Origin of the sequence: Marinomonas sargassi (assembly GCF_025716875.1) — a bacterium.
GTDB lineage: Bacteria > Pseudomonadota > Gammaproteobacteria > Pseudomonadales > Marinomonadaceae > Marinomonas > Marinomonas sargassi.
In genome coordinates, this window is the sequence record NZ_JAOVZB010000004.1 from 229,459 (window position 1) to 287,129 (window position 57,671).

55 protein-coding genes (2 of these 55 only partly in view) are annotated in these 57,671 nt (G+C 41.3%); 22 read left to right on the plus strand and 33 right to left on the minus strand.

Going from position 1 to position 57,671, the window contains the following annotated elements:
- Together OFY17_RS10050 and OFY17_RS10055 are read right to left on the minus strand one after the other, a co-directional pair.
- On the minus strand, positions 1-586 hold the 5' portion of the coding sequence (locus OFY17_RS10050) for a pirin family protein (protein ID WP_263530600.1). 269 nt of this gene lie to the left of the window's left edge; the window shows 586 of its 855 coding nt (coding positions 1-586); it begins with the start codon at positions 584-586; its stop codon lies beyond the left edge, outside the window.
- Between the two features lie 9 nt (positions 587-595).
- Positions 596-1,171, minus strand: a complete 576-nt coding sequence (locus OFY17_RS10055) for an FMN-dependent NADH-azoreductase (protein WP_263530601.1) — start codon at positions 1,169-1,171, stop codon at positions 596-598.
- Positions 1,172-1,275: 104 nt separating this feature from the next.
- Between OFY17_RS10055 and OFY17_RS10060 the strand changes: the two genes are divergently transcribed.
- From OFY17_RS10060 to OFY17_RS10105, 10 genes are all read left to right on the plus strand, one after another.
- Complete coding sequence (locus OFY17_RS10060) at positions 1,276-2,154, plus strand: LysR family transcriptional regulator (RefSeq protein ID WP_263530602.1); 879 nt, start codon at positions 1,276-1,278, stop codon at positions 2,152-2,154.
- 202 nt (positions 2,155-2,356) lie between these two features.
- A complete protein-coding gene (metG, locus tag OFY17_RS10065) occupies positions 2,357-4,414 on the plus strand; it encodes a methionine--tRNA ligase (RefSeq protein WP_263530742.1) in 2,058 nt (685 codons plus the stop codon).
- A 271-nt stretch (positions 4,415-4,685) separates the two neighbouring features.
- Entirely contained in the window at positions 4,686-5,267 is a 582-nt protein-coding gene (gene rsxA / locus OFY17_RS10070; protein WP_263530603.1) for an electron transport complex subunit RsxA, read from the plus strand.
- 12 nt (positions 5,268-5,279) lie between these two features.
- Complete coding sequence (rsxB, locus tag OFY17_RS10075; RefSeq protein WP_263530604.1) at positions 5,280-5,888, plus strand: electron transport complex subunit RsxB; 609 nt, start codon at positions 5,280-5,282, stop codon at positions 5,886-5,888.
- Positions 5,888-9,214, plus strand: a complete 3,327-nt coding sequence (rsxC, locus tag OFY17_RS10080; RefSeq protein ID WP_263530605.1) for an electron transport complex subunit RsxC — start codon at positions 5,888-5,890, stop codon at positions 9,212-9,214. Before rsxB ends, rsxC begins: the two co-directional genes overlap by 1 nt.
- On the plus strand, positions 9,215-10,273 hold the full coding sequence (rsxD, locus tag OFY17_RS10085; RefSeq protein WP_263530606.1) for an electron transport complex subunit RsxD: 1,059 nt from the start codon (positions 9,215-9,217) through the stop codon (positions 10,271-10,273).
- Entirely contained in the window at positions 10,273-10,890 is a 618-nt protein-coding gene (gene rsxG / locus OFY17_RS10090) for an electron transport complex subunit RsxG (protein ID WP_263530607.1), read from the plus strand. The genes rsxD and rsxG overlap by 1 nt, the downstream gene beginning before the upstream one ends.
- A gap of 9 nt (positions 10,891-10,899) precedes the next feature.
- Positions 10,900-11,691 carry an electron transport complex subunit E gene (locus OFY17_RS10095; protein ID WP_263530608.1) on the plus strand — a complete coding sequence of 264 codons (792 nt, stop codon included), beginning with the start codon at positions 10,900-10,902 and terminating at the stop codon, positions 11,689-11,691.
- A 23-nt stretch (positions 11,692-11,714) separates the two neighbouring features.
- On the plus strand, positions 11,715-12,350 hold the full coding sequence (nth, locus tag OFY17_RS10100; protein ID WP_263530609.1) for an endonuclease III: 636 nt from the start codon (positions 11,715-11,717) through the stop codon (positions 12,348-12,350).
- 235 nt (positions 12,351-12,585) lie between these two features.
- Positions 12,586-14,799 (plus strand): methyl-accepting chemotaxis protein, encoded by a 2,214-nt coding sequence (locus OFY17_RS10105; RefSeq protein ID WP_263530610.1) that lies wholly within the window; start codon positions 12,586-12,588, stop codon positions 14,797-14,799.
- 101 nt (positions 14,800-14,900) lie between these two features.
- On the opposite strand, the gene OFY17_RS10110 is transcribed toward OFY17_RS10105, so the two are convergent.
- The 5 genes from OFY17_RS10110 to OFY17_RS10130 all read right to left on the minus strand — a co-directional run bounded on the left by OFY17_RS10110 (position 14,901) and on the right by OFY17_RS10130 (position 19,572).
- Positions 14,901-15,143, minus strand: a complete 243-nt coding sequence (locus tag OFY17_RS10110; RefSeq protein WP_263530611.1) for an RNA recognition motif domain-containing protein — start codon at positions 15,141-15,143, stop codon at positions 14,901-14,903.
- A 112-nt stretch (positions 15,144-15,255) separates the two neighbouring features.
- Positions 15,256-16,200, minus strand: coding sequence for a nucleoside hydrolase (locus OFY17_RS10115; protein ID WP_263530612.1), 945 nt, complete (start codon positions 16,198-16,200; stop codon positions 15,256-15,258).
- Positions 16,201-16,202: 2 nt separating this feature from the next.
- Entirely contained in the window at positions 16,203-17,117 is a 915-nt protein-coding gene (locus OFY17_RS10120; RefSeq protein WP_263530613.1) for a ribokinase, read from the minus strand.
- Between the two features lie 150 nt (positions 17,118-17,267).
- Positions 17,268-18,500: an argininosuccinate synthase gene (locus tag OFY17_RS10125; protein WP_263530614.1), complete on the minus strand. Its 1,233-nt coding sequence runs from the start codon at positions 18,498-18,500 to the stop codon at positions 17,268-17,270.
- Positions 18,501-18,684: 184 nt separating this feature from the next.
- A complete protein-coding gene (locus OFY17_RS10130) occupies positions 18,685-19,572 on the minus strand; it encodes a flagellar protein MotY (protein ID WP_263530615.1) in 888 nt (295 codons plus the stop codon).
- Positions 19,573-19,666: 94 nt separating this feature from the next.
- Here OFY17_RS10130 and rnt point away from each other — a divergent pair, with 94 nt between their 5' ends.
- From rnt to OFY17_RS10155, 5 genes are all read left to right on the plus strand, one after another.
- Positions 19,667-20,335 carry a ribonuclease T gene (rnt, locus tag OFY17_RS10135; protein WP_263530616.1) on the plus strand — a complete coding sequence of 223 codons (669 nt, stop codon included), beginning with the start codon at positions 19,667-19,669 and terminating at the stop codon, positions 20,333-20,335.
- A 54-nt stretch (positions 20,336-20,389) separates the two neighbouring features.
- Positions 20,390-20,788, plus strand: a complete 399-nt coding sequence (locus OFY17_RS10140; RefSeq protein WP_263530617.1) for a YbaN family protein — start codon at positions 20,390-20,392, stop codon at positions 20,786-20,788.
- A gap of 69 nt (positions 20,789-20,857) precedes the next feature.
- Positions 20,858-23,662 carry a DUF748 domain-containing protein gene (locus tag OFY17_RS10145; RefSeq protein ID WP_263530618.1) on the plus strand — a complete coding sequence of 935 codons (2,805 nt, stop codon included), beginning with the start codon at positions 20,858-20,860 and terminating at the stop codon, positions 23,660-23,662.
- A gap of 123 nt (positions 23,663-23,785) precedes the next feature.
- The gene (locus OFY17_RS10150) at positions 23,786-24,058 is read left to right on the plus strand and encodes a YdcH family protein (protein WP_263530619.1); all 273 of its coding nucleotides are present in this window, start codon (positions 23,786-23,788) and stop codon (positions 24,056-24,058) included.
- 218 nt (positions 24,059-24,276) lie between these two features.
- The gene (locus OFY17_RS10155; protein ID WP_263530620.1) at positions 24,277-26,427 is read left to right on the plus strand and encodes a TonB-dependent siderophore receptor; all 2,151 of its coding nucleotides are present in this window, start codon (positions 24,277-24,279) and stop codon (positions 26,425-26,427) included.
- A 97-nt stretch (positions 26,428-26,524) separates the two neighbouring features.
- On the opposite strand, the gene OFY17_RS10160 is transcribed toward OFY17_RS10155, so the two are convergent.
- The 10 genes from OFY17_RS10160 to OFY17_RS10205 form a co-directional block, all read right to left on the minus strand.
- Complete coding sequence (locus OFY17_RS10160; RefSeq protein WP_263530621.1) at positions 26,525-27,184, minus strand: NADPH-dependent FMN reductase; 660 nt, start codon at positions 27,182-27,184, stop codon at positions 26,525-26,527.
- Between the two features lie 127 nt (positions 27,185-27,311).
- Entirely contained in the window at positions 27,312-28,193 is an 882-nt protein-coding gene (locus OFY17_RS10165) for an NAD(P)-dependent oxidoreductase (protein WP_263530622.1), read from the minus strand.
- A 220-nt stretch (positions 28,194-28,413) separates the two neighbouring features.
- Positions 28,414-28,920: a DUF2867 domain-containing protein gene (locus OFY17_RS10170; RefSeq protein WP_263530623.1), complete on the minus strand. Its 507-nt coding sequence runs from the start codon at positions 28,918-28,920 to the stop codon at positions 28,414-28,416.
- 44 nt (positions 28,921-28,964) lie between these two features.
- A complete protein-coding gene (locus tag OFY17_RS10175; RefSeq protein WP_263530624.1) occupies positions 28,965-30,455 on the minus strand; it encodes an FAD-dependent oxidoreductase in 1,491 nt (496 codons plus the stop codon).
- Positions 30,456-30,564: 109 nt separating this feature from the next.
- The gene (locus tag OFY17_RS10180; protein WP_263530625.1) at positions 30,565-32,304 is read right to left on the minus strand and encodes a YHYH protein; all 1,740 of its coding nucleotides are present in this window, start codon (positions 32,302-32,304) and stop codon (positions 30,565-30,567) included.
- A gap of 255 nt (positions 32,305-32,559) precedes the next feature.
- Positions 32,560-33,498, minus strand: coding sequence for a hypothetical protein (locus OFY17_RS10185; RefSeq protein ID WP_263530626.1), 939 nt, complete (start codon positions 33,496-33,498; stop codon positions 32,560-32,562).
- 176 nt (positions 33,499-33,674) lie between these two features.
- Positions 33,675-34,949: a hypothetical protein gene (locus OFY17_RS10190; RefSeq protein ID WP_263530627.1), complete on the minus strand. Its 1,275-nt coding sequence runs from the start codon at positions 34,947-34,949 to the stop codon at positions 33,675-33,677.
- Positions 34,950-35,113: 164 nt separating this feature from the next.
- Positions 35,114-36,988: a methyl-accepting chemotaxis protein gene (locus OFY17_RS10195; RefSeq protein ID WP_263530628.1), complete on the minus strand. Its 1,875-nt coding sequence runs from the start codon at positions 36,986-36,988 to the stop codon at positions 35,114-35,116.
- 276 nt (positions 36,989-37,264) lie between these two features.
- A complete protein-coding gene (locus OFY17_RS10200; protein WP_263530629.1) occupies positions 37,265-38,014 on the minus strand; it encodes a hypothetical protein in 750 nt (249 codons plus the stop codon).
- A gap of 177 nt (positions 38,015-38,191) precedes the next feature.
- Entirely contained in the window at positions 38,192-38,776 is a 585-nt protein-coding gene (locus OFY17_RS10205; RefSeq protein ID WP_263530630.1) for a class I SAM-dependent methyltransferase, read from the minus strand.
- 198 nt (positions 38,777-38,974) lie between these two features.
- Between OFY17_RS10205 and OFY17_RS10210 the strand changes: the two genes are divergently transcribed.
- The gene (locus OFY17_RS10210) at positions 38,975-39,775 is read left to right on the plus strand and encodes a pyrroline-5-carboxylate reductase family protein (protein WP_263530631.1); all 801 of its coding nucleotides are present in this window, start codon (positions 38,975-38,977) and stop codon (positions 39,773-39,775) included.
- A gap of 44 nt (positions 39,776-39,819) precedes the next feature.
- Here OFY17_RS10210 and OFY17_RS10215 read toward each other — a convergent pair whose 3' ends face one another.
- From OFY17_RS10215 to OFY17_RS10225, 3 genes are all read right to left on the minus strand, one after another.
- Entirely contained in the window at positions 39,820-41,040 is a 1,221-nt protein-coding gene (locus tag OFY17_RS10215; RefSeq protein ID WP_263530632.1) for a winged helix-turn-helix domain-containing protein, read from the minus strand.
- Between the two features lie 21 nt (positions 41,041-41,061).
- The gene (locus OFY17_RS10220; RefSeq protein ID WP_263530633.1) at positions 41,062-41,370 is read right to left on the minus strand and encodes a DUF1330 domain-containing protein; all 309 of its coding nucleotides are present in this window, start codon (positions 41,368-41,370) and stop codon (positions 41,062-41,064) included.
- A 98-nt stretch (positions 41,371-41,468) separates the two neighbouring features.
- The gene (locus tag OFY17_RS10225) at positions 41,469-41,627 is read right to left on the minus strand and encodes an SEC-C metal-binding domain-containing protein (protein ID WP_263530634.1); all 159 of its coding nucleotides are present in this window, start codon (positions 41,625-41,627) and stop codon (positions 41,469-41,471) included.
- A gap of 211 nt (positions 41,628-41,838) precedes the next feature.
- Here OFY17_RS10225 and OFY17_RS10230 point away from each other — a divergent pair, with 211 nt between their 5' ends.
- The 4 genes from OFY17_RS10230 to OFY17_RS10245 all read left to right on the plus strand — a co-directional run bounded on the left by OFY17_RS10230 (position 41,839) and on the right by OFY17_RS10245 (position 44,561).
- Positions 41,839-42,531 carry a CsgG/HfaB family protein gene (locus OFY17_RS10230; RefSeq protein WP_263530635.1) on the plus strand — a complete coding sequence of 231 codons (693 nt, stop codon included), beginning with the start codon at positions 41,839-41,841 and terminating at the stop codon, positions 42,529-42,531.
- 1 nt (position 42,532) lies between these two features.
- On the plus strand, positions 42,533-42,898 hold the full coding sequence (locus OFY17_RS10235; protein ID WP_263530636.1) for a DUF4810 domain-containing protein: 366 nt from the start codon (positions 42,533-42,535) through the stop codon (positions 42,896-42,898).
- On the plus strand, positions 42,898-43,545 hold the full coding sequence (locus tag OFY17_RS10240; protein WP_263530637.1) for a DUF799 domain-containing protein: 648 nt from the start codon (positions 42,898-42,900) through the stop codon (positions 43,543-43,545). The genes OFY17_RS10235 and OFY17_RS10240 overlap by 1 nt, the downstream gene beginning before the upstream one ends.
- A gap of 248 nt (positions 43,546-43,793) precedes the next feature.
- Positions 43,794-44,561 (plus strand): SDR family NAD(P)-dependent oxidoreductase, encoded by a 768-nt coding sequence (locus OFY17_RS10245; protein WP_263530638.1) that lies wholly within the window; start codon positions 43,794-43,796, stop codon positions 44,559-44,561.
- 108 nt (positions 44,562-44,669) lie between these two features.
- Here OFY17_RS10245 and OFY17_RS10250 read toward each other — a convergent pair whose 3' ends face one another.
- From OFY17_RS10250 to OFY17_RS10260, 3 genes are all read right to left on the minus strand, one after another.
- Positions 44,670-45,146 (minus strand): hypothetical protein, encoded by a 477-nt coding sequence (locus OFY17_RS10250; protein ID WP_263530639.1) that lies wholly within the window; start codon positions 45,144-45,146, stop codon positions 44,670-44,672.
- 219 nt (positions 45,147-45,365) lie between these two features.
- A complete protein-coding gene (tdh, locus tag OFY17_RS10255; protein ID WP_263530743.1) occupies positions 45,366-46,391 on the minus strand; it encodes an L-threonine 3-dehydrogenase in 1,026 nt (341 codons plus the stop codon).
- Positions 46,392-46,407: 16 nt separating this feature from the next.
- Positions 46,408-47,601, minus strand: a complete 1,194-nt coding sequence (locus OFY17_RS10260; protein WP_263530640.1) for a glycine C-acetyltransferase — start codon at positions 47,599-47,601, stop codon at positions 46,408-46,410.
- A gap of 158 nt (positions 47,602-47,759) precedes the next feature.
- Here OFY17_RS10260 and OFY17_RS10265 point away from each other — a divergent pair, with 158 nt between their 5' ends.
- Positions 47,760-48,689: a LysR family transcriptional regulator gene (locus tag OFY17_RS10265; protein ID WP_263530641.1), complete on the plus strand. Its 930-nt coding sequence runs from the start codon at positions 47,760-47,762 to the stop codon at positions 48,687-48,689.
- Positions 48,690-48,820: 131 nt separating this feature from the next.
- On the opposite strand, the gene OFY17_RS10270 is transcribed toward OFY17_RS10265, so the two are convergent.
- The 9 genes from OFY17_RS10270 to OFY17_RS10310 all read right to left on the minus strand — a co-directional run bounded on the left by OFY17_RS10270 (position 48,821) and on the right by OFY17_RS10310 (position 56,832).
- Positions 48,821-49,291, minus strand: coding sequence for a GNAT family N-acetyltransferase (locus OFY17_RS10270; protein ID WP_263530642.1), 471 nt, complete (start codon positions 49,289-49,291; stop codon positions 48,821-48,823).
- Between the two features lie 21 nt (positions 49,292-49,312).
- Complete coding sequence (locus OFY17_RS10275) at positions 49,313-49,822, minus strand: 2'-5' RNA ligase family protein (RefSeq protein WP_263530643.1); 510 nt, start codon at positions 49,820-49,822, stop codon at positions 49,313-49,315.
- Positions 49,819-50,400 (minus strand): hypothetical protein, encoded by a 582-nt coding sequence (locus tag OFY17_RS10280; protein ID WP_263530644.1) that lies wholly within the window; start codon positions 50,398-50,400, stop codon positions 49,819-49,821. The genes OFY17_RS10275 and OFY17_RS10280 overlap by 4 nt, the downstream gene beginning before the upstream one ends.
- A gap of 299 nt (positions 50,401-50,699) precedes the next feature.
- A complete protein-coding gene (locus OFY17_RS10285; RefSeq protein WP_263530744.1) occupies positions 50,700-51,671 on the minus strand; it encodes a transposase in 972 nt (323 codons plus the stop codon).
- 87 nt (positions 51,672-51,758) lie between these two features.
- The gene (locus OFY17_RS10290; RefSeq protein WP_263530645.1) at positions 51,759-51,965 is read right to left on the minus strand and encodes a Type I secretion system protein TolC; all 207 of its coding nucleotides are present in this window, start codon (positions 51,963-51,965) and stop codon (positions 51,759-51,761) included.
- 261 nt (positions 51,966-52,226) lie between these two features.
- Positions 52,227-53,000, minus strand: coding sequence for a hypothetical protein (locus OFY17_RS10295; protein ID WP_263530646.1), 774 nt, complete (start codon positions 52,998-53,000; stop codon positions 52,227-52,229).
- A 2-nt stretch (positions 53,001-53,002) separates the two neighbouring features.
- Positions 53,003-54,049, minus strand: a complete 1,047-nt coding sequence (locus tag OFY17_RS10300) for a nucleotide-binding protein (RefSeq protein WP_263530647.1) — start codon at positions 54,047-54,049, stop codon at positions 53,003-53,005.
- 1 nt (position 54,050) lies between these two features.
- Positions 54,051-54,290: a hypothetical protein gene (locus tag OFY17_RS10305; protein ID WP_263530648.1), complete on the minus strand. Its 240-nt coding sequence runs from the start codon at positions 54,288-54,290 to the stop codon at positions 54,051-54,053.
- Positions 54,291-55,179: 889 nt separating this feature from the next.
- Positions 55,180-56,832 carry an NAD+ synthase gene (locus OFY17_RS10310; protein ID WP_263530649.1) on the minus strand — a complete coding sequence of 551 codons (1,653 nt, stop codon included), beginning with the start codon at positions 56,830-56,832 and terminating at the stop codon, positions 55,180-55,182.
- A gap of 73 nt (positions 56,833-56,905) precedes the next feature.
- Between OFY17_RS10310 and OFY17_RS10315 the strand changes: the two genes are divergently transcribed.
- Complete coding sequence (locus OFY17_RS10315) at positions 56,906-57,151, plus strand: PP0621 family protein (protein WP_263530650.1); 246 nt, start codon at positions 56,906-56,908, stop codon at positions 57,149-57,151.
- A gap of 36 nt (positions 57,152-57,187) precedes the next feature.
- Here the strand turns inward: OFY17_RS10315 and OFY17_RS10320 are convergent, their stop codons facing one another.
- On the minus strand, positions 57,188-57,671 hold the 3' portion of the coding sequence (locus tag OFY17_RS10320; protein ID WP_263530651.1) for a hypothetical protein. Its footprint extends 56 nt past the window's final position; 484 of the gene's 540 nt are visible here — the last part of the coding sequence; its start codon lies beyond the right edge, outside the window — the gene reads right to left on this strand; its stop codon occupies positions 57,188-57,190.

Consider the following 57,671-nt stretch of genomic DNA (forward strand, 5'->3'; position numbering starts at 1 on the left):
GTGCCACTGGGAACCTAATCTCCCCACCAGCCAACAAGCGAACATCCAAGAGTAAAATGTGCGTATCTTCCACAGATAAATACCCTTGAACAGCTTTACCATTAACTTCAGTGGAGCCAGCTACGGCTTTTATAGAGGCCGTTTCAAACTCATATTGCGCCATAGTGTCATGGGGAATATCTTGGTAATGGGCAGGCTGCATTTTCTTACTCGCTGGCAAGTTTAACCATAACTGGAAGCCCTGCATCTTGCCCGAGGTTTGCTTTGGCATCTCGGAGTGAATGACTCCTCGTCCAGCAACCATGTATTGCACATCGCCATCGTTTAATAGACCGACGTTACCCATGTGGTCGCGGTGTTCCATTTTCCCTTGCAGCATGTAGGTAATGGTTGAAAAGCCACGATGGGGGTGAGGAGGAAAGCCTCCTATGTAATCGTCCGCTCGATTCGACCCAAATTCATCCATCAATAGAAATGGATCAAATCGCTCTGGGGCGGCACCACCAAACACTCGTAATAGCTTTACCCCATCGCCATCAGAAGCAGACCTTGCATATACATGCTCTAATTGCTCTCTAGTTTTCATAACCGCCCCCTACACTGTTAACGCCATGATTTGCTGCTTGGCATTGGCAATGCTTTGTTGCTTAGATTCATCGCCCATGGCTAAGCCTTCAGCATAGATAAATTCGACATCCTTCAAGCCAATAAAACCTAGCATAGTTTTCAAGAACGAAGATTGAGTATCTGTCACTTGGTCTTTATGTTTACCACCAAAAGACAGTACCACGTACACCTTCTTATCACTTAACAAGCCCACAGGCCCTTCATCTGTGTATTGGAATGTGACGCCTGCACGGGCAATATGATCAAACCAAGACTTCAACTGGCTAGGAACCGAGAAGTTATACATGGGTGCCGCCAGCAGTAAATAATCCGCCGCTTTCACTTCTTCAATCAAGGTATCAGCCAGTTCCGCTTTCCCCTCACCAATAGAGGCCATTGTGTTACCATCAAAATGCGGCAAGCTGCCATCCATCACATTTCGGGTAACCAATTCAGGTTCAGGCAAAAGTGAGCTCAAGTGATCCTGAAGCACTTTTAATAGTTCCGTTGATACACCCTGCTGGCCAAACAAACTCGCTTCAATCGTTAAAATATTCTGTGACATTAATCTTCTCCTAATGATTATTTAATTGCATAAACAGAGTTTAAAAGATAAATTTCGATTGAATGTCGCATTTTTCACTCACTATAGATCGAAATTTTAGATATATGATTCCCAAAATAACATTAGAACAATGGGCAACTTTTAAAGCTGTGGTGGATGAAGGGTCTTTTGCTAAAGCCGCAGAGCAACTTAACAAGAGTCAGTCCACCGTCAGTTATAGTCTTTCAAAAATGGAGCAGAGACTTCCCTCTCCAATTTTCAACCACTCTGGAAGAAAAGCTGAACTGACGGAATTTGGTGAATCCATGTACCGTCACGCCTCCACATTACTCGCGCAGGCCTTGCAACTGGACCAAGCTGCACAATACCTTGCTAGCGGCTGGCAAGATGAAGTTACTATCGCGGTAGATGCATTGGCTTCTATGGAAGATGTGTTTAAAGCACTGCAATTATTCTCCACGAAACACCCTGACACTCGAATCCGTATTCTAGAAACAACCCTATCAGGAACAATCGAAGCTCTGATTCAAAGGGACGCCGATATTGTTATTACCCCCCACGTACCACCCGGCTTTTTCTCAGAAAACTACCGAACTATCACCCGTACATTAGTGGTCGCCCCTAGCCACCCACTTGCAAAGGCCTCCTATTTAAATGAAGACTTGCTTAAAACTCACCGACAGATTGTTGTGCGGGACAGTGGTGCTAAGCGCAATCAAGACGCGGGCTGGTTAGATGCCAAACAGCGCTGGACAGTGTCCCACCTTTCTAGCAGCGTTTTAGCGGTTAAATCAGGGTTAGGCTTTGGTTTTATCCCAAAAGACAAAATCAGAACAGAACTTGAAAATGGTGAGCTAGTAGAGCTCGATTTAGAGTATGGCAGCAAAAAGGATGTACCTATTTATCTGGTTGCAAGCGCCCAAAGTCATGCGGGTATCGCGACCAAAACCGTCCTAGAATACTTACAAGGTAAGCGAACATAAGACGGATTAATGAAACGATCAAAAGACGTATTAATGAATCGCACAAAGAAAAGCCAGCCTAGCCCTTGCACACAGCTAGCTGAGACTTATAATTACGCCTTCATTAATTAGCACTCCCTATTTCAATTGCTCAATACACAAGGGCAATACAGGAATGCGGATAATTATTCGACCTTATTTAAACCCAACAGGCTTATCAAAAATGGCACAAACGCAACGCAAAATATTAGTCACCAGCGCCCTTCCTTATGCTAATGGTTCTATCCATTTAGGGCACATGCTGGAACACATTCAAACTGACATTTGGGTGCGTTTTCAGAAAATGCGTGGCCACTTGTGTACTGCGGTTTGTGCGGATGATGCCCATGGCACAGCCATCATGATCAAGGCTGAGCAAAATGGCATTACGTCGGAAGAGCTTATCGAAGGTGTTCGCCAAGAGCACATGTCAGACTTTAATGACTTCTTAATTGGTTATGACAATTACCATTCTACGCATTCTGAAGAGAACCGTGAGATTTCCTCTAGCATTTACAAAGCATTGCGTGACAACGGTAAGATATCCGTTCGCTCTATTGTCCAAGCCTACGACCCTGAAAAGGAAATGTTCCTTGCTGACCGTTTTGTAAAAGGCACTTGTCCTAAGTGTAAAGCGGAAGATCAGTATGGCGATAACTGTGAAGTCTGTTCTGCGACTTACACGCCAATGGAAATGATCGACCCTCGTTCTGTTTACTCTGGCGCGACACCGATTGAAAAAGAGTCTGAGCATTACTTTTTTAAACTGCCTGATTTCCAAGAGTTTCTAGCCGAGTGGACACGCAGCGGTACATTACAAGACCAAGTCGCCAACAAGCTTGCTGAGTGGCTAGATTCTGGTTTACAAGAATGGGATATCAGCCGTGATGCACCTTACTTTGGTTTTGAAATCCCAGATGCTCCGGGTAAATATTTCTACGTTTGGCTAGATGCCCCTATTGGCTACATGGCCAGCTTCCAAAACTTATGTGAACGCACGGAAGGCTTAAACTTTGATGATTACTGGGCGAAGGATTCTGATGCTGAGCTTTACCACTTCATAGGTAAAGACATCATTAATTTCCATGCTCTATTCTGGCCAGCCATGCTTGATTGCGCAGGCTACCGCACACCAACCAAAGTTAATGCCCATGGTTATGTGACGGTAGACGGCAAGAAAATGTCTAAGTCTCGCGGTACGTTCATTAAAGCCCGCACTTACTTGAACCATTTAGACCCACAGTATTTACGCTACTACTTTGCAGCGAAGCTAAATGCCAGTGTGGATGACATTGACCTTAACTTAGAAGACTTTATCCAGCGCGTGAACTCAGATGTGGTTGGTAAGGTAGTCAATATTGCCAGCCGTACTGCCAGCTTCATTACGAAGAAGTTTGATGGCCAACTTGCGGCACAAGCCAGTGAAGCAGAGATGATTCAGTCTTTCATTGATGCTGGTGACCTTATTGCCGAGCATTTTGAGAACCGTGAATACGGCAAAGCGGTACGTGAAATTATGCGTTTGGCGGATGTGGCGAACACCTACATTGCGGATCAAGCACCTTGGGTATTAGCAAAAGACGAAGCAACTTTACCGAAAGTACAAGAAGTTTGCTCTGTCGCTCTAAACCTATTCAGCATTCTAGCCACTTACTTAAAACCTGTTATGCCAAACATGGTGGCGGATGCAGAAGCTTTCCTAAATAAAGAACTAACTTGGGAAAACCGTAGTGAACTTTTATTTGGCACGGCCATCAATAAGTTTAAACCGCTAATGGGCCGTATCGATCAGAAGCAAATTGATGCCATGATCGAAGAAGGTAAGCAAGAAGCGGAATTAGAAGCACAAGCAAGCGCTGGCAATACGGTAAAAGAAGAAGCGGTAGAAACAGAGTTAAGCAAAGAGCCCATTGCAGATGAAATCAGCTTTGATGACTTTGCTAAAGTTGACCTTCGTGTGGCATTAATCGCAAAAGCCGAGCATGTTGAAAAAGCCAACAAGCTTCTTAAACTGACACTCGACCTTGGTGGTGAAACTCGAACTGTGTTCTCTGGTATCAAGTCTGCTTATAAGCCAGAAGACTTGGAAGGTAAGCTGACGGTTCTTGTGGCCAACTTAGCACCTCGAAAAATGAAGTTCGGTTTATCGGAAGGCATGGTATTAGCAGCAGGCCCCGGTGGTGAAGAGATTTACCTACTAGAACCCCATGACGGTGCTAAACCCGGTCAACGCATTATGTAACTTACGCACTTTTTGTAAGCTAGTCTGTATATTAAATAAGGGCTTTTGGTTTTCTCCATAAGCCCTTATTGATATAGACAATAGTAACTAAACCAATTAAAAATCATTCTCATATAACTTTTACCTATTATCTATATACTTAATTGGACTAGTTTTACATCAGTTTTAGCTTTGTTAGTTATAAGCAGATTGGTATAGTGTCGCCATTAGAGGTGCACCTCCACTCTGCATCGTATTTTTCCGTAATAAACACTTATTTTTGGGACGTGAGATGACTGAATATCTCTTGATACTGGTCAGTACCATACTGGTTAACAATTTTGTTCTGGTTCAATTTTTGGGCCTTTGCCCTTTCATGGGGGTTTCTGGCAAGCTAGAAACCTCTATTGGTATGGCCATGGCAACGACCTTTGTACTGACTCTATCAAGCCTATGCAGTTACCTTACGTTTACCTATATTCTCCAGCCTTTTGGCCTTGAATACTTACAGACAATCTCCTTTATTCTGGTGATTGCTGTGGTAGTGCAGTTCACCGAAATGGTAGTGCGAAAAACCAGCCCTCTACTTTATAGAGTACTAGGTGTGTTCTTACCGCTTATCACGTCCAATTGTGCTGTATTGGGTGTGGCGTTACAAAATATCAGCAAGCAAAATGCCTTTGTTGAATCTATCTTATATGGCTTCGGCGCGGCCGTTGGTTTCTCTTTCGTACTGGTGCTTTTTGCTGCTATGCGCGAACGCATTAACGTTGCCGATGTTCCCGTTGTCTTCAAAGGCTCGGCCATTGGTATGATCACTGCTGGCCTTATGGCGCTTGCCTTCATGGGCTTCAGCGCCCTTGTGCAGATTTAAAGGGCTAATACTATGTTTACGATTCTATTAGCCATTGCCGTCCTCGTTATTCTCGCCTTAATTTTTGGTGCGATTTTAGGTTATGCCAACGTGCGCTTTCATGTTGAAGGCGACCCTATCGTTGATCAGATCGATGCCCTACTTCCACAAACCCAATGTGGTCAATGTGGCCACCCAGGTTGTCGCCCTTATGCTGAAGCGATTGCTAACGGTGAAGCTATCAACCATTGCCCACCGGGTGGACAAGCAACTATCCAAGCGTTAGCCGATTTACTAGACGTTGAAGCCATCCCTCTCGATGGTGATCACGGTGAAGAAACTGCCACCCGTGTTGCTGTTATCCGAGAAGACGAGTGCATTGGTTGTACCAAGTGTATTCAAGCTTGCCCTGTTGACGCCATTTTGGGTGCAGCAAAGCAAATGCACACGGTAATTTCGGATGAATGTACTGGTTGTGACTTATGTGTTGAGCCTTGCCCTGTAGATTGTATTGATATGGTAGAAGTTGGCGTGACGACAAAAACTTGGTCTTGGGAAAAACCTCAAGGCATTACTAATAGTTCATTAAACATTATTGCTACTGACCGTACTTCTGAGCCTAGTTCGGAGGTGTTGCACTAATGGAAGCCGTTAATATCTTTTCTTTTCATGGCGGCATCCACCCACCAGAAAACAAAGCGCAATCCTTACAACTGCCATTAGGACGCCCTCGTCTTCCTAAAGAGCTGATTTTGCCTTTAGGTCAACACATTGGCCAAGCTTCTCGCCCTTTGGTCAAAGCTGGCGATAAAGTACTAAAAGGCGAAAGCATAGCGGTAAACAATGGCTTTCTAAGCAGTTACCTACACGCCCCCACGTCTGGCATAGTAACCAGCATTGAAAGTCGTCCAATTGCTCACCCTTCTGGGCTAAGCGATATCTGTATCATCATTGAGCCAGACAACAAAGAAGAGTGGATTCCTCTTTCGCCTCTCAATAATTGGCAAGAAGAAGCACCAACCGACGTATTAGCTTATCTTTCCAAGATGGGTATTGTGGGTATGGGTGGTGCAGGCTTCCCTACCCAAGTTAAGTTACAAGGTGCGCAAAAAAACATCCTAAAACATTTCATCATTAATGCCGCAGAATGTGAGCCTTACATTACTGCCGATGACATGTTGATCCGTGAAAAAACACTGGAGCTTATTCTCGGTATTGAGGCACTTCAGCACTTAGTACAAGCAGAACAAGTCATTATTGGTATTGAAGACAACAAGCCAACGGCTATTGCTAAACTAAACGAGCTATTAAGCGAACGGGGCAGCGAAATTCAAGTGGCGGTTGTTCCGACTAAATACCCTTCTGGCGGTGAGAAGCAGCTTATTCAGCTGATTACAGGCCAAGAAGTACCGAGTGGTCAATTTCCTGCAGACATTGGGGTTTTATGTCAAAACGTTGGTACCTGTGTGGCCGTTCACAATGCTATTTATCTAGGTCAGCCACTTATCTCTCGTTTCACTACTTTGACAGGGGATGCCTTAAAGGCGCCTCAAAACGTTGAAGTACTGCTAGGCACACCGGTTGACCACCTTTTAGATTACGCAGAAGCAAACAACAAGAAGCTACACAGATTGGTTATGGGCGGCCCTATGATGGGCTTTACACTCGATTCCACCGCTGTGCCTGTGGTAAAAACCAGCAACTGTATTCTCGCTGCGACTAAAAAAGAGTTGCCAGAGCCTGACCCAGAACAAGCCTGCATACGCTGCGGCATGTGTGAGCAAGCCTGCCCTGCGAGCTTATTACCACAACAACTTTTGTGGTTCAGTAAGAGCCAAGAGCTTGAAAAAGCTGAGCACCACAACCTGTTTGATTGCATCGAGTGTGGTGCTTGTTCCTATGTATGCCCAAGTAGCATTCCATTAGTGCAGTACTACCGCCACACTAAGAGCAGTATCCGTGAAGCTCGTGAAGCGGCTGTCAAATCAGACCTAGCGAAGCAACGCTTTGAAGCCAGAAAAGCGCGTCAAGAAGCTGAAATCGCCGAGAAAGAAGCAAAACGTCTTGCTCGTAAGGCTCCGGCACCAGCAAAAGCCGCAGACACTACTAAAGCCGCATCAAAAGCCGCTTCTGCTAGTGCAGCCCCTGCCGCCAATGCTGAGGCTAAGAAGCTAAAAGTGGATGTTGCCATTGCGAAAACTAAACTGAAAAAACTGCAAAAGCAGTTGCTTGAAGCGCAAGAAAATGAGCATATTGAAGACATTCAGGCTTTACAGCTGCAAGTCACCGAGCAAGAGCAGCAAGTTAAGCAACTTGATGAGCAATTAGCGAAAGTTACGGCTGCACAAGCACCAGCAGCAAGCGCTTCAACAGCTCAAAGTAATCCAGCGGTCAGCGCAGAGTTGAAGAAAGCCAAAGTTGACCTTGCCCTTGCGGGTGTCAAACTGAAAAAACTGCAGAAGCAACTTGTAGAGTCCCCTGACGACACAGAGTTAAAAGATAAAATCAGCAGCCTTGAAAAAGAGTTGAGTGCAGCACAAGCTCTGGTTGATAAATTATCTGCCGCTCCTGCATCTAACGCTCAAGAGCCTGCAGCAAAAGCGCCTGTCAGTGCAGAACTGAAAAAAGCCAAAGTCGATGTGGCTATGATAGACGTGAAGCTGAAGAAGCTACAAAAGCAATCGACAGAATCCCCTGATGATCAGGCATTAAAAGATCAAATATCAGGCCTAGAAAAAGACTTATCCGCAGCGCAAGCTTTGGTTGAGAAGTTATCTGCGCCCGCGCCCGAAGCTAAAGCGCCAGCAGCAAAAACACCTGTCAGTGCTGAGCTGAAAAAAGCCAAAGTCGATGTAGCTATGATAGGCGTCAAACTGAAAAAGCTGCAGAAGCAACTCGCCGAGTCTCCCGACGATCAGGCAGTTCAAGATCAGATAGCCAATTTAGAGAAAGACCTAACAGCAGCACAAGCTCTGGTTGAGAAGTTATCTGCGCCAACGCCTGAACCTAAAGAGTCAGCACCGGCTGCCAATGCACCATCAGCTGCAGATTTGAAAAAGGCCAAAGTCAGTGCCGCTATGGCTGGGGTGAAGTTAAAGAAACTTCAGAAACAGCTAACAGAAACACCTGACGATCAAGGGTTAAAAGAGCAAATTGGCAAACTAGAAAATGAGCTCAAAGACGCTCAAGAACTGGTTGAGAAACTATCTGCCCCAGCAGTTCAAACATCGACTACTCAAGCCACTGCTCCGTTAGCAGCCAATGTCGGTGATCTAAAGAAATTAAAAATAGATGCTGCCATGGCCAAGGCAACTGTGAAGAAAGTTGAAAAGGCACTGAAGAAAGCGGAAGAAATAAAAGCACCTGAAATAGACATTCTTCGCCAGCAATTGGTTGAAGCTCAAAAACGTGCCGATGACCTTGAAAAAGCATTAGCTAACCCAGCTGAGGTTAAAGCAGAAGTTGCTGCGCCTGCAGCACCCTCCAACGCTAATGAAGATAAAAAACGAAAAATTGATCTCGCTATTGCCAAAGCCAGCATCAAGAAAGCAGAAAAGAATATAGAGCTATTGAAAGAACAAGGTAAATCAGAAGAAGAGATAAATTCTTCTGAATGGCCTAAGAAACTCGAAGAAGCGCAACAAAAATTAGATGCTCTTACTTCTGATGAAATGCCAGAGAGTGTTCAAACTGCAACACAGAGTGAAACCAAAGAGCAGGATAAGTCGCCTTCAGATCTTAGCGCCCTATCGCTTGAAGAGCTTGCGGATAAGATAAAGAAACAAAAAATCGCTGCGGCAATGGCAAAAGCTCAGATCAATAAGCTCAACAAACAATTGGCAAACGAACCTGAGTCAGCGTCTAGCATTCAACAAGACATTGACGCAGCAAGACAAAAACAAGCCGACGCAGAAGCGCTACTAACTCAGCTTACTGACGCGCAAGCTAAAGCAAAAGAGAGTCAATAAATGGGATTATTGAGAATTTCATCACCCCACACCCAACGCGGAGGCCGACGCACCTCTTGGGTAATGCAAATGGTCATTCTCGCCACTGTGCCGGGTATTATTGCCCAAACTTGGCTATTTGGCTGGGGAGTATTAATTAACTTAGCCATTGCAGGCTTAACAGCCCTTGCTTGTGAAGCGGCTATTTTATCTATACGCCGTCGTGCGGTTGCCTTTTTCCTTAAAGACTACAGCGCCCTATTAACAGCGGTTTTATTGGCTATTGCCTTACCCCCTAGTGTGCCTTGGTGGGTAACCGTGACAGCGGTTGGTGTGGGCATCATTTTTGGTAAACAACTCTATGGCGGTTTGGGCAATAACCCATTTAACCCAGCCATGGTCGGCTATGCAATGGCGCTCGTTTCTTTCCCTGTACCTATGACCCAATGGTTAGGTGCTGGTTCTTTAGTAGCAGCCAATGAAATCCTTTCGTTTTCACAAAGCATAGACGCCATTTTTTCTGGTTTGCCTGCTATTGATAGCTACACCATGGCAACGCCTCTGGATGGTTTCAAACATAAAGACACATTAGATAGCCAAGCGGCTTTTGCGAGCATTCCTGCCCTACAGGCTGCCAGCATCAACAGCTGGTTGTGGGTGAACCTTGCCTATCTAGCAGGTGGCATCGGCCTCCTTTGGTTGCGTATCATCACTTGGCACACGCCTGTTGCCCTATTAGCCACTTTATTTGCACTAGCGGGTGTTTTTCATCTATTCGATATGAACCACGCTGCAACACCTTGGTTTCACCTCACCACGGGTGCCGCTATGTTTGGTGCTTTCTTTATTGCTACTGACCCTGTGTCTTCTTGCACCAGTAACAAGGGCAAGTTGATTTATGGCGCTGGCATCGGATTGTTGATCTACATAATACGTACTTGGGGTGGTTACCCTGATGGTGTGGCGTTTGGTGTGTTGTTAATGAACTTCTCAGCACCATTGATTGATTACTACACCCAACCTAGAACTTATGGCCATAAGAAAGCCAAAACTGGCCTTAAAATAGGGGAGGATAACTAATGGAAATATTAGCCTCTATACGCCGTAACAGCTTGGGTTTAGGTCTATTTGCTGTGATGACAGCTGGCCTTATTGCAGTGACTCAACAATTTACCAAGACGACTATTCAAAATAATATATTGAATGCTCAGGTGGCGGCTTTTAATGAAATTCTACCGTCTAATTTGTACGACAATGATTTAACAATAGATACCGCTCTGCTAGCAGCAGACCCATTACTAGGTGGCGATAGCGGTACTAAAATCCACATTGCCCGTAAAAACAATGAAGTGACTGGGATTATTTTTGCCACAACAGCACCCGGTGGTTACAACGGTAATTTGGACCTTTTGGTGGCTATCGATAAAAATGGCGTAGTCACAGGTAGCCGAGTGATCAGCCATAAAGAAACACCCGGGCTTGGAGATAAAGTGGATCTACAAAAGTCCCCATGGATACTAAGCTTCACCAATAAGTCTTTAGACAACCCAAAATTAGTAGGTTGGGAAGTAAAAAAGAATGGCGGCGACTTTGATCAATTTACTGGTGCAACCATTACACCAAGAGCCGTCGTACTGGCAGTAAAAAACACTCTTATCTATTTTGAAGAAAACAAAACGTCGCTGTTAGCGCGTTAGGATATTTTCATGAAAGCGAGCGCTGAAATGGCAACTAACGATACTCTTGCTGAAGGCACAGCTAACGAAGCAGCCGAAGAAGCCGAAGAAGCCAAAATAACCACCAATTATGCCGAGATCATTTATAACGGCATTTGGAAGAACAACCCCGCCTTAGTACAACTACTTGGCTTATGTCCTATGCTTGCGGTTACCAGCACGGTAGTTAACTCTTTAGGTTTGGGACTTGCCACACTTATCGTATTGGTTGGCTCAAACATCGCCGTATCCTTGATTCGTAACTATGTCGCAGACGCAGTACGACTACCTGCTTTTGTGATGATCATCGCCTCTTTTACCACTTGTATTGAATTGATCATGCAAGCTTATACCTACGAGCTGTATCAGATTCTCGGGATTTTCATTCCTCTTATCGTAACTAACTGTGCGATTCTTGGTCGCGCTGATGCATTTGCTAGCCGTAACCCTGTCCTACCGTCCGCTATCGATGGTTTCATGATGGGCATAGGCTTTGGCATTATTCTCGTTGCATTGGGTGCTATGCGTGAGCTCATTGGTCAAGGTACCCTATTTGCTGACATGCACTTACTGTTTGGTGAAGCCGCTGTGAATTGGAAATGGGTGGTTTTTGAAGACTATCCTAATGTACTTTTTGCTATTCTTCCTCCCGGTGCTTTTATCGGCTTAGGTTTGATCATTGCCTTTAAAAATTACTTAGATGAACAAGAGAAAAAGCGCATCGCGGCAGAAAAGGCGAAAGCAGGCCCAAGTGAGTCTAAACGTGTTCGAGTCACCAGCTAGGTCGATATAAAAAGGCAAAGAGTGTGAATAAACAAAAACGTCATGAAATCTTTTCTCGGTTACGAGCAGAAAACCCAAACCCTGTTACCGAATTAGAATACAGCTCACCATTTGAGCTGTTAATTGCTGTTTTGTTTTCAGCTCAAGCAACCGACGTGAGTGTTAACAAGGCCACACGTAAACTCTTCCCTGTCGCCAATACTCCTAAAAGCATGCTCGAACTGGGCGTTGATGGTTTAAAAGGCTATATTAAAACCATTGGCCTATTTAACGCCAAAGCAGAAAATGCCATTAAGACATGCAAAATTCTAATTGAGAAGCACAATAGTGTCGTTCCTGAAACCCGTGAAGAGCTAGAAGCCCTTCCCGGTGTTGGCCGTAAAACAGCCAATGTTGTCCTTAATACTGCATTTCGACAAGTGGCTATGGCGGTTGATACGCATATTTTCCGCTTTGGTAATCGCACAAAAGTAGCGCCAGGAAAAAACGTTTTAGAAGTGGAAATGAAGCTGCTTAAGTTCGTCCCAAAAGAGTTTCTATTAGATGCTCACCACTGGATGATACTCCATGGCCGTTACATCTGCGTCGCTCGCAAGCCAAAATGCAACGCTTGCATCATCGAAGACCTTTGTGAATACAAAGAGAAGACCTCTGATTAAGACCTTAAAGTTATAAAATCTTTTTATAACAAAGCCTTAGACTAGAGTTAATTTCACCTAATCACCTGTAAAAAAAGCTCCCATACCCACTATGAAACTCAGTTTATTAATGTAAACCTTAGTTTCATACTGTTGCCAAAATGTAAAAAAACTGCCAATAATAGCTTTGTATATATCATGCTCCACTGCAAGGACCAGACCTTATTCAAGGTTAATAATTAGGGATAGCACTTTTATGTCAATTAAGAATAAACTTTTACTTAACCCCGTCTTTATTATCTTCATCCTATGTTTCTTCAGCGGTTTGATGCTTTATGCAGAAAAGCATATACAGATTTTGAATAAGGTTGCACTTTTATCGGAGGAGCTGAACACTCACCTAATGGAGCTTAAAGTCCATGAGTATGGCTTTTTATATAAGAACGATAGAGCGCATTTAACGCAATATGAGGCTATTGAGCAGAAAGCTGAAGATAAAAAAGTCGAGCTGATTAAAGCATTTTACGCCATAGACTTTGAAGCAAAGAGCATTTTGTCTTTAAAAGACAAGTTGGCAACACACAAAGATGCCTTTCATGAACTTATTACGCTTAAAAATGCATATGGTCTTAGTATTGCGGAAGGGCTAGTCCATTCATTGGAAAAAAGCGCAACGGCAGTAAAAGAACAACTAGCAAAAAAACAAGACAATGACTTGCTTTACAGCTTCACAAAATTAGAGTCTTTAGAAAAGAATTACCTCTTGTCTAAAAGTGATCGCTTAATTAACGAAATCACAAGTCATATCACTCAATTTGAGCAGGCACTCAAAAGCCTAAAGCAGCAAGACTCAGCACTAGTAACCTTGTTCGCAAACTACAAATCATTGATGAACAATGTGATCGATGCTGATAAAGAGATCGCCACTAAGTTTAAACAAATTTCTACCCTTGAGGACTCAATGAGTAGAGATGCTTTGAATTTAGCTAGCGAGATTAAATCGAATATAAGTGAATTTGAAAACAGTCTGTTCACCTCACTCTTCATATTCTTCATTGCCTTTTTTATCATTTCCCTTTTATTCTCTTTCACACTCAACAGAAGTATTATCACTCCCCTTACCAAACTAAAAAACTCCCTTAAGAGTATTGAAAAATTTGATTTCACTCAGGGCATTGATATCCCAGAAAAGAAACGTGATGAATTGATAGACATCAGTATGATTATCAATGCAACTATCAAGCGTTTTAATAAGGTTTTGTGTGAAATTGAACGCACAGGGTTTCATATTAAGCAGTCATCCCATCAAATATCTCTGTTTTCTAAAGAGGTACAAGCTATTAGTGAGCAACAAAGTCAGTACTCTACTGATGTAGCGGAAGTTACCAAGCTGCTTCATAGCAATGCTTCAAGCACCTTAGACCATGCCACTGGCACAAAAGAAAAATCCCAAAATACATTATCTAAAGCAGAAGAAGGACACATGTACTCATTAAAGAGTATTGATAAGTCCAATACCATTTCCACTATCCTGCTAGATAGCACCAAGGATATGAAGGAATTAGAATCTTCCACAGAGCAAATTAATGGCATTCTCGATACTATTAGCCTTATTGCCGAACAAACCAACCTGCTTGCTCTCAATGCTGCTATAGAAGCCGCTCGCGCTGGAGAAACAGGTAGGGGATTTGCCGTTGTAGCAGATGAAGTCAGAAGTCTTGCAACACGTACCGAAAGCTCAGCAGATGAAGTGAAGCACATCATCAACAAACTAGTAGAAAAGGTTGATAACGTTTCCGCTGGCATGACGCGACTTGAACAAGAAGTATCGGAAAACCAAGCTCTCACCAATAAAACCAGTGAGCTATTTGCACAAGTTGAGTCAGACGCCAAAGACACGGACCGTTTAAATGGCTTGATCATGTCAGAAAGTAACAACCAGCTTGAAAAATGTAATGAGCAAGAGAACAAACTTGACGTTCTTTTCAATGCAATCAAAGGCAGTAATACCAAGTTGTCTAATACATCCAATATTAGTGACTCCCTATTGAGCCTCACTGCGTCCCTTGATAGTTCAATGCAGGACTTTAATTTCATTAGAGACGACAATAACAATGATTACACGGGCCATGAAAAAAGAAATGCTAAACGCTACACAGGCAATTTGATCACAACGATTGACTATAATGGCTTATCTGCAGAAGGTTTAACGAAAGACATTAGCGAAACAGGATTAAAAGTAGTATTAACAAGCCCTCTAGAAGCTAATACTTTGTGCGATGTTACTTTAAGAACACCCACATCAAACCATATAAACAACCTGCCGGAAGCCTTTTCAGTCAAAGCAAGAGTTGTTTCTTGCAGTCAAATTGAAGGGGATAAAAACTATATTCATTTTGAGTTTAGTAGCCTTGATAGCCAAAGCAAAAGCCTTCTCAAAAAATGTGTCGAGATTTTTAAAAGCGTATAAAGCTTAACGGCAATTCAAACTAAAAGGCATACAACTCAGTTGTATGCCTTTTAGTTTTAAATCGCTACGGGATAGCTTTAGCCTAAACAAGCTATTGCCTTCTATTTAGGCTCTGCTTTCTTCACTCGAATCTTACTACCATCTACATCTTTACCATTAAGGTTTTTAATGGCTACCTTCGCCTCACCGATTTTTGGCATTTCAACAAAACCAAAGCCCTTTGACTCGCCTGTGGCTTCATCTAGGACCAAGGAACAAGACTGCAGACTGCCAAATTCAGCAAATAATGCCTTTAGCTCTTCTTCTGTTGTGTTTCTAGCAAGGTTTCTAACTAATAGTTTCATTTATTTTTTCTCAAGATAAGGTTGCTCAACTCATTCAGAGCAATAAAAAAGGCATGAGAACATGGTCTCATGCCTTTTACTAGTGACTTTTATAAAAAGCTTATTTTACTGGCTATTTAGATAGCGTCTCTTCAAATAAAGAAAGTAGCTTTTCACTGTCCACTTCCATACAAACTTGGGTCATTGGCACATCGTTCCAGTAAGGCTCAGGGAATGACATTTCCTGTGGCGCAAAAATGGTTTGACCAATACCAATACCTTCACAAGCCACTCGCACAGCACCTAGCTCAATGCCAAACAAACTTGGATCCATCACATAGGCAATGGTTGAGGCATCATGGAAGTAACAGCCACTCATATCAAATCGGCTACTGTAAAAATCGATATAGAATTGGGCACAGTCAAATAAGAAGCCCCCTTCTGTTGGGTTAACTTTTTTAATGCGCTCCAAGATAGCATTGTCGAGCAAGACTTGGTGTGTCACATCCAAACCTATCATGGTCACTTGCCAAGGGGCGGTAAACACCTTATCCGCAGCATGGGGATCATTCATGATGTTTGCTTCAGCGACTGGAGAGACATTACCGTACTCTATGGCTGTACCACCCATTAAGACAACTTCGTCTACAAGATCAGCCACTTCAGGATCGATCTCTAATGCTTTCGCCAAGTTACCTAGAGGCCCCAAAGCGACAATGGTTACTTCACCTGGGTTCTCGCGTACGGTATCGACAATAAACTGCGCAGCACTTTTATCTATTGCTTTACCCTTTGGGGCTGGCCAATTAATGTTGCCAAAGCCATCTTCACCATGAACAAAATCAGGAAATGGGCGTGGTTTGATTTGAGAAGGCACTGAGACCCCCATAGCAACAGGCACGTCAACTTTCGCGATCTCTGTTAAGGTCACAGCATTACGTGTTGAAACTTCAACAGGCACATTACCATAGGTCGTTGTTAAGCCCAGCACTTCTATTTCCGGCGCTTGGAAAGCAAAAAAGATGGCCATAGCATCATCTATACCCGGATCTGTATCTATAATAATTTTACGCGTCATTGTTAGACTTCCTCGGTCTTATCATTCTTATGGGCTATCAGGAATTCAGAGACTTCATCCAAACTCGGAATAGACGACATTGCACCAATACGTGTAACACAAATAGCTGAAGCAGCGCAGCCAAACTGCATAGCTTCTGATATCTCTTTTCCAGACAACAAAGCAGATAAAGTGAAACCTATAAAGGTATCCCCAGCTGCCGTCGTATCTAATGCCGACACCTTAAAGGCTTTAACTTTCAAGCTTCCCTTACCATCAAAGTAAAGTACACCATCACTTCCCAATGTCATTAATACTGCTAAATCTGGGTACATTTCTGGCAAAGCTTGTGCTGCGGCATCAATAGTTTCAACACCTGCTAAGTCCATTGCCTCTATCTCGTTAACAATTAATAAGCTAACAAAAGGTAGAACCGACTTAGTCAGAGCCACATCCATTGGTGCTGGGTTAAACGCAACTTTAACGCCTCTAGAATGAGCAGCTTGAATAATATAGTCAACTTCGTTGGTTTCATTTTGCAATAAAGCCCAATCGTCCGTTGTAGCCTTATTTAAAACACTATTTACTCTCTCTCTGCTCAGGTAATGATTTGCTCCTGGGAAAAGAATGATAGAGTTCTCTGCCTCTTTCGTTAGCTGGATAATCGCATGGCCTGTTGGCACATCAAGTTGCTCGACTAGACTCACATCGACACCTTGTGACTCAAGCTCAGCTAATATGATTTTATCACTGCTATGGATAGCACCAACATGTTTAATACTTGCGCCTGCTTTCGCTAACGCAGCAGATTGATTGGCTCCCTTGCCACCTAATAAACATTGATATTCATTCGAAGCCATAGTTTCACCTGGGCGAACAAAGTGATCAAGCTGATAAAGGTGATCTAAATTTATTGAACCAAAATTGTAAATGGTCATAAAAACTATTCCTAACTATTTAGGGCGATAAGCACAGCCATCAATCTTATATCAAGGGCCATAATTGACCAAGTAGTCAAAAACAAAAAACGCCCCAATTCTTTAGAATGGGGCGCTTTTTAAGCGTACTGCTTTGCTCTAGCGATAAAACTATTTATCGTTATCTAAAAAGCCACGGCCTTTTTGAGCTGCAATACGCATGCGTAGAGCGTTTAGCTTGATGAAGCCTGCCGCATCTTTCTGATCGTATGCACCAGCATCATCTTCAAATGTAGCCACTGAGCTATCAAACAAGCTGTTTGGAGACTGACGACCAACCACACTAACGTTACCCTTGTACAATTTAAGACGTACAGTACCGTTAACGTGCTCTTGTGAAGTATCAATCAAAGCTTGCATCATGCGACGCTCTTCTGACCACCAGAAACCGTTGTAAATGATTTTTGCGTAACGCGGCATCATTTCATCTTTCAGGTGCATTGCTTCACGGTCTAAAGTGATGGACTCAATAGCGCGGTGAGCTCTCATCATGATAGTGCCGCCAGGTGTTTCATAACAACCACGTGCTTTCATACCAACAAAACGGTTTTCAACGATATCTACACGGCCAATACCGTTCTCGCCACCAATTTTATTTAGTGTTTCAAGCATAGTTGCTGGAGATAGCGCTTCACCATTCAAAGAAACTGGGTCGCCTTTTTCATAACCGATTTCGATGTAAGTCGCTTCATCTGGAGCTTCTTCTGGAGAGACTGACCAACGCCACATATCGGCTTCAGCTTCTGTCCAAGGATCTTCAAGTTGATCACCTTCATAAGAAATATGAAGCAAGTTAGCGTCCATTGAGTAAGGAGATTTCTTCTTCTTAGTTGAGAAATCAACAGGGATTTTATGCTCTTCACAGTAAGCCATTAAGGTTTCACGAGAAGTTAAATCCCACTCACGCCAAGGGGCGATCACTTTAACGCCTGGTTTTAATGCATAAGCGCCTAACTCGAAACGAACTTGGTCATTACCTTTACCCGTCGCACCATGAGAAATGGCATCTGCGCCCGTCTCGTTAGCGATTTCGATTAAGCGTTTAGCAATAAGAGGACGTGCAATAGAAGTACCCAATAGGTACTCACCTTCATAAATAGTATTGGCACGGAACATTGGGAATACGAAATCGCGAACAAACTCTTCACGCAAATCTTCAATGTAAATTTCTTTAATGCCTAACGCTTGAGCTTTAGCACGAGCTGGTTCTACCTCTTCACCCTGCCCTAAATCAGCAGTAAAGGTAACCACCTCACAATTGTACTCTTCTTGAAGCCACTTCACGATTACGGAAGTGTCCAGGCCGCCAGAGTAGGCAAGCACTACCTTCTTCACGTCAGACATTATTTCTATTCTCCTCAATAAGCTTGCACTTTAAAGACCAAATAAAAGCGGTATGCACAAGCAATTTAAAACGGGGGCTAAGTGTAAGATTTCGTCTCTTTCTTAGCAAGTAAAAAGCCCTATTCTACTCAGAAAATTGAGTAAATATAGGGCTTAATATTTCAGTATTGGAAGTGGGTTAGGCTTAACTCTCGTCTGACTTCTCTAAACGAATGGTTACACGACGGTTTCGTTCACGACCCGACGCGGAATTATTATTCGTTGCGGGATAACGTTCACCATGATAACGGGAAATGATTTTATCTACGGGCACGCCCTGCTCTAAAAGGTAGGCTGTTACTCTTTCTGCACGAACTTTTGATAATTCACGGTTTTCACGGCGTGAACCAATAAAGTCCGTATGTCCATCAATATAGATATATTCTACGCTAGGGTCCGCCGCAACATATAAGGCAACCAAGTCTAAACGGGCTTTAATTCGTTGCGTTAACTCCATGCCGTTAGTAGGGAAAAGAGCAGCTGTTCTTGCAATTTGGTCATAATTGACAGGCAATAAGGTGGCTAAACATTGACGAAACTCGTTGTATGCAGGCGCAAAGTTAATATTCGACAAACCCACTTCGACTGTTTCTCGCTCGTTCTCCCATGCGGTTCCAGCCACAACTGGGTGACGACCTCTGTCTAAGCTAGTCAACATTCTTTCTGCCACTTTACCACCCACTTCAACCGTTAAGCCGTAACCTGGGTAAGGTAGAATCTCTAAGGTTTCCGGCTTCACTCCCGGCGACCATTCTGGCGCTTGAGAAATAATATAGACTTGCCCAGGCCCGAGCTTTTCATTTCTCGGCTGTAAGACAAACTTCATTGGCTCGCCAGCTTCTTTAATGAAACGGCCTTCGCCATAGTTCGGCACAGGATGCGTCAAGCTACAGGAGAATATATCACCTGACAAAAACCATTCGGAATTCATAATTCCAGACTGGTAGTGAGAAAGCGCCCCTGCTTTTCCAAACGGTAAAACCGTTGTAAATAAAAGCAAGGTGCGAATTAAATATTGTTGGGAAGTTCCCATTTAGACGTCTCGTTCAAGCATTATCAATTGTGTTATGATCTAATCCTATTACATACCGTGATTGTTCATCAACGGCAGAATTAAGGACCTTCTTTTGGCAAACCACGAAATAAAAGAGCGATTCCGAGGGTTCCTACCGATTGTTATCGACGTAGAAACCGCAGGCTTTAATCAAAAAACAGATGCATTGTTAGAAATGGCAGCAAGTATAGTAAGAATGGACGATAATGGTGACTTTTACATTCACGAAACCATTGAGTTTTTGATCAAACCATTCGAAGGTGCAAACCTAGAAAAAGCAGCGTTAGAATTCACTGGCATAGACCCTTTTGCTCCTGACCGCGAGGATATGCCTGAATACGATGCACTCAAAGAAATGTTCTCAAAAGTACAAAAAGAGCTCAAATCTACAGGTTGTAAACGCGCTATTTTAGTGGGCCACAACGCCGCTTTTGATCATGGCTTTTTGAATGCTGCCATAGAAAGAAATGGTATTAAACGTAACCCTTTCCATCCATTCTCCAGTTTCGACACCGCCAGTTTAGCCGGCCTAGTTTTCGGTCAAACGGTTCTTGCGAAAGCCTGTGAAGCCGCTTCTATCCCATTCAGCAATTCAGAAGCGCACTCAGCAAAATACGATACAGAAAAAACTGCAGAGTTGTTTTGTGAAATGGTGAACCGCTGGAAACAGTTAGGTGGCTGGCCACTCATTTCCAATGAAGCAGAAGAAAGCATGGAGTCGATTTTTAATTCTGGTCAATAAGTTACCGTCACCTTAAATGACTAAAACATTAAGAACTAAACTGTAGGCATAAGTATGCAAGGAAAACGTATTTTATATCTGTTATTAGGGTGGTTTTCTCTGGTAAGCGGAATTATTGGTATTTTCCTTCCTCTTTTGCCCACTACACCTCTTGTGCTACTAGCAGCTTGGTGTTTCTCTCGCTCTTCGGAACGCTTCCATACTTGGCTATTAAACCATAAGTTTTTTGGCCCTATTGTAAGAGACTGGCAATCCTCAAACGGTATTCCAAGACGATCTCGTAATCGTGCGATTTTCTTTATGTGGGCTGGCATGCTCATTTCTATTTTAATGGTATCAAGGCTATGGGCGACAGTTGGTCTTGTGACGATAGGAGTCTGTGTCAATTTATACTTACTCAGGATGCCCCTTCGCTCAGAACCAGAAAAGATAGAGAATGAAGGCCAACAATGATCAATATTTTCATCTCAACACGACGTATTTCATTCACATTAATTCACAAAAACTAAAAGGCTAATACGGATGACTCGCCGACACTTTCGAATCTTTATTTTTTATCCTCTAGTCGCATTAACATTGCTCGTATTACTGGCGTGGGCTGTAACGCCTTTTATCGTTAAACACTACTTATCTGCCTACGTTGAGGAGCAAGGCCAAACCTTATCTTTAGAAAGCCTATCTATAGATTATTTTCCTCCAAGAGTAGAAATTGAGAATCTTGAAATAACGGATCAGAGCGAAAAAAACCTTTTGTTAGAACAGGCGGCCTTTGAAGTCAGCCTATGGCCTCTTACTTCTCGTACCATAAACATTGCGCAAGCAGATATTTCAGGGTTATTTATAAAAGTCGAACAAACTGAAAATGATTTAATTGTCGCAGGAATCAATACAGCGCAATTTACTTCTACAACACAAAATGAGCAATCGGAAATAGCCGAGAAAACCGAAGCAGTATATCCCAATAAACCTTCTCAACAGGTAAGTCCATCTGAGGAGACGGAAACGACAGAGCAACAAGAGCCTCTCGATTGGTCTATCAGCCTGCCCCTATTTACTTTTAACAACAGCCAACTGAGCCTTTCTAGGCAGGCCTCATCCTCTGCACCAATTTTGTTAGATGAAGTGACGCTAGAAAGCTTGATAGTAAAAGACTTAACCGCTTCTGCGACCAATATACAAGGCGATGTTGCTTTATCCGCACAATTGAATAACGCAAAGTTATCGGTGAGTAGCCAATTTGATTACTTTGTGAATAGCGCAAAGGCTACCCTGAACATTAATGGTATTCAGGTACCAATGGAAAGTTTAAGAAACTTCATTCCAGAGCCCTTTAACAATACAGAAGGGGAATTCAGTTTATCGGGTGGTTTGCAACTGCAGCTCGCCAACCTCAACGGCGAGCCTACTTTTCAAATAAACGAGCTGAACTTAAACCCCATTATTAGCAATTTAACTCTAAATTTAGATGACAGTACTCAGGTCACAACAAAATCCTTCTCTTTGGCTATTACACAATCTGAAATTACATTTGAATCGATCGATCAAATACTCGCCTCAGGTAAAATTGCCATAGAGTCTGCAGCCTCATCTTTCGCACTAAACAGCTCGCAAAATGGCATCACAGCAGGCTACAAAGAATTTAGCCTGTCTCAATCTTTTTCCATAAATAAATCAACAGATAAAATAACAGCAAACAGTTCTGATCTTGAGCTGAATCTAAATGGTATTTCAGCCGATCAAAGCTCTGGGGAAAGTGTCACTCTTGAATCCTTGTTTTTAACAATAAAAGCAATTGATGTCGAAATAGATGAACAAGAGTCTCCCATTCTTTCCCTTGATGAACTTAACCTATCCGCAAAAAACTTCGACAGTTTCTTAGCGGAAGACAAGCGAGCTCTGTCTTGGCGTGAAGCAAACATAGACAAGCTTTCCGTCTCTCAAACAATGGATAAATTCGACATCGATTTAGCACAACTTAACATTGCTGACATTGTTGCTTCAGAAAACAGCTTAACGTCCTTAGCTCCAATGGCAAAAATAGGTTTATTAACGGTTAAAGACATTCAGGCTTCTCAGCAAGGTGCCGAGATAGACAGCGTAATTGTAGATAATGTGAATACGTATGTCGTATTGAATCAAGATGGAGAGATAGCCAACCTTATTGTCGACCAATCGGAACAAGAAGAAAATTCAAACCCGCCAATACCTTCTGAGCCGCAAACTGATAACGACCTTAACAGTCAAAAAGACACTAACTCCGATAAACTAGATAACTCGACAAACAAAGTGTCTGACTCCAGTTCACCTTTTTACGTTATCTTAAATAACTACATTACAACTGGCGATTCAAGTTTGTCTCTGCAAGATAACAGCGTGTCACCTCAAATAGATATGGTGCTCGACGTCGAAACCTTATCACTACAAAACCTGAATACTCTCGATAAAGAGCAAGCCGCAGACTTCGTTTTTAAAGCTCGAAATGGCAAGTATGCCACCATCGCTAATGAAACTACTATATGGCCATTGGCAGATGAATTAACTATGCAAACAAAACTGCTCATAGAGGAGTTTGACCTACCGCCCTTCTCCCCGTACATTGCGGATACGTTGGGCTATCAGATAGATACAGGCCAACTTAACCTTGATCTCACCCTTAAATCTGACCAAGGTATTTTAGACGGTAATACTGATGTACTACTTCGCCGTTTCAATCTTGGTGGACAGCAAGAAAGCAGCACTGCAGTAAAAACGGGAGCCGTACCTCTTAATATAGCGATTGGCATACTAAAAGACAGTGACGATAACATTGAGTTGGATATTCCCCTTTCGGGTGACATTAATAATCCTGAGTTTGGCTGGAAAGGTTTTCTCGTACAGCCTTTACGTAAAGCCCTTTACAAAGCCTCTAGCTATTATCTAATGCAAACTTTCGTGCCTTACTCTAATGTCATCAGTATTGCGCAATTTGCAGGAGAACAATTACTCAAAGTACGAGTAGAGCCACTTGTTTTTGCTCCCATGCAAACCCAAGTAGATGACTCACAAACGGCTTTTCTACAAGAACTAGCACAATTAATGAAAGAAAAAGAGGATAGCCAATTACAGGCTTGTGGTGTCGCTACTCACCAAGACCTCGGCCTATCTGAGGTACCTGATGTGCTAACTGCAGATGAAAACAGCACGGCATTAAAGCTGGCACGGCAACGCTCAGAAAGCCTTAAAGAGTACTTAGTTAAGCAAGATATCGCATCATCTCGTATCTTGATTTGCTCACCAAAAGTCGAGCTATCGAAAAGCAGCCAACCCAGTGTTGAGTTAGATTTCTAGGAGGAGATAAAAATTTTCTGTAAAGAATAAGATACCTTGTTATAGATCAAAGCAAAACAGCCTAAATGGACTAGTCTGAACACATAGAATCTGAATAAATTGAAACTAAGAAAGGAGGCAATTATGCCAATTGAACACCATAGTTTGATTCACGAGTTTCCCGAATTCAAAGAAGATATTCATCACCTTAAAATGGTCGACAGCCATTTTAAAAAGCTACACGATGAATATCACCACTTAACCCGAGAAGTAGAGAAAAGAGAACAAGAAATCATCCCCTCTACCACCCTTGATGAAGAAAGATTAAAAAAGCGCCGACTACAACTGAAAGACACCATACATGGTTATATAAGAGCCTCCATACGTGCTTCTTCGAAAGCCGCTGCGAGCCAATAGCCAATAGCCAATAGCCAATAGCCAATAGCGCCAGCATGCTGAAATGTTGGCGTCTTCTCTCCCTTTTGAATTGTTAATCTCCTACTCTTTTCTTCGTATAACCCCAGCCTATACAGAAACACACAATTTTATATATAAAACAACCATAAAGATTTGATAACCATTATCAACTAGATTATTATCCCGTTTTTTTAGAACACACTATGGAAAAGTCTGTTATGCACTTAAAAAAACCCTTCATTATGATGCAAGCCTGCGGGGCATTATTTTTCTCCTCTCTCGCTTTTGCTGAAGCAACATCAGAGACAATTACGGCAGAAGAATACTCAGAGAACTGGGAAGAAAAAATCACCAACCCAGAAAGCCCAACAGAAGAAAGCGTTACTCTTCCGACCTTTGAAATCGAAGGCCGCGCTTTATCCCTTTACAAAGAAGACGAAGCAACCTTTGCTACTCGCACAACCACGCCAATTGATGAAACACCTCAGTCCCTTCAAGTCCTAACAAGTGAGTTAATTGAGGATCAGGCTGCAACCGAGGCTACTGACCTTTATCGCTCTATGTCGGGCGTTTCCTTCTTCAACTACAGTGCTGTCACCGTTCGCGGCTTTGAACAAGATGGCATCGTTTTATTTGATGGCATTAAAGGCAACCCATTCGGCTTATTTACTATCCAACAGCTTTTTAACATTGATGAAGTTCAAATACTTAAAGGACCATCTGGTGCAGTATATGGTGCAGGTGAAGCAGGTGGCGTGATTAACTATGTCACGAAAAAGCCGACTTATGAGCAAGAAAACAGTGTTGAATTTACTATTGGTAACAAAGACTTCCTAAGCGGCAGTGTTGAGTCCTCTGGTGCCGCGAATGAAGACGGGTCACAACGTTATCGCGTTGGTCTTTACTCAAGCGGCGGAGATTCTTACCGAAACAATGTCGAAGAAGAGAACCTAGTGATTGACCTTGGTTATGCTTGGGACCTAAATGATGACAGCACTTTAACTTTACAATACACCCACTCAGACCAAAAAGATCAACGCTTACGTGGTGTGCCAATCGACACTGACGGTAACTTCTTAACAGACACCTCTTGGAACAGTAATGAGCCAGATGATGCTCAAGAATTTAGAACAGATATTTTTCAAGCAAGTTTAGAAACATCAATAAATAATTGGTTGGATAACAAGTCTTCTCTTCGCTATTTCGAAAGCAAAGAAACAATCACTTATCACCAAACTCAAACTGTGACTTATTCAGATGATGGCGATGATTCAAATGACGAAGTGAGCCGCCGTTACTTCGATCAAACACGTATTTATAAAGGGTTGGATTTATCATCTTACTTTGTCGCGAGTCTAGATAATCACACCATAGTAACTGGTGCTGACTACCACTTTGCCAGCGAAGATGAACTTTTTTACCGTATAGATAGCGGCATTGACTCTCTAAGCCTAACTAACCCTGTTTATGACGCTGATATAAGTTCATACGACTTAGCAAGCAATCTAAACAGAGATAGAGTGACTGAGTTAAATCAAGTTGGTGCCTATATTCAAGATCAATGGCAAGCCACTGAGAAATTTAGTGTATTAGCGGGCATACGCTTAGATTATGTAGAAGAGGATGTCGATAACCAAGATGGATCAGCAGATGCTAAATACGATGATACAGGTTACTCCACTCGTTTAGGCGCGACTTATGCTCTTAGCCATCAGTTCAAACCTTATGCCTCTTTCTCTACAAGCTTAACACCACAAGAGGCAGCAGACCAAAAATCTAAAGATGGCAGCTTGTTTGACCCAGAAGAGAACCAACAATTCGAAATTGGGGTTCGATCTTATCTACTAAACAACCGTGTAAATGTTAATCTAGCGCTATACCATATCGTTAAAAACAATATTTTGGCTGAAGATCCAGATGATGACGACTACAACGTATCCATCGGTGAGATCCGCAGTCAAGGCTTTGAAGTAGACGTACTTGCCGATATTACCTCGCGTTGGGTAGCAAATATTAACTATGCATATAATGACTTGGAAGTTAAAGACACAGATGCTGATACACGAGCACTATCTAACTCTCCTTACCATCAACTAGGTCTTTGGACTCGATACGAATTTCCAAGTATCACCTCTTCCATTGCCTTTGGTGCAGATTATGTTAGTGAACAAAGTGACCGAGATGAAAATATCATTCAGCCTTTTACTGTTTATGACCTGTCATGGCAAACACTTTGGCAAGATTGGAAGTTCCAAGCAAATATCAAAAACCTATTTGACAAAGAGTATGCGATCAGTGGTTTTAACTCTAAATATGCCAATATCGGTGAACGCCGTCGTATTTACTTGAAAGCGTCTTACGACTTCTAACAGTAGCTTTCGGTAACAAAATAAAAAGCGGATATCTATTTAGATATCCGCTTTTTTGTTTTTAAACAGCAGCTTTAAAGCCAACTCTAGAGTAAAACTAAGGAGCGTTTCTTTGGGAAGGGTTTGAAACTAAAACTTTAGTAACTTCAAAGGGATCTACAGCGTCTTTATGCTGTTTTGTTGCCTCTGCCCACCACACCAGCTGATGAAAAGTACGGCTGAAGTAATCAAACCAAGAGCTTTGCTCTTCCCCTTCTTGCACCTTACCGTTTTCATCAAAGACCTCTTGGGCTTTAGGTACATGAATCATAGCGGATACAGACAAACAGCCTAATTCAGCCAAGAAAGTTCGCATACCAACCGCAGCACGCATACCGCCCCACTGACCTGCCGAGTAAGTAACGATAGCACTCGGCTTGTATGAAAAGAGCGAGCTACCAAAATGATTCAGCAGGTTTGCCAACGCTGGACTCATGGAATGGTTATATTCAGGGCTAACCATCACAAAGGCATCCGCTTGGGAAATCTTTTCAGCAAGCTCATTTAGTTGGCTAGGCGCTCTATCCTTCGCGTAGGCAAAGTGCGGCTTGAAGATTGGTTCTAAAGGGTAATCTAGAGGGTCCACCAGCTCTATCTCATGCCCAGAGAAGCGTTCTTCTAAGCAAGCTATACAAGCTCTGGTGACGCGTAAACCAAGACGAGCAGGTCTTGGCGGCGTACTGTCACGAACTGTCCCTAAAAAGACCAAAATCTTCATATACCAAAGCTCCTCTTATACTCCAAAACGATAGCTTGCATGATACCCATTTTCCATGGGCAAAAAAAATCGCAGACCTTAAAAAGGACTGCGATTTTTAAAATACTGTATGTATTTAGTTATTTAATTACTTGTTTAGAGTTTTGAAGTAATCAAAAATAACTGGTACATCGTTTTGGCCTAGACCAGCATCAACTGCTGCTTGTAAGCTCTTAGAAGTACCTTGAGCGATCAAAGACTCAGTACCTAGCTCTTCACATAGAGCAAGGAAGTAACCGAGGTCTTTGTTTGCGTTAGCAACAGAGAAACCTAGTTTTTCTTCGCCGTCTACAGCGTAGAATTTACAGAACTGCATGAATGGAGAGTTAGAAGGACCAGCAGACATGATGTCAAATAATTGCTGACCATCAACACCTGCGCGCTCTGCAACAGCAAATGCCTGAGACATAGTTGCTACTGTAGTCATACCCATGAAGTTGTTTACAAGCTTAGTTACGTGACCCGCACCAAGAGCACCAAGGTAGAAAACGTTTTCGCCTTGCTCTTCAAGAACTGGCTTAACTTTCGCGAATGTTGCTTCATCACCAGCAGCCATGATGTTCAATAGACCATCTTTTGCGTGAGCAGGTGTACGACCTAGAGGAGCGTCAATCATGCCTGCACCTTTAGCAGCAAGATCAGCACCAATTTTCTTAGTAGAAGCAGGAATAGAAGTACCGAAGTCAATCAAAGTTTTGCCTTCAGACATACCAGCTAAGATACCTTCTTCGCCGTAAACCACTGCTTCAACAACGTTTGAAGTAGTAAGACAAAGCATTACGATGTCACTTTTTTCTGCTAGTTCTTTACCTGAAGCAGCTTCAGAAGCGTTACCACGAGCAAGTACAGCAGCAACAGCGTCTTTGTTAAGATCCATTACGTTTACTTGAAAACCACGAGTCTGAAGGTTTTCAACCATGTTGCCGCCCATAAGGCCAAGCCCGATAAAACCGATAACTGGTTTCGTCATGTCTAACTCCTAATTGTATTATTGTATGTTGGATTTTTTCGTGTAGGGGAATATACACTTTTTTTTGCTCGGACACACACCGAATCGTACAAAAAACAAGCAAAAGGCTGTTTTTTTTTCGTTTTTCAATGGTAGGGAGAAAAAGTATCCTAAGTGGCGCTACTCTTTCATAAACATAGGGGTGACACAATTAGACCTATGGCTAACAAAGACAAATCATTTAAGCGTAACGTTTAGAGAGTTTATTCAACATCAGCGGAACAATGACTTTATGTACTGGTGTAATGATAAACATATACACTTTGCCAAAACGGTTATTCACATGCACTAGGCTAGATGTGTATACCTTAGACTTTCCCTCTACCCTTTCAATAAAAATAGAGACTTTAACACTCAAGTGCTTATCCCTATCTTCTAATACCACCTCGTCATGGGAGTTAGATATCAGATGAAAAATTCCGACCCTGTCCCCTATTTTATAGTCTTGGACTTGCTTACTCACATCAAGGTCACCAATCTGACCTAGATCCTTCAAACCTAACTTTGAAACCACCTTGTTACGTATCGACATCAAGCCAGTAAACCATGCAGGCATGGTATTGGCAGTCTGCAAGAAAAGCGCTAACGCAGATTCATCTGTTATTGCCATTTCACGACTGTAACAATCCCAAAAGTAGGCTTGCTTGCTTTCTTCTTTGAGCTCTGATTTTGCAGGAATATTAGTCATCCTTAGTCCTAACCTCTTCTATCCATTTATTGAAGGGAGAAAGATTAATCACTCTCTCGGTTTCGGCAGCGCCCTCTCGGCTCGTTGCCTTCAAATAAAACCAGATCAGAATGCAGAAACTCTGCAGCCTCTGCCGAATCTTTTACCTTCACGGCACTTCGAGCCAACATTTCTGCTTCAAACTCATTTAACACACTTTCTCGTACCCCCGACTCTTGCCAAGGTGAAAACGGCAAACAGTTCTTGGTTATGGTTCTCGCAAGAGATAAAGCGTCGAGTAAGGCCTGATTAGCTCCCTGTCCTTTGAATGGGCTCATGGGATGCGCTGCATCACCTATCAAGGTAATGCGTTCTTCTTTCTGTAGAAGTTCTTCCGTTAACAAAGCTCTATCGTATACCGGATAGCCTGACACCTTATTTGCAGAGGTTGCCGAAAGGATTTGTGGTATGGGTGCGTGCCATTGGGTTCTTCGACAAGCTTCTGCTTTTAATGCCTCAACACCTAGACCACTTAATGCTTTCGCCTCTTCTTCCGGCATAGGGAAGCTCAGTTGCCACATTACTGAATCGGCATCGTAAGGCATGATGTAGATACGCTCAGTGCCGTTTGCCGTTTGGAAGACTGTTGCTGAATCCAGTAGGTCTTTTTTCTCTTGATCTATAAGTTCACAGGTTTCTTCAATATCTTTTAATGGGCATATGCCCAAAATGACGATACAACCTAAATAACGTAATGGGGAGGCTTCCTCACCTATGAGAAAACGACGTACCGTACTACGGATGCCATCTGCTCCAACGAGAATATCAGCTGTGGCTTTCTTGGTACTGCCGTTCACATTAAATTCTAATTCGACTTTCGAACCAGTAGTAGATATATCTACTAACTGGTGACCCCATTGTACCTTGTCATAACCTAACTCATTTAATAAGGCATGACGCAGAGACTGGCGAGCAATATGTATGTTGGTACGCTTTGGTGCTGCCTTATTACCCGAGTGTAGCCATTTTCTCATGCCCCACTCGCCGACCACTTTTCCTTCAGGTGTATGAACAAGGTGCCTTGTGGACACTACGCCTTCAGGCAGTGCAAAGACACCAAAACCTTCGATAGCCTTACTGGCTTGCTGCAGAGTCAAGCCATAGCCTTGGGAACGTGCTTCAAAGTTCGAATCTCTTTCGTACAGGCTAAAAGGAACACCTCGATGAAGACAAGCCACAGCTAAAGCAACGCCACCAATACCGCCACCAACAATGGCAATATGAGGATATTCATCAGTTTTAACTTCTGTAGGATGAGTAGCGGGAAGTAAACCTGAACCAGAACAGTGGAGGCAAAGCTCCATATGTTTTTGAGGGCGAGCAGGAGGCTCACCCAACTGATCAGACTGTTCAAAGGCTTCTAATGCTTTTAAATAGGCTAAGCGGACTTTTTTACGGATTCGTCGTCCTTTTTTACCCTGCCCATAGCACTTTGGACAAGCTGACCAGTGAGACGCTTCGGTTAGTGAATCTTTTCCTGCTTTTTGATGTTCCACTGCTTTGCTATGCCTTAGAGATAGATATGGTATATGTCAATTTTACATTGATTGACAGTGCAAAACAGAGTTTATAAAAAGAATATAATAAAGAGAGTAAATATGACATTTAGCAGTCAACGGGGCACATATTGCTGTTTTCAGTTGCATCACAAAGGCCATCGCCACAATACTTGCGACCACTTCCCTTCTTTTCTCTTTTTTCTATCGAACTTGTGGGTTTATTTGTATTGATTTTATGGCTAGCCTGACTATTTAGCGTATAAGTTTCCACTTTCTCTGAACCGTCTGTATCTACATAAGTAAATTGATAGTTGCCTTCTTCATCCCACGAATAATTCACATAATAGGTTTTGCCTTTAAGGGAATATTCTAAAGAAAATGCGCTGTCTGATAATTGCGTAAAGCCCGTTATTTCAGCACCTTTTAATGGTCTATAGTCACCCGTACGCACAGGTTTTGATCTTGGTTGCGGTTCAATTTGATCTTCGGGCGCGTTATCAAAAGAATCGACAGCAACAACACCTCGAATACCAGCCACAAGGTAAGGAGGGTAATCGACAGCATGATACTGATAGGTGCCTTCTTCATTGAACCTACCTAGATACTCATCTAGCTCTTTATCTGTTTGAGCGTAGAGAGGAAAACCATCCAACACATAAGCAATTGGATTACCTTTACCAACAACCGCTTCTAAATGCTCAGGGGCGAGATGATAGTGATAGTCATCACCTCGACCACTGTGGCCTCCCCACTGATCGAGCTCGCCAATATCAGCGGAATATTCACCTCTATTGTTATAAGCATTAAAGATAGGTACACCATTTACAGCAATCGCAATGGCTCCTCGATGAAAGTGATCTTTTGTCATCAATGGCTCATCGGCTAACTCTGGCTTAAGTGGCACTTTCCAACTATTACTGCCTTTGTAATTTTGAGGTGTAGGGACTTGCTGCTGCCAATTGGTAATGCCTGTCATCATGTTATGGGACGGCAAACCATTAGACTCTATTGATAGGTAATTCCCCTCCTCACTGGTTTTCACATTAGTAAAGTGACGAAAAGCCGATGAAAGCTTATTGCTAGTACCTACACCTGTTTGACTGTGAGTTTCGGTGTGAGTGTGAACTTCTGAGTGAGAGTGAGAACTGACATGACCAGAAGGAACTCCAACGGTTAAGCGACATAATAAGGTATTGTCTTTTTCTAAGTCCTCTCCCCAAATAAACTTGGCTTGGCTATTCCACTTGATCTGATTGTAGCCTCCTTTTGGGCTTACCGAATATTTGCTGTGTTCTGTAGCATGGGACCAAGCACTGTCATCAAATTGAGCGCTTTGCCAATCCATGGGTTCTGGCTGCTTAGTAAATTGGCAAGCTCCCTGTCCTGCAACAGGGTTCGACTCGTCAACGCAATCACTGTTTAAAGGTGCTTTATGAATCACAGTACAATGCATGCCCTCATTAGATACAGCGACCACTTCATTGGTATCTAAGTTCGTTACCTGCATGATAAAACCACCGTCGCCCATTTGCTGTCGGCGGGAGCCTATGTATTCAAGGCCAGTATCGTTTTCAATAAAGTCTTTTAAAACAAAGCCTAATAGAAAAGATTCTCCCGCTTCAAACTCCACTGTCTCTGCATTAAAAGACCGCTCTGTTCGAATTGAAACGGAGTCTTCCACTAGAAACTCGCCATTCAAATAGGCTGAAAACCAATTATCCGACCACACATCCATTTTATAGCGATGTACCTCAGCCGCATTCGACTGAATACTAAATAAGCTCATTATCATTGTAGAAAGCAGAACCAGAAATTTACTACTGTATGCACTTGCCCTGAATGTCATATTTTTCACCTTTTATCTCGTCATAGGGTGATTTAGAGAACTTACACTTTAGCCCTCTTTCTGTAGTTTAAAGAGAAGCTTTACATAAATTTAACTTTATTATGCTCTCCCTTTTCTATGGAGCCATTTTCATAACACCACAATTAAATAAAAATCATAATGGCTAAAAAATCATTTTCTAAATATAAAAGGCCGCTGTAAGCGGCCTTTTATAAGTAAAAATAGAACTGAAAACTAGCTATTTCATTAGCTCAATTAGTTTTCACTAGTTACCCACTCATTATTTACATTAATCACTTCACAAGATATTTCGTCAGTGATTTCAGGGTATTCCTTAAGTAAGTTTTCATGGCATTTTGAAAGAGCCGTATCAATGGCCAATTTAGCGCTGCTCTTATTTGTTGAATAAGCTAAATGTAGGGTGTTTTTCCCTTGAACTAGGGCTTTATGGTATGGCTTGCGATAATAGCTTTCAAACATCTTACGGGCATTCAAATTCTTTATGACCTTGTTTGCTCGTTTAACATCTGCTTTATATTTACTACTTTTAGTTATATCAGATTTGATATTAGCCCACTCATTATCAATAATGGCTATTTCACATGCATCAGCAGCCGTCATTTCTGGGTGAGCTTCTAATAGCCCATCGTAACACTTATCCAAAGCTAATTTAGCTGCCATATTCTTGTCACTTTGACTAGCGACATAAGCCGTTGTTCTGTCTACTTTTGAATGAGCGAAAGCTTTATGCCCCGATTCATAGTAATAGCTTTCATATTTCTCTAACCCAAAGTCACTGCCAAGGGCAATCTTAGCTTTTTCTAAAAAGCGAATGAATTTCGCTTTTTCTGTACCATCAATAACCCATTCATTGTTTATGTTTAAAACCTCACATGAGTCCTTTAATGTGAGCTTATCAACATATTTTAAGACACCTGTATTACAGCGCGCCAATGCGTCTTCGATGGCATAAATTTCATTTGTCTTATAGGATGCGTAAGCCCTTAAGCTACCATTTTTAGACTGTGCAAATGCTTTATGTTGAGGATATTCATAATACTTTTCATAAAATTGAACAGCCTTTTCACTTCTTAGAAGGTGCTCTCCTTGCTGCAAAGATTCCAGATAAACCGGGTCTTTTGCGCAACCAGCTAGAACCACTAAAACAGCTAACATTCCTATAAATTTATACATATTTCCCTCTATTGGTTTATTTTTATTAATTTAAATCAATGAAGTACACTAACATTTGTAATTATGAAGCAAAACCTATTTAACTTTCACTTAGCTATGGTATTAAAATGGAAAAGGCCGCTGTAAGCGGCCTTTAAAGTGATTGAAATTTGCTTTCTGTCTAAGGTTCCCTCTGACTACTTGTCCTCTGTTACCCATTCACCATCTATATTAATAACTTCGCAAGATATTTCATCGGTGATTTCAGCGTACTTCTTCAACAAATTTTTATGGCAAGTTCCCATCGCAATTTCTTTAGCAGCTTCCACACTGGTTTTGTTAGTCGAATAGGCTACACCAGCGTGAACTTTAGACTGTACAAATACTTTATGGTTAGGTTTATGGTAATACTTTTCAAATAATGGAATGGCCCGATTACTTTTCAGTACTTTTTTAGCTTTTTCTAAGGCCGTTGCATAGTCGCTAGGCTTCGTAGTATTGGAGTCTTTGCCTATCAATTGGTCGTCAACATCAACCACCCAGTTATCTGGGTCAATTACCCATCGGTTGTCAATATTGATAATTGCACAGCGAATATCATCAGTAATACGAGGAAACTCTTCTAGTAGCTCAGCATTACACTTTTTTAAAGCTAATATCGCTGTTGAATATTTTTTACTTCCATTAGTAACATAAGCTTTTGCTTTACCTGCTTTAGAATATGCAAACGCTTTATGGCCTGTTTCGTAATAGTATTCTTCAAACTCTTGGAGCCCAGAACCACTTCCAATAAGAGTTTTTGCACTTTCTAAGAAACTAACATATTTCGCTTCTTCCTTACCTTCGGTAACCCACTCATTGTTTATATTTAAAACTTTACACGAGTTCCTAAAGGTAAGTTTATCAACCTTCTTCAAGACCCCCTTATTACAATCTTCTAAAGCCAGCTTAACTGTCACATTTTTCTTATCTTCATTAGCAACGTAAGCTGTTGCTTTACCTACTTTGGAATATGCGAAAGCTTTATAACCATCTTCATAATAGTATTTTTCAAATTCCTCTAGCCCAAAGTCACTTCCAATGAGAACTTTTGCATGTTCTAAGAAGCGAAAAAGTTTCGCTTTTTCATGATCATCTAACACCCACTCATTGTTTATATTTAAAACTTTACATGAGTTCTCTAGGGTAAGTTTATCAACCTTTTTCAAAACCCCCTCATTACAACGCGCTAAAGCATCTTCAATGGCATAAATTTCTTTTGTTTTGTAGGAACTATAAGCATAATATCTAGCAATATACGAACCCACAAGAGCTTTATGTTGTGGGTATTCATAATATTCCTCATAAAATTCAACCGTTTTTTCACTTCTTAAAAGGTGCTCCCCCTGCTTCAAAGACTCAAGGTAAACTGGGTCTTTCGCACAACCCGTTAGAGCAATTACAGCAGCCAACACTCCTATAAATTTATACATATTTCCCTCTATCGGTTTATTTTTATTGTTTAATAATTAATGAAAACAATAACATGTATAAATATGAAGAAAAAGATTTTAGCCTTCACTTCTCACTAATAGTATTACAATTTAAATAGCAGCTCTTAGCGAAAAGAGACTGCCATTTAAAAAACAAGTCGTGTTTAAAACTTGAAGAAAGAAAGGTCGCTTTTTTGCTTCTCTGCCAATTCAGATAACTCAGCAGATGCCTGCAAGGTTTCTTCAACGCTCGCCACATTTTGTTGAACAAGGTCATGGGTGCGGGTGGTAATCTCAGAGATCTCTTCCGTGACCTTAAATTGTTCTTGAGACAAGGTAGACACAACCGTATTAATGTCTGAAATAGAAGCCACCGCTTTGGTGATATTTTCAAATGCGACATTAACACTTGCTGACAATGATACAGACTCTTCTATCAACTCAACATTATGTTGCATGTTATCTTGCGCACGTTCTGACTGCTGCTGCAACTGCTCAATGATCTCTTGAATACTTACTGTAGACTCTTGTGTTTTTGAAGCCAGCCCCCTTACCTCATCGGCCACAACAGCAAAGCCACGTCCATGCTCACCTGCACGAGCCGCTTCAATCGCCGCATTCAAGGCCAACAAATTCGTTTGTTCAGAAATAGAGTTAATCACTTCGATGACACTACCTATTTCCATAGCAAATTTACGTAGCTCATTCACAATGTCTGAGCTTTCGCTTACAGATTGATTAATACGCGTCGTTAAACTCATATTTTTTTCAAGCTTCACTTTGCCATCATTTACACTTTGCGTTGCCGCTTTAGCTTCGCTTTCCGCCACTTGAGCCTTGCCACTCACTTCTTGTGAGGTGGAAGAGAGCTCTGTAATTGCTGTTGCCACTTGTTCCATTTGCGCTTGTTCATTTAAGGCATTTGATTTGCTCTCATTCATGATCGCATTTAACTCAGTAGAAGCCGCTGATACGCTTTCCGAGATGCCATGAGTACTATGAATCAAACTGGACAGTTGATTAGATAAGCGAATAAGAGAAAGATATATTCCGGAATCTTTATTGGACACTTTTAGGTTTTGAGAGAACTCTCCCTGCGCCATTTTTTCCATTAAATCGGCAATATCATCTGGCGCTCCACCAACGGGCTTAAGCACCAATTTATCGACAACCACAGCTAACACTCCCATAGCAATAAGGAGAGACAGCAAGCCAACAATGATAGACGTCGTTAACTGACGGTTAACACTCTGCTCAATACTCGAATCACGAATAAAAGACACCAGCTTCCAACCAGTACTTTCAATAGGTGTCCAAAATGCAGTGAACTCTATTTCCTCTCCCGCAACAACAGCACTGTAATGCTGCTCAGGGTTTTGCTCACTAAAAGACTTATAACCCGGTCGCACATCAAAGATATTTTTCCCTCGCATTTCTGGATAGGGAGGAATCAAGATCACTTCGTCAGCAGAATATAAGAAAAGGTCTTTTCTCTTTGCTAAGTCCCCTAGTAATGAATCCACAAAAACCGAAGTCGCTACAGCATATTTGTCACTAATTCGATAAGTCAGGGCAACAATTTCTTTATTGGATATTTTTGAAATAAAAGGAGCAGATATGTAAAACTCTTTACGGTCATCAAACATAGCTTTAAAGAAGTGGTAATCTCGTACATTAAGCGACAGTTTCTTACCTGATACATCATAAAGCTGCCCTTCATTGCCCACTATATAAGAGCCGTCAATAAATCGAGATTGTGATCTAAACAGCATTTCAAGCTGAGTCACTAGGTTATCAGATAACCCTTGCTCTGAAACGTCAGAAGAGTCCATCTTAACTGCTGACATAATACTTCTATAGGCACTAATTTTTTCTGTTAATTCGGCCTCAATAGTCGTGTTTTTTTCTGCCAAAATGGCTTTATTCAGGGAGACACTTTCCTCTTTGAATGCCACAAAACCTATTGATATTAAAACCACTATAATCACTGCAATGATTACACCTAACGTCGCCGATATCTGTAGCTTAAACTTGTTCACGAATACCTTATTCCTTTTCCAAATATTATGTCCATCCCCCTAGATCAGTACCAAGGAGGTAAAATTCTGACTTGGTATTTTAAGAGTTTTTTAAGATGGCAAATAGGAGAGGTGCGCACTCTTAATGTGAAGAAACGTGACTTAAATCAATAAAATAGAAAATAGATCGAGGAAGTGAAAAGCGGGAGTAATACGAAGAGAAAGAAAACTAGAAATGAAAAAAATACATAGTAAAATATTCAGCGTTAAACTAACGCTGAATATTTTAAAGCAAAGTTAAGCTGGACGTTTGAATGTCACTTGGTACTCACCTAGTCCTTCGTAGGCTACGGTGGTTTCCATATCAAATTCCATGTTCACTATGCCTTTAAATGAACCTGTAATAATAGCCGCACCAGCACTTAAGCCAACGCCACGTTTACCCATGTAATTCACTAGCCAGATCAAACCATCGATGGCACGTTCGTTAGGGTGCTTTCCATCTAGTTCGCGTACTTCATCGCCCTGTGTAACCGTAATTTTGATAGCACTGGTTGATATTGCTGCCGCTTTATCAATTTCAGGCCCAATAAATAAGCCTTGGTTAATCATGCAGTCTGCAAGACTTTCATGGAAGCTTTGGCCTGCATCGTCAGCATAACGGCTTTGCATTAACTCTAATGCCATATGTGCACTACCGATGGCATCGATGATTTCTGCTTCACTGTAATCGCCTTCTTTAACCGGTAAGTCTTTCGCTAAAACAAAACCGATTTCAGGCTCTACACGAGCAACACCTTTATCTTCAAACAATTCCGCTATGTCACCTTTTTGTACATTGAAAATAGGTGCAGCAATGATCTTATCTTCAGCAGGTGGTAATAAGCACTTCCAACCCGTTACCGTTTCAATTTTCGCCATTTCAGCCTGTATATTTAATGAATCATCAATACTCGTTGGACGAATAGACTCTTCAAGACGAGGGGCTTTAGTACCGGCTTTGCGGCGACCTAACAGCTCTTGTGCAGCTTGTTTATAAGCAGACATATGTACTCCGTAAAGGTTAAAAAGTAGCGTACGCCATATTATTGGGTACGAAGGAAAAGCGATTAATTATCACTTTAAAATGTGGCAATAGAATAAACACTATCCCCCTACCACACAACCGAGGCACGAAACTCAACTCAAATAATAAAAATAACCAAGTAAAATGGAAGAAATCTTCTACTCTCGTTTCCATACTAATAAAAAGTTATTCGCTGGCATGTCCACTTTTTCAACCAGTGTCATACCTACAGCCCATTCAACCAACTCAGCAATATCTCGAATTCCACCATAGCCACCTTGCTGTAAGCTTTGGTCAAAGTCTCTATTCCCTTCACTGGTGTATTCACCATCCACATTCATAGGCCCATATTGACAAAAAACACCGCCTTTAGGCAGGTTTTCAGCCACCGTTTCCATCATCAATTTCGCGTCTTCTCGCTGCATAATATGAGTGGTATTGGCGGTAAAAACGGCATCAACTGCCAGATCTGGCCAAGCATGTTTGCCAAAATGAAATTCAAAAGGAGCAATTAAATTAGTCAGATTAGCTTCATCTATCCAAGCTTGAATGCTCCCATGGTTCTCCAACATATCACTGGTTCGCCAAGTAACATGAGACAAATATTTTGCGAAGAACACCGCATGCTGCCCCGTACCTGAACCAATTTCTAGCACTTGTTGAGCCTGTTTAAAATAGACGGAAAGTTGATCAAGAATAGGCTGTTGGTTGCGATCACAAGAAGGAGAAAATGCTTTTGCCATTATATAAATACCCTAGAAAAATGAGGCTCGATTAAAAAAAACACTCGCTAAATTCCAATTAAAAATACGCTTTTATACAATTTCATTCATCTTTATTTTGAACATACTAAGTATGTTCATCTTGAATGCCTGAAATGCCCTTCTTCATGATAAAAATATGCACTCTCAATTAAACAAGACAAGGAATAGGGAAATACAATGAGTGTAAATAAAAAGACCTGTGTTTACTTAGGTATCGGCAATATGGGCTTCCCTGTATTTAAAGCCACCGCACCTTTCTTCCTAGAATTATGGAATGTTGTTGTTATTGATAAAAGTGTTGATCGACTGCGACAAGCTCAGAGCCTTGGTGACGTTAAAGTGATGGACTCATTACCAGAGGAAATCGATATCCTTTTCCTAGGAGTAAGACCACAAGATTTACCTAACATCGCTTTAGAACACAGTTCACCTACTTTGATAATTTCTATGATGGCTGGGGTGTCTTGTTCGGAAATACAACAATACTCGTCAAAGTCTTCAGTAGTAAGGTGCATGCCAAACACGCCTTGTGAGTATGGCGCGGGGATCACTCCCATCTACTACGATGGCATGGCCGACCACAATTACACCGCCTTCATTGCTGCTGCGCAAAACTTAGGAGAACTATTCTTTGTAGAGAAGGAACACCTTATCGATGCCGCAACTGGCATTAGTGGCGGTGGACCAGCTTATATAATGGTCATTGCAGATGCCATGATTAAAGCCTCAGAAGAGCTGGGGTTTAGTTATGCAGAGGCTAAACGCCTAGTCAGCAAAACATTAGAAGGCAGTGGCAAAATGCTAGAAATGTCTAGCAAATTACCCTCAACTTTAGCCCAAGATGTAATGACACCAAATGGCACAACAGAACAAGGCGTCAATGAGTTGAAAAAACAAAAAGTGGATGAAGCCCTATATAGCGCCTTAATGAAAGCATCCCATAAAGCGGAAGATATGGCATCCCCTGAGAATAGATAAACAGTGCCCTGATGATAGCCTCAGTATTTTGGCTATCATCCTTATTAAAAGAGTAATTTCTGTATAGGTTGTAGAAGGCGTTTAGGGTGAACGGCGTTTAAAGATACAGTGTCACACTTTTGGAAGACACAGAAGGTTTTAACCGCCTCAGTAAAAGCCGCAATAAGCGATTCCTCGTAGCCAGAACGCGCACTCGATAAATGCTCTTCAAAATGTAAACACTTAATTTCTAAGTGCCCTGTTTTCCGATGTGCCTTGCAATCCATTCGACCTATCATTTCAGCTCGATAAAGTAAGGGTAAGGAAAAGTAACCATATTGGCGCTTTGCTGCTGGAAGATAACATTCGATTTGGTAATCAAATTGGAATAAGGGTCTCAACCTATCTCGCTGTATGACGCTATTATCAAATGGCGACAGGATACGTAATTTTTCATTCAATCTAGGTAACGTGCTTTCTAATGTACTGACTTCAATAAAGAACACTTCATCGTTTGGCAATTGTATTTGCTCTAATGAACCCTGTAGAAGCCTTTCATGTATTAGATTTTTTACTGCCTTTCGCAGTTCAGCATTGCGGCGTAAATAAGTTACCCCTTTCAATGACACCAGACCATGGCAAGCTAATTGTTGCTGAAGCAAGTGCTCCGCAAACTCCTCATTTGTCGGCATTGCTGTATTTATATGTGAAGGTAAAACTCGTTCAGCAAGGTCGTAGGTTTTCTGAAAACCGGTGCGATCACAGACCATTAAATCGCCTTCCATATAAAGTTGATCTAACGCTTGTTTAGCGGGCTTCCAATCCCACCAGCCTGAACTTGTTGTTGGCTTATTTTCTATGTCTCTGGATCTTAGTGGGCCATCAGAACGAATACGAGCTAGTAATTCATTCATCAATTTCTGATCTTTATTTTTATACCAAGGATGTTGACCGCTCTTAGTGGCTTCTTTGAAAGGTAAAGAGAAACGAAAGTCTTCCATGGGTAAAAATGCCGCGGCATGGGACCAGTATTCAAATATGTCCCCCGCCACTAACATTTGATTCAACATATCTGGCTGGTAATTAGGGACTCTAGAATGAAGTACATGGTGATGAGCCCGCTCTACAACTGAAATTGTATCGATTTGGACATAGCCAATATGCTGTATTGCCTTTCTTGCTCCAGATAAGCCTCGTCCGTACGCTTGTGTTTGCAACAAGCCTTGCGCTGCTAAAGCAATTCGACGTATACGTGCAAGATCTTTTGATGAGGTTATTTTACGCATTCCGTTTGCAACTCCCTTAGGCTATTCAGCACTCACTTCATGTAAAGAAATAACAGTGGCACTTTTCACCGACAAATCGAAATACTTAGCCTTAACCGCCAAATAATCAGGGTTTGAAAAGAAACCTTCCATATGTTGCTTGCTTGGAAAGGTGATCGTAAATAGACGATTAATATTATCCGTACTTTGAGAAAGCAATACTTCTGAGACAGTAAAATCAAAAGTAAACTCACCACCGAAGGTCGCTAAAATAGGCATCATGGCTTCACGGTATTTTTGATAAATGCCTTGATCTATAACCTCTAATCCCATTATACGTTGGTATGCCACAGTAAATTCCTTGATAAAGTAGGGAATAATAAAAAGGCCTATTTCTGCTAAGAAAGAGGCCTTTAAAATAACTCACATGTGAAAGACAAGCGCTGCTCTTAAGCGTTTTTACCGCAGCACTTTTTGTATTTTTTTTCACTACCGCAAGCACATGGGTCGTTGCGCCCAATTTTAGGTGTATCACGTGTTACTGTAGCCTGCTTAGGAGGACAACAACTCGTATTAGTACAACCACCTTCCAAATTTTCATTACTCATAATGCCCAACACCTTCACTAAATCTAATAAACTTACAAACCTCGCAGCCTACAGAAAAGCACTAAAAATATAAAGACCCTCTAGTCAAAAATACCAACCAAAGTAGAAATGTAGCAATAAAAAACTAAGCTGGTTATTTAATATCAAGATAGATAGAATGATTTTTGTTTTAGGTAACAATACTAAATTGCATTTTTATATGGAGTATAAAATGACAAAACCTTTCTTTAACCCCTTTAGAAAATCTATCTATTTCCTATTTTTTGCAGCTACCCTAGCTTTAGTCGGATGCTCAGCAACTCAATCTCATAAAGCAATAACAACTGAATCTGTATCAAGTTACAACACTGAATATAAAGGCACAAAAACTACATTAGTAGTTGGTAACTTTCAGAACCGCTCATCTTACATGCAAGGGCTGTTCTCATCTGGTACGGATAAACTAGGAAACCAATCAAAAACCATTCTTAAAACTCACCTTCAACAGACAAATAGATTTAAAGTAGTAGATAGAGAGAATTTAGAACTATTAAAGCGTGAAGCAGAATTAAACGGCGTAACACAAAATCTTACTGGCGCTCGATATACGATTACAGGGGATGTTACAGAGTTTGGCCGCAAGGTCACAGGCGACAAGCAACTTTTTGGTATTCTCGGCTCGGGTAAAACTCAAACAGCATATGCAAAAGTAAGTATGAATATTGTTGATGTGATGAACGGTGAAATAGTTTACTCCACTCAAGCTGCTGGTGAATATGAGTTAAGTAATCGCGAAGTAGTAGGTTTTGGTTCAACAGCAAGCTATGACGCAACTCTAAACGGTAAAGTTCTAAATTTTGCAATTAAAGAAGCGGTCAATAATATCGTACGCGACTTAGAAAACGGCATATGGACGGTGCAATAATATGAAAGCAAACAAAGGATTCAAAGCAACCTTAATAATATTATCCATGCTTGTGCTAGGAGGCTGTGCTTCTAAACAAACTACATTCTACTGGGGTGAATATGAAAGTCTGATTTACGATATGTATATTGAACCTGGCAGTGCAGACTCCACTACTCAAATATCAACTTTGCTTGCAGATATTCAAAAGGCAGAGGCAAAGAATATCCCAATCGCACCAGGTATTCATGCACACTTAGGCTATATGTATGCCCTTGAAGGAAATATAGACCAATCAATTGCTGAGTTCGCGACTGAAAAGTCTCTCTATCCAGAGTCTGCAACACTTATAGATGGAATGCTAAAACGTTTAGAAGGAACTAATTAATGAAAACCTGTAAAAAAATCTTTTTATGCTTCCCTCTATTGTTAGCACTTCTAGTAACTGGGTGTGCAACGCAACAACCTTATAATTATGATGCACTGTTAGCAGCCAAGCCAAAATCAATATTGGTTATCCCTCCTAAAAACAACTCAGTTGAAGCAAATGCGCCATACGTTTATTTATCAACAATCAGCAAACCATTAGGTGAAAAAGGTTACTACGTATTTCCTGTCGCCGTGATTGATACATTTTTAAAAGAAAATGGGTTGCCAACTCCAGAAGAAATGAACCTGGTTCCTCTTGATAAACTGTACGAGCATATTGGTGCAGATGCAGTCTTATATGTTGAAATAAATGATTGGGGACAAAAATATCGTGTTCTATCCTCAGACACTGTCGTAGAAGTTTCTATGAAATTAGTCGATGGTAGAACGGGAGCTCTTTTATGGGACGCAAGCTCATCTGCGATTCAAAGTTCTAATTCAGGAAATGGAGGTCTAATTGGTAACCTTGTAGGTGCTGTAGCATCACAAGTTATTGGCTCTGTCTCTGACAAGACACCCGAGGTAGTAAGAGTAGCCAATGCAAACGCCATATATAATCCTAACCGAGGTTTATTAGTTGGGCCATATACTCCCCCTAGTGAGTAGCATCAAAAACTAAATAGCAATCAAAATATCCCTGTGACTAGAACAACCACGTCATCGGGATATTTTAATATCTCCATCACCCCCTACTTGTTTATTCCCTTATTTTTTGGGCAAAGCGGAACTCCATTATAAGACTAAAAGCTAGCCTCTTTTTTTACGCCCTTTTGTTATGGTTTTCTTATTCAAAGCTTATCCACTCAATTAGTCATTGATAATCAGGAAATAAAAAATTACGCGACAGGAATCATATGAAAGACTCTAAGTTAGCAGGAAAGAATGTCCTTATTACCGCAGGTGCCCAAGGTATAGGGGAAGCCATCACTCGGCATTTTATCGACCAAGGTGCCAATGTAGCCATTCATTACTTTTCAAGTGCTGAAACCGCTAACCAGTTGATTCAATATGCAGAAGGAAAAGGCCAAAAAGCCGTTACAATCAGTGGAGATTTAACCAAGGAAAGCGATGCCAGCCAGCTCGTACAGCAAACGGTTAAAGCTCTTGGTTGCTTAGATATTCTGATCAACAATGCAGGTTCACTTGTCGCCCGTAAATCGCTAGATGAAATGGAAACTGACTTCTGGCACAAGGTTATGGACATCAACTTAACTTCCATGATGTTTGTCACCCGTGCCGCTGCGCCTTACCTAGCAAAGCAAAATGGCAGTAGCATAGTTAACCTAGCCTCTTTGGCTGGTCGAAAAGGTGGTCATGCAGGGTCTTTGGCTTACTCAACCAGTAAGGGCGCGATTCTTACCTTCACTCGCGCATTATCAGCAGAGCTTGGCGCTCAAGGAACCAGAGTAAATGCTGTGGCACCGGGCTTGATTCTTGGCACTTCTTTCCACAACACCCACACCACCAAAGAATCCGCAGATAAAACCATTGCCGAGATTCCTCTACAACAAGCTGGCACCCCAGATGACGTTGCACGGGCTGTTGTTTATCTTGCCTCTGAGTTTGACGGTTTCATTACAGGAGCCACCTTAGACATCAATGGTGGTGTTTATAATACGTAAATATCGTTGGTGAAGTTAGATCAATGGAGGCGTTCTACGCCTATTTATCTAACTTCACCACAGCGATTACTACGAATCCCTGCCAAAGCAGAGAGTACACTTAAGCTTCTAATACTTACCTTTTCCTACAGCTGGTTTTCCACTCACCAATTCATACTGTTCTAGCACTTTCGTCTTATCAGGGGCATTTTCTTTAATCACTTTTTGGTTAACGTACTGCTTAACCCCAGACGGTAGCCTTTCATCGTACTTCACAATACAAAACTCTTGCTTCATATCTTCTATGGATGACGCTCCACCCTGTGACAAGCCTCGTACCATCACTAAATCATTTTGGGTGGAATTAAAGGTAAAAGAATAATCACCATATGGAGAACGGAAATAATAAGTGCCCTTTTCAATTTCTGCTGTGTTTGTATAAACAACAGATGGCTTAAAGCGATTTAGCTGGTTTATATCCGCTCCGCAAAAAATGCCGTGAACAATAATGTCTTCTGCTTTGTTAAGATAAATATCTTTATAGCCCTCAACCGCTACGGCTGAAACACTAAACATACCAACCAAAATCCCTATTAACTTTTTCATCACCTTCCCCATTTAATAATTTAATGACATAACGCGGCTAAAACTCAGTACACCAAACCTTAATTCATTACCTTTAACTCAAGAACATATAGGTATAGCAGAAATACACATCACCTAACTAAAAAGTATTTTCAAAAGACGTAAAAAAGCCTCCTATGCATAACTACACGGAGGCTTTCTGTTTTAAATTATGAATAAAACATTAAGAAGCGACTTACATTATTGCCAATCTAATATCACTTTCCCCGAAGCCCCACTGCGCATAACGTCGAAGCCTTTTTGGAAGTCATCAATTTTAAAGTGATGAGTAATCACTGGCGTTAAATCTAAGCCAGATTGAATCAGGCTTGCCATCTTATACCATGTTTCAAACATCTCACGGCCGTAAATCCCTTTAATAACCAAGCCCTTAAAGATTACTTGATTCCAGTCAATGCTCATATCGGAAGGGGGTATGCCCAACAATGCGATTCGACCACCGTGGTTTAATCCTTTTAACATGCTGTTAAACGCAGCTGGGTTGCCCGACATCTCTAAACCCACATCGAAGCCTTCCGTCATCCCCAGCTCTAGCATCACCTCTTCCAGCGATTGCTCTGCCACATTCACAACGCGGGTAACACCGACTTTTTCTGCCAATTTCAAACGGTAAGGGTTCACATCCGTTATCACCACATGGCGAGCACCAACGTGTTTAGCGATGGCTGCGGCCATAATACCTATTGGGCCAGCACCGGTAATCAACACATCCTCTCCGACTAGATCGAAGGAAAGCGCCGCATGTACTGCATTACCAAATGGGTCAAAAATCGAGGCTAAGTCATCAGAAATTTCCTCGGGAATCTTAAAAGCGTTAAAGGCTGGGATGACCAAATACTCAGAAAACGCACCAGTACGATTTACGCCAACGCCAACCGTATTGCGGCATAAATGCGTGCGCCCACCTCGGCAGTTTCGGCAATAGCCGCAAGTGATATGACCCTCACCTGATACTCGATCACCTAACTCAAAGCCCCGAACTTCTTGGCCCATTCCCACAACTTCGCCAACATACTCATGGCCCACAACCATCGGCACAGGTATGGTCTGCTGCGACCATGAGTCCCAATTATAGATATGGATATCAGTACCGCAGATGGCCGTTTTTTTAATCTTAATCAACAGGTCATTGTGGCCAACTTCGGGTTTATCGACCTCCGTTAGCCAAATGCCTTCTTCTGCTTTAAGTTTTGCTAATGCTTTAATCTTCATCATTATTTACCTAAATCAAGCCCATTTCTTGCCCAATTTCGATAAAGGCGTCAATTGCTTTATCTAATTCGGCCATACTGTGGGCGGCAGACATTTGAGTACGAATACGCGCTTTACCCTTAGGAACAACAGGGAAAGAAAAACCGATCACATAAATGCCTTTAGTTAATGCTCGCTCAGCAAATTCTGCCGCTACTTTGGCATCGCCAAGCATAATAGGAATAATGGCATGGCCTGCCCCACCTAAAGTAAAACCAGCATCTTGCATACGGTTACGAAAGTGGCTGGCATTTCGCCATAGTTGAGCTCGAAGTTCATCACCATCTTTAAGTAAATCCAACACACGGATAGAAGCGGCAACAATAGCTGGAGCAACTGAGTTCGAAAAAAGATAAGGGCGTGAGCGCTGACGTAGCCAATCAATCACCTCTTTTTTACCCGCTGTATAGCCACCAGAGGCACCACCCATGGCTTTGCCTAAGGTACCAGTAATAATGTCAATTCGATCAATCACATCATGGTACTCATGGGTTCCTCTGCCTTCGCCCCCCATAAAGCCCACCGCATGGGAGTCGTCCACCATTACCAACGCCGAGTACTTATCTGCCAAATCGCAAATAGCTGGTAAATTGGCCACTACCCCGTCCATAGAGAAAACACCGTCAGTAACAATAAGCTTATGCCTAGCTCCTGCTTTATCGGCATCGATAAGCTGCTGCTCTAATTCTGCCATATCATTATTGGCATAACGAAAACGTTTGGCTTTGCATAGGCGTACGCCATCAATGATAGATGCATGATTAAGTGCATCAGAAATAATCGCATCTTCAGGCCCTAAGATGGTTTCAAAAAGCCCCGTATTTGCGTCAAAGCAAGAGGTGTAGAGGATCGTATCTTCCATACCTAGAAACTTAGAAAGCTTAGCTTCCAACTCTTTGTGAGCATCTTGAGTTCCGCAGATGAAGCGCACAGAAGCCATGCCAAAACCATTCTGATCCATGCCTTGTTTGGCCGCCTCAATTAGAGCGGGGTGATTGGCTAAGCCTAGGTAATTATTCGCACAAAAGTTAAGTACTTGATCGCCACTAGATATAGATACCAATGATTTTTGTGCCGAGGTGATAACGCGCTCAGACTTATAGAGGCCATCCATTTTAGTCTGCTCTATCTGTTGATTAATCTGGTCGTAAAATGCAGCGCTCATAGTCGTAATCCTTATTCAATATTCTAGAAAACACTCAAGATCACAGTTAAAAAGATCGTGAATCTTCTCTTTAAAATGTAAACCCATACTAAAACATCGCGAATAAGACTATTATCCCAATACATGGAAAACCATTAGTGAATCAAAGGAACAAATAGATGATTTCAAACAAACTCATCACCCTATTGCCCGACCTTGCTATCTTTATTTTGGTGGTAGAAGAGAAAAGCTTTACCGCTGCCGCAAAGAAACTAGGGGTTACCCCTTCAGCGCTAAGTAAAACCATAAGCCGATTAGAGAAGGCGCTGTCGGTCAAACTGTTTGAAAGAACGACCCGTCGCCTATTGATCACAGAAGCGGGAAGTCGAATCGCCCAGCAGTGCCAAACCATGGTCAATTCAGCTCAACAAGCAGTCGAACTGTCCAGTGAACAACATGCCCTACCCGCAGGCCCTATAACGGTATCGGCACCAGAAGCGTTCATGAATATAGTGCTACAGCCCTTGGTGATTCCTTTCCTAAAACAGTACCCAGATACTCAATTAAAATTACGTGCAGTCGATGGCCCAGTCGACATCTTCAGCCAAGGCATTGATATCTGCTTTCAACTCACAGATAAACCCAACCCTAATTTAATTCTGAAAGAGATAGGCGTAACCTCCTTAGTACTGTGCGCCAGCCCTGAGTATCTAGCATCAAGAGGGACACCAAACCACCCAACCCAACTCATAGACCATGATTGTCTTTATTTAGCAGAAACCGACCACGACAATAATTGGTACTTCGCTAAAGACAATGACGAACATACAATTGCTGTCTCGGGACGCTACGCCGTTAACGAAGCACAAATGCGTTTAAATGGGGTAATCGACGGCCTAGGAATCGGCATCTTTCATGACTTCGTAGCTCGCCACGCTTTAGAAAAAGGCGAAGTGGTAGAAGTACTTAGCGACTGGACAATCAAGGGAAACTACCACGGAAAAATCGCCCTACAATACGCACAAAACAAATACCTACCAGCTCGATTCCGAGTCTTCATCGACTACATGATGGAACAACTCCCGCCCATCCTCACAGAAGACAGGTAATTTAAAACGACCAAAGGCGTAACAAGCTTTTACTGCTTCAATACAAAGAAGCAGTGATAGAAAAAGGCCCCGATTTTTAACAACACCGAGGCTTTCTGTTTTTGCATAAGTAAAATAAAGCCTTAGCGTCCCTAGCTACCGCTTTCTCGCAAATCAAGCTCCATAAATACCTCTGCATAAGGGTCTTGGTTATAACGTGCAATTTGATAAAACCCATATGTTTGAAACATATTTATCGCTTTGTTTGATTCGTGAGTCGTGCCTAATCGAATAGAATGAAACCCAGACGTTCTTGCTTCCTTTACTGCTTTATCGAGTAACTGAAAGCCGAATCCATTACCTTGATAATGTTTCAATACATAAAAACGCTTTAGTTCTGCGGTATTTTCAGAAAACCGCTTTACTCCAATGGAGCCGACTACTTGCCCTTCATCGCAAGCAATCATGAAACAGCCGCCATTCGTTTGATAGATTGCTTCTACAGAAACAACATCTGAGTCTTTTGTTTCAGGTATATATTCAAACCCCATCTCTTCCATTGCCGTTTGAAAGAATTGGATAAACTGAGATTTAAAATTCACTGTATAAGGAATAATTGTCATATTCACTTTCCAAAAATAGTTTCAGAATCTATGTATTCGACAACCACCATTAGTTTCTGGTTGGTAAAGACTAAAGCTACGTATCTTGGCTGCAATTGGATATCTAGCCCCTACAAATACTTCTTCTAGATCTTCTGAATTTTCTTGTACTGCACTAAGCGTGCAATGGGGAGTAAATGGCCACGGAGTATCGTTAAACTTCACTTGGGTTTCTTTAATCGCATTATGCAGCTCGTCAAATTTTTCACGGGAAGGCTTCAATATATAAATACCCGTATCTGGAAATCGCTCTAAACTTTCAAAGGTAACATCGTTAAACGAATATCGATCAAGTACTACAGCTATTTCCGCTATAACAAAGTCTAAATCCTGTCCCTCAGACAAAGTGCCAATTCCGGATGATCCTGCAATAGTAATATCCGTTGGCCAAGTCACTCTCTCTGGGTTAAAACGCTTTCTGAAATTAAGAACAAAGCCTTCAACCTCACCCTCAAGCTCAGCAATTAAATAGGTAAGTTTGTTTATTATCATGACCCCGTAACCACTGAGACAATGCTTTTTGGTAAGTATGAAACCTTCATAAACAAGCTTAAAATCAATACAGAGAATGCAGGTACATTGCTATCGCGAACAAACCTAAGCCGGGAAACAATGTAAGATTCGAGATTCGAGATTCGATGATACAAATGCTCATTATCTTTCTTATCATAATGGTCGACTACCTCAGAAATAAAGGCGGCAGCCATTAATAACATAGCAATATACATTATCCATGCAGCTTCATCTTGTAAGTGATAAACCTTATCGCAACGTTTGCAAAGCTTAACAGCAAGATCGTTTTCAACAACACCAATAGTGCCAAAAATTAAAAATGAAAGAGACATTAAAACATTCTTAATACGCTCATAAAGAGGAACATGATTAGGTACATATTCACCACTTTCTTGAGGAGCTTCAGTACTTTCTATATGGGAATCTGGAATAGAGCGGGAAGCAATTTCGTTCTCTATAGCTTCGAGTCGATCAGGATACGCTGACCTATCGACATACTCCAACGCCTCGGCTAACTCATCATTAGAGTATTCTTGATATTCTGGAAATGCACTCATTCTTTCATCCATGAAAATTGTGGTTTTCGTTAAATTTTAGTTTGTGTGTAGAAGCCGTTAATAATCAATTAAGACAGCCTCTCTTCAAAGCAAGTAAACAAGGTACTTAAGATGTTTAAATTGCATGCCAACTTTAAATATACTAGCGACTTAATTTGATATCAAAAGGAAATAACGGTGGCGATAGGCCAACCTGAATATTAAGGTTGAATAAGCCCGATAAATAGCATTATTTGACGATTTTTAACCGTTAGAAAACCTAACATAAAGCGTCGATTGCGTCTGTTTTTTTGATGAGTTTAGGCTAGGAGTTGAGCGCTACTTTGATTGGGTTTTCGGTGTCGGTGATGTGATTCACAGTAATGATCTATGGAGTGCTCTTGTCCAACCACATTTCCTGTTCTTTTTTCGAACTCAGTAGCGATGCATAACCAATTTTCTGAAGAAATATTGAGTCTTTGCAAAATAGGAAGTAACGAGGCATCAATAAAGCCTCTTCTGTCATCTCGTATTATTCGCCCTGTTAGATCAACTAGCTCTAGGTAGTCGGTTAATTTGAACGGCAATCCATTTGGCATCTCTTTTCGCTGATTACCAACAAAGGGATATAAGGCTTTCGGTTGGTGTTTTCCTTTAGCTGACGTGACTCGCTTTTTTACACTAGTGAAATCTGAGCTTTCTGGTGTATCACTCATGTTAGATCTCAATGGGTTTAAATCGACATAGGCCATACAAGCCATCAGTGCTGCTTCATCAAGTAATGCTTGGGATTTAAAGCGCCCTTCCCAAAAATGTCCTGTACATTTGTCTTCGACATTTGCTCTTCGAGCAATAGGCTCATTAAGCTCTCTCATGAACCAACTGATGTCCGCTAAACGTTCTCGGTAAGCATTAGCCGAGGCTTCCGCCAAAGAAACAGCATACGCTGGGAGCTTATCACCTCGTACGTATTGCTGTGTAAATAAGGTGCCTTTGTGAAGTTGATGCCAGCGCTCTAATACTTCTAACGTCGACCAACTTTTGGCTTTTTCAGCATCGATATGTAACACAACATGAAGGTGATTACTCATCACGGCATACGCACAAATATCAATGGAAAAGACACTGGCTAAAAACAATAAGCGTTTTTCGACCCAACCACGTCGGTGCTCATAGCTTGCCCCTGTTATCGGGTCTTCACCGCACAGGAATGCACGCCGAACGCAACGCGCAACACAGTGATAATAAGGGGTATCTTCAACACAGACTTGCTGGCTTCTTGGGGTAGGCATCATTCACTTCCTCTTCCTTGAGAAAACATGACTTAAGTATAGAAAAGATCACCAAAAATATCTGAGAAAATGACTAAAGGCACGAATTTACTGACTTCTACATATGCCTGTCTTAGTTATGCTGCTGGCTAAAAACAATAAGCGACTTTCTACCCAACCACGTCGATGCTCATAACTTACCCCTGTTATGGGGTCTTCACCGCACAAGAATGCACGCCGAACACAACGCGCAACACAGTGATAATAAGGGGTATCTTCGACACAGACTTGCTGACTTCTTGGGGTAGGCATCATTCACTTCCTCTTCCTTGAGAAAACATGAATTAAGTATAGAAAAGATCACCGAAAATATCTGAGAAAATAACTAAAGGTACGAATTTACTGGCTTCTACTTATGCCTGTCTTAGTTCAATTTGTCATTCACTTCCTCTTCCTTGAGAAAACATGAATTAAGTATAGAAAAGATCACCAAAAATATCTGAGAAAATAACTAAAGGCTCGAATTTACTGGCTTCTACATATGCCTGTCTCAGTTAAATTGTTAAATTGTCTCAATTAAATTCCCACTGAAAAAAAAGAAGGGGGTAATTTTACTCCAACCTGATTTATTCTTTCAGGGTTATCCAGATGCCCTTTGAATGATAAATAAGAAAATTTATTACCCTGACTATATATCACCTCTAATGTACCACCTTCTACATTTATACTAAATTCCTTCAAAACTGAAAAAAACTCTATAACAAAATCAACATCCCTAAGACCAAGTATATTTACATTACTTTTAACTTCTCTTTTCACTTTCAATTCTTTTGTTTTTAACTCTAATAATAATTTAGTTCTACCCAATTTACTTAAAGTAATTTCTACTTCCTCTCTTTCTCTTTCTCTTTCTCGTTCTCTTTCTTTCTCTTTCTCTTTCTCTTTCTCTTTCTCTTTCTCTTTCTCTTTCTCTTTATCATAGCTAAAAAATGCTTTATCTAATTCATCTTTTATTTCTTCATAATAGAAACCTAAATCTATTTTTTCAATTTCATTCTTAATAATATCTTTTGTTAAAAACAGTTTCGATTTAACAAAAACAAACAAATAGATACTTCTATCTTGATAGTCTTTTCTATTAGTTTTTTTTCTTATTGAAAAGAAATAAAATCCGTCATCATCCAAACCTTTCAAAAAGCTAGACTCTAATTTAGAATCTTTTTTTTGTGCTTCTGATATATTTGACTTTATCTTACGTATTTTTTCATCAGGTACAAAACTCCCTTTACTTGATATCCATTTGTAATCGGATTCAAAATCTCTAGTGTGTATATATACTTCAACTTCCATTTCTAAATTTCCCTAACAGCTTCACTAAAAATGTTTTTTAATTCTTGAAGATGCGGCTCAGTATTTTTTATCTCCTTCCTCAGCATCAATATTTCTTCATTAAGATCATTTACAATATTAAGAGGATGCTTTTTTTGATGTGCAATTATTTTTATCTTACTTAACCAATCTGTTTTTTCTAGTTGTTTTTTTATTTCATTTTCTCTTAGCTCAATTATTTCCTCTTTGCTTAAAGATAATTTTCTAGAGTTTTTATAGAGGCAATAAAAAATAGACTCTGCAACATTATATGGTTCAGGGTAATATGTTATTTTTGTCTTTGACTTTATTTCACTTCTGAAATCTTTAGGAACTTCTATTTCTGTTTCTAAATTTTCTTCTCCAACACACCCCACACTTACAATTCCTAAGCTCCACTTATTTTTCTGGAACATATGAAAATTAAAAAGTTCTGATAAGCGAGAGTCTATTTCATCATTTAGTCTATCAAAGTAATCTTCATCACCTATTTTTTTTATAACTGAAGGTGAATCTGTTTTTGTCAAAATAGTAAGAACTGAAAGTTTAGAATTTGGCTCATTTTCAGAATAAATTTTTAAGAGTCTTAATATTTTATCTAATTTAACTCTATTTTCAGCCTCTCTCTTTGATGAGGAAAAAACTAATTGTTCACAATCAATGAAAATTATTAAAGTTGAGCTTGTATTTAAATGTGCTTCAAAAAGAAGTAGTTCGTCATTTTGCTCCATGTTTGTGTTAACATCAAATAAATCATCTATAACGCCCCCTCTATAATCCACCCACTTAAAATTACTTATTTCTTTCTCTCCTTTTTTCAGAGAAAACTCCCAATATTCTGATTCTTCTGTTCCATCTGGCCATTCGAAGTTTCTATCTGAAATTGATTTTCCTGATAACTTATTACTATATCTACTATCATCATCAACATCGATATAATAGGATTTATATCCTTTTTTTAGAAGATCACAAAGTGTCTCCATAAAAACTGTCTTTCCAGATCCACTCTTACCAATCATTGTGATTTTCATTCTAATTACGCCCTCTTGTTATAAAGTGAACACATAGCCCTGATATTATTGAAAGAAAAAAAGATTCTAAAACTTCAAGTCTAACTAAAAAAAACAAAATAATAAAAAAAATAAAAACCAAAGAAACACCTCTCTGTTTTTTTTTCTTTTCTCCGTCTATTCTTACCTTAATATCTCCGCTAGACCATCTAGAAAGAGTATCTATTCGATTACTCTTTACTTCTTTTTCTTTATCTTTCATCCTCTGAAGTCTTCCTATTTTAAAACAATAAGGCTTTAACACATTTATTCATAAACTCCCTTTAGTGTAAAGTTTTTATTCATCTAAAGTTAAAGAAAACATCCAGACTTCAACCATCTCAATTCAGGTAATAAATCGATACTAAGCTAGGCCTAAAAAACCAACTGCTAACATTGGTGAACTTCTTTTCATCACAAAACAAAGCAGCAAAAATCTGATTTATAAAACATTGATCGAAGGAAAAAGTCTCAGTCTTTTCAGAGTAAAAAACATCGGTATAAGAGGTCACGAATATCTTTCAAAGCCATACATGAATTATAATGTCGTAAATTAAAGCACAATTAGTGAAAAGCGTACTTTGCACTATGGTTGTTATAGAACAAGACATAAGTTAATGTCAGAATACCGAATATGCTTGGCCTCTTTAAGTTAAAAGCTGTGTACTTAGAGCTTTAATCCAAGTTTTTACATTGATACCAAAGTACTTTCAAAAATACCACCAGTATAAAATATATCCAATTAGAAACTAACTTTCTCTAAAAAATAATTCGATGCAATCCCGATTGCACGACAGCTCGATAGTCGGGCTACCGTGTTTGGCATACTCAGACCTTCCTCAAAAAAACTAAATACCTTACGTAAAACACCGACCTGAACAACTAAAATCCAACAATGGCAATCAGTCGTTCAAGGTCTTAAAGCGAATTTTTGGTAACTTTTTGGGCGCTTGCAAAAAGTAACCCGCCCAGCAGGGCGGAACCATGCTAACAACCTAAAAGCCAATCAGAAGCCCCTCAAAAACCCCATATAAAAACCTAAAAAAAACGCCTCTTATATAGAGGCGTTTTAACAAAATCACTTTTTAAACGAATTTGCGATTAAAGAGAAGCTATTCCCCAATATGCCATCCATTCGTAATCGGATAACGACGATCCCGCCCAAACCCTCTCGCGGTAATCCTCACCCCTGTCGGTGCTTGGCGACGCTTATACTCATTCACATCCACCAGCCTTAACACACGGTAGACCGTCTCTCGGTCAAACTTCTCCGTGGCTAAAATGGCTTCTGCACTTTGATCTTCTTCAATGTAGAGGCGTAAAATCTCATCCAAGATATCGTAACTTGGTAAAGAATCTTCGTCTTTTTGATCCGGTGCTAACTCAGCAGAAGGCGGACGTGTAATCACGCGTTCAGGAATCACATAACCTAGCGTGTTACGGTAACGGCATAAGCGGAAGACCAACATTTTAAAGACGTCTTTTAATACCGAGTAACCGCCGACCATGTCCCCATAAAGGGTGGCATAGCCCACCGCCATTTCACTCTTATTACCTGTGGTCAGCACCATGTAGCCCTTCTTATTAGAAATGGCCATTAAAGTCACACCACGGGTACGCGCTTGTAGATTCTCTTCTGTGGTGTCTTTGCCGTAGCCCTCAAACTCTGGCGCTAAGACGTCACTAAAGGCGGTTACCATAGATTCTATTGGCAATACGCTGTATTTCACGCCTAAGAGTTTGGCTTCTTCTTCCGCATCGTGAAGACTAATCGAAGAAGTGTAGGTGTAAGGCATCATCACGGCTTGCACTCGATCGGCACCAATCGCATCCACAGCCACCGCAAGAGATAAGGCAGAGTCGATACCACCACTCAAGCCAAGCACTATGCCTTTGAAGCGGTTTTTCTCTATGTAATCACGTAGGCCAAGCACCATAGCTTGATAGACACTGGCTTCTTCACTGAGCGCTGGTGCTATGCTGCTTTTCTTCGGGGTGATTTTCTTAGTCGTGCTTTTCTCTTCGGCACTCTCATCTATCGCCATTTCAATAGTGTACAAGCCCGCTTTAAACCAAGGGGCTTGCATGACTTTTTCACCTTGCGCGTTCACCACAAAAGAGCCACCTTCGTAGACTAATTCGTCCTGTGCGCCCATGTAGTTTACATAGGCAATGGGGAGGTCGACTTCTTTTGCGCGCTGGTTAAGTAGGATTTCCCGCTCGCCCATTTTTTCAATGTGATAAGGGGAAGCGTTCAGGTTTAATATCAACTCTGCCCCTGCCGCTTTGGCTTGTGCTATTGGCTCTGGGTGCCAGATGTCTTCACAAATACTTAGGCCAACTTTGACGCCTTTGATATCCACTATGCCTGCTTCTGTGCCCGCTTCGAAATAGCGTTTGTCATCAAACACGAGGAAGTTAGGCAGCTTTTGTTTAGCGTATTCCCCTATCAATTCACCCTGATAAATAACGCCTGCGCAGTTGTATAGGACCCCACCGATACGACGTGGGTAGCCAATCAGTACATATATGTCTTTTACTTCCGCTAGGATTTTTTCGAGGGCGGCTTCTATGCGCGAATCTAAACTAGGGCGTAGTAATAAATCTTCTGGTGGGTAGCCTGTTAGTGTCAATTCAGGAAACACCACCACATCGGCGCGCTCTTCGTCACGAGCTTCTATGGCCGTATCTATAATAGATTGTGTGTTTTTTGCGATGTCGCCCACCAGCATATCCAGCTGGGCCATGGTAATTCGTAATGTCATACAGTTGCTATCTCATTAACTCTGTTAGATTATGCTGTTCATTGTCTGGAATTAGTCTACTTAGGTAAAGTGTATGATCGTACGTTTGATCGTTTTTATTGCTATTTTTTTCACTGGCTTGTGGTTATACCGTAAATTTGTCGCTTTTAAAGCATCTCAATCGGCTAAAAAAGAACAAAGTGACGAGAAAGCTCCCGAAGAAAACATGGTTCGTTGTGAGAAATGCCAAGTATTTGTACCCCTTTCCCATGCTGTATTGGATGACAACAAACGCCCTTTTTGCTCTAAAGAGCATTTAGACGACTTTAACACTCAATAATCTAAAAATACCCAGTAAACCATTTGTTCCCGGTAATTATGTATTTATAGTCACCCAAGCGTTCGATATGAGTTTTTCCTCCTGCCACCACCAGCACAAATAACTGAGCTGGTTTTGGCTGCCACAGAGTCGATAGGCTTTCTTCTCTTCGCTGCTTACTTCGCTATCTGTCTCATTGCCTTCCTCTCCATTTCCTTCAACTAAAGCTGGATCATAAGCATGCCATTGATAATAAAAGGTCTGTTGAGCATGGTGCCACTGTGACTCACCTTCGGTATTTTGATTTGCATTAAGAGGACAAAAACCAAGGCAATCACTTTGCTGTGCAAGATGAAACGACGGTGAAAACACAAAGGCTGATTGAAAACTTTCCCATGCTGCCTGATCCGCCTCTACGTCCTGTAGCTGACCTTGCCATTTATAGGCTGCTAACATGCGATTTTGATATTCCGTCGATAGTGTCGCGACCATAAGAATCATGGCGAGAATGGGTAACGACACCCAGCCTGCTAATGCTTTC

Excerpts from the sequence above, each read along its gene's own strand:
- OFY17_RS10055 (WP_263530601.1), bottom strand. The coding sequence starts at position 1,171 with ATGTCACAGAATATTTTAACGATTGAAGCGAGTTTGTTTGGCCAGCAG.
- OFY17_RS10060 (WP_263530602.1), top strand. The coding sequence starts at position 1,276 with ATGATTCCCAAAATAACATTAGAACAATGGGCAACTTTTAAAGCTGTG.
- metG (WP_263530742.1), top strand. The coding sequence starts at position 2,357 with ATGGCACAAACGCAACGCAAAATATTAGTCACCAGCGCCCTTCCTTAT.
- rsxA (WP_263530603.1), top strand. The coding sequence starts at position 4,686 with ATGACTGAATATCTCTTGATACTGGTCAGTACCATACTGGTTAACAAT.
- rsxB (WP_263530604.1), top strand. The coding sequence starts at position 5,280 with ATGTTTACGATTCTATTAGCCATTGCCGTCCTCGTTATTCTCGCCTTA.
- rsxC (WP_263530605.1), top strand. The coding sequence starts at position 5,888 with ATGGAAGCCGTTAATATCTTTTCTTTTCATGGCGGCATCCACCCACCA.
- rsxD (WP_263530606.1), top strand. The coding sequence starts at position 9,215 with ATGGGATTATTGAGAATTTCATCACCCCACACCCAACGCGGAGGCCGA.
- rsxG (WP_263530607.1), top strand. The coding sequence starts at position 10,273 with ATGGAAATATTAGCCTCTATACGCCGTAACAGCTTGGGTTTAGGTCTA.
- OFY17_RS10095 (WP_263530608.1), top strand. The coding sequence starts at position 10,900 with ATGAAAGCGAGCGCTGAAATGGCAACTAACGATACTCTTGCTGAAGGC.
- OFY17_RS10105 (WP_263530610.1), top strand. The coding sequence starts at position 12,586 with ATGTCAATTAAGAATAAACTTTTACTTAACCCCGTCTTTATTATCTTC.
- OFY17_RS10110 (WP_263530611.1), bottom strand. The coding sequence starts at position 15,143 with ATGAAACTATTAGTTAGAAACCTTGCTAGAAACACAACAGAAGAAGAG.
- OFY17_RS10115 (WP_263530612.1), bottom strand. The coding sequence starts at position 16,200 with ATGACGCGTAAAATTATTATAGATACAGATCCGGGTATAGATGATGCT.
- OFY17_RS10120 (WP_263530613.1), bottom strand. The coding sequence starts at position 17,117 with ATGACCATTTACAATTTTGGTTCAATAAATTTAGATCACCTTTATCAG.
- OFY17_RS10125 (WP_263530614.1), bottom strand. The coding sequence starts at position 18,500 with ATGTCTGACGTGAAGAAGGTAGTGCTTGCCTACTCTGGCGGCCTGGAC.
- OFY17_RS10130 (WP_263530615.1), bottom strand. The coding sequence starts at position 19,572 with ATGGGAACTTCCCAACAATATTTAATTCGCACCTTGCTTTTATTTACA.
- OFY17_RS10140 (WP_263530617.1), top strand. The coding sequence starts at position 20,390 with ATGCAAGGAAAACGTATTTTATATCTGTTATTAGGGTGGTTTTCTCTG.
- OFY17_RS10145 (WP_263530618.1), top strand. The coding sequence starts at position 20,858 with ATGACTCGCCGACACTTTCGAATCTTTATTTTTTATCCTCTAGTCGCA.
- OFY17_RS10150 (WP_263530619.1), top strand. The coding sequence starts at position 23,786 with ATGCCAATTGAACACCATAGTTTGATTCACGAGTTTCCCGAATTCAAA.
- OFY17_RS10155 (WP_263530620.1), top strand. The coding sequence starts at position 24,277 with ATGCACTTAAAAAAACCCTTCATTATGATGCAAGCCTGCGGGGCATTA.
- OFY17_RS10160 (WP_263530621.1), bottom strand. The coding sequence starts at position 27,184 with ATGAAGATTTTGGTCTTTTTAGGGACAGTTCGTGACAGTACGCCGCCA.
- OFY17_RS10165 (WP_263530622.1), bottom strand. The coding sequence starts at position 28,193 with ATGACGAAACCAGTTATCGGTTTTATCGGGCTTGGCCTTATGGGCGGC.
- OFY17_RS10170 (WP_263530623.1), bottom strand. The coding sequence starts at position 28,920 with ATGACTAATATTCCTGCAAAATCAGAGCTCAAAGAAGAAAGCAAGCAA.
- OFY17_RS10180 (WP_263530625.1), bottom strand. The coding sequence starts at position 32,304 with ATGACATTCAGGGCAAGTGCATACAGTAGTAAATTTCTGGTTCTGCTT.
- OFY17_RS10185 (WP_263530626.1), bottom strand. The coding sequence starts at position 33,498 with ATGTATAAATTTATAGGAATGTTAGCTGTTTTAGTGGTTCTAGCTGGT.
- OFY17_RS10190 (WP_263530627.1), bottom strand. The coding sequence starts at position 34,949 with ATGTATAAATTTATAGGAGTGTTGGCTGCTGTAATTGCTCTAACGGGT.
- OFY17_RS10200 (WP_263530629.1), bottom strand. The coding sequence starts at position 38,014 with ATGTCTGCTTATAAACAAGCTGCACAAGAGCTGTTAGGTCGCCGCAAA.
- OFY17_RS10205 (WP_263530630.1), bottom strand. The coding sequence starts at position 38,776 with ATGGCAAAAGCATTTTCTCCTTCTTGTGATCGCAACCAACAGCCTATT.
- OFY17_RS10210 (WP_263530631.1), top strand. The coding sequence starts at position 38,975 with ATGAGTGTAAATAAAAAGACCTGTGTTTACTTAGGTATCGGCAATATG.
- OFY17_RS10215 (WP_263530632.1), bottom strand. The coding sequence starts at position 41,040 with ATGCGTAAAATAACCTCATCAAAAGATCTTGCACGTATACGTCGAATT.
- OFY17_RS10225 (WP_263530634.1), bottom strand. The coding sequence starts at position 41,627 with ATGAGTAATGAAAATTTGGAAGGTGGTTGTACTAATACGAGTTGTTGT.
- OFY17_RS10230 (WP_263530635.1), top strand. The coding sequence starts at position 41,839 with ATGACAAAACCTTTCTTTAACCCCTTTAGAAAATCTATCTATTTCCTA.
- OFY17_RS10235 (WP_263530636.1), top strand. The coding sequence starts at position 42,533 with ATGAAAGCAAACAAAGGATTCAAAGCAACCTTAATAATATTATCCATG.
- OFY17_RS10240 (WP_263530637.1), top strand. The coding sequence starts at position 42,898 with ATGAAAACCTGTAAAAAAATCTTTTTATGCTTCCCTCTATTGTTAGCA.
- OFY17_RS10245 (WP_263530638.1), top strand. The coding sequence starts at position 43,794 with ATGAAAGACTCTAAGTTAGCAGGAAAGAATGTCCTTATTACCGCAGGT.
- OFY17_RS10250 (WP_263530639.1), bottom strand. The coding sequence starts at position 45,146 with ATGAAAAAGTTAATAGGGATTTTGGTTGGTATGTTTAGTGTTTCAGCC.
- OFY17_RS10260 (WP_263530640.1), bottom strand. The coding sequence starts at position 47,601 with ATGAGCGCTGCATTTTACGACCAGATTAATCAACAGATAGAGCAGACT.
- OFY17_RS10265 (WP_263530641.1), top strand. The coding sequence starts at position 47,760 with ATGATTTCAAACAAACTCATCACCCTATTGCCCGACCTTGCTATCTTT.
- OFY17_RS10270 (WP_263530642.1), bottom strand. The coding sequence starts at position 49,291 with ATGACAATTATTCCTTATACAGTGAATTTTAAATCTCAGTTTATCCAA.
- OFY17_RS10275 (WP_263530643.1), bottom strand. The coding sequence starts at position 49,822 with ATGATAATAAACAAACTTACCTATTTAATTGCTGAGCTTGAGGGTGAG.
- OFY17_RS10280 (WP_263530644.1), bottom strand. The coding sequence starts at position 50,400 with ATGAGTGCATTTCCAGAATATCAAGAATACTCTAATGATGAGTTAGCC.
- OFY17_RS10285 (WP_263530744.1), bottom strand. The coding sequence starts at position 51,671 with ATGCCTACCCCAAGAAGCCAGCAAGTCTGTGTTGAAGATACCCCTTAT.
- OFY17_RS10290 (WP_263530645.1), bottom strand. The coding sequence starts at position 51,965 with ATGATGCCTACCCCAAGAAGTCAGCAAGTCTGTGTCGAAGATACCCCT.
- OFY17_RS10295 (WP_263530646.1), bottom strand. The coding sequence starts at position 53,000 with ATGGAAGTTGAAGTATATATACACACTAGAGATTTTGAATCCGATTAC.
- OFY17_RS10300 (WP_263530647.1), bottom strand. The coding sequence starts at position 54,049 with ATGAAAATCACAATGATTGGTAAGAGTGGATCTGGAAAGACAGTTTTT.
- OFY17_RS10305 (WP_263530648.1), bottom strand. The coding sequence starts at position 54,290 with ATGAAAGATAAAGAAAAAGAAGTAAAGAGTAATCGAATAGATACTCTT.
- OFY17_RS10310 (WP_263530649.1), bottom strand. The coding sequence starts at position 56,832 with ATGACATTACGAATTACCATGGCCCAGCTGGATATGCTGGTGGGCGAC.
- OFY17_RS10315 (WP_263530650.1), top strand. The coding sequence starts at position 56,906 with ATGATCGTACGTTTGATCGTTTTTATTGCTATTTTTTTCACTGGCTTG.